This window comes from Acinetobacter sp. VT 511 (assembly GCF_001077515.1).
In the GTDB taxonomy this organism is placed as follows: domain Bacteria; phylum Pseudomonadota; class Gammaproteobacteria; order Pseudomonadales; family Moraxellaceae; genus Acinetobacter; species Acinetobacter schindleri.
In genome coordinates this window covers 1-57,671 of the sequence record NZ_LFRE01000057.1, presented here as the reverse complement: position 1 = coordinate 57,671, position 57,671 = coordinate 1, and the positions used below count along the sequence as shown (strand labels likewise).

The following is a 57,671-nucleotide window of genomic DNA, read 5'->3' as shown; positions in this document are numbered from 1 at the left end:
GTGGCACGAATGTTGGATGAAATTGGCGAGATCAAGGGCACAGAAGGTGTGTTGCTGACTTTTGATGATTTTATTCAAGGGGTTGAAGATTTTGGTCAAAAAATCCAGCCACTGATGAAATGTCGTGAGCATATTGTGCTTGAAGATACAGTACCGGTTCTGGAGAAAAGCGCATGAGTGAATCTGTAGTTACTGCTGGGTTTACTGAAAAACTCGGCACAGGCAAGACCTTGAAAGCGGAACCAGAAGCAATTTGTCTTGCACCAGAACAGACGGCCCTGATTGTGATTGACATGCAGAATGCCTATACCTCGCAGGGTGGCTATCTGGATCTGGCTGGTTTTGATATCTCAAAAACCAAACCCGTGGTCGAAAATATAAAAAAAGCAGTCGATGCTGCGCATGCGGCCAGTATTCAGGTGATTTATTTCAAAAATGGCTGGGATGCAGAATATAAGGAAGCGGGTGGTGCGGATTCTCCGAATTTCCATAAATCCAATGCCTTAAAGACTATGCGTAAACAGCCTGAATTACAGGGGAAATTACTGGCCAAGGGCGGTTGGGATTTTGAATTGATTGATGAATTAAAGCCATTGCCACAAGATCTGGTCATTGAAAAACCTCGCTATAGCGGTTTCTTTAATACTGCACTGGACAGCATGTTGCGTGTGCGTGGTATTCGCAATCTGGTGTTTGTGGGAATTGCCACCAATGTTTGTGTGGAATCGACCTTACGTGATGGTTTTTTTCTGGAATATTTTGGTGTGGCACTTGCAGATGCATGCCATCAGGCCGGGCCAGTCGAAGCCCATGAAGCCAGTCTGTATAACATCAAGACCTTCTTTGGCTGGGTATCCGATACCGCAAATTTTGTCGAAACCTTTCAAAAAGAAAGTGAATCACTTAAGGAAACTGAATTAGCTGAAAGTGCCTAAAGAATTAAAGATCAAGATTAAGGAAAACAGTATGCCTAAAGAAGTCATTATTCCAGCAGGAACTTCAAAACCGTTAGCGCCGTTTGTACCGGCAACCAAGGCCGACAATATTGTCTATGTATCAGGCACGCTGGCCTTTGATGAAAATAATAACGTGGTGCATGTCGGTGATGCCGCGGCCCAGACCCGTCATATTCTGGAAACCATCAAGCGTGTCATTGAAGAAGCCGGTGGCAGCATGGATGACGTCACTTTCAATCATGTGTTTGTCAAAGACTGGGCAGATTATGCAGCAATTAATACCGTTTATGCAGAGTATTTCCCGGAAGATAAGCCGGCACGGTATTGCGTACAGACAGGTTTGGTCAAACCTGATGCGCTAGTCGAAATTGCTTCGATTGCCCATGTATAAGCCGATCCACCTGATTCAATCTCATTACTAGATGCCCCAGGTCTGAAACTGAACATCGATTTGGGGTAGGGAGAACAGCATGAATGCCAAACTATCTAAAATCATCACAGAGACAGTTGCAGAAAATAAAGCATTAAATAAGGTTTTGGCGACTAACGCATCGGGTGACATCTTTACCCAGGTCGATCAGCAGATTTTCCGTCAGGGCATGTCTAATCTAGGTGCTGCAGTGAATGTCATTACCACGCAAGGTCGTTCAGGCATGGCTGGATTTACCGCTTCGGCCGTATGTAGCGTGACGGATACACCACCAACGTTACTGGTGTGCCTGAACCGTTCTGCGTCAGTCTATGAAACCTTTAAAAAGAATCAGGTGTTGTGTGTGAATACCCTGGCATCACATCAACAAAATCTTTCCAATCTGTTTGGTGGAAAAACACCAATGGCAGAGCGTTTCAGTCAGGGGAACTGGAAAACTTTGGTGACCCAGTCACCTGTACTTGAGGATGCCTTAGTCAGTTTTGACTGCGAGGTGGTCCAATGTTTATCCGTAGGCAGTCATGACGTGCTGTTCTGTGAGGTGAAAGCCATGTGCCAGAGTCAAGGCAATGCACTGATGTACTTCAATCGTTCTTACTGTGAGCCACACAAAATGTGCTAAATCAATTCAATCCTAATCAAGGAGGGGAAGCCGATGCAAGAAAAAGAAACATGGTTTCCAAAATTTAAGCCTTACCAAGGCAATCTCGATACCACACCAGTGCAAACAGATGAATATTTGCCTGCTGGGAAAAGTATTATTCTCGGGTTACAGCATGTGTTTGCCATGTTTGGCGCAACCGTGCTGGCACCCTTATTAATGGGGTTTGATCCCAATCTCACAATTTTTATTACCGGGATTGGTACCATTTTATTTTTCCTGATCACGGGCGGTCGATTGCCTAGTTATCTGGGATCCAGCTTTGCCTTTATTGGTGCGGTAGTCGCAGTGACTGGTTATTCCGGCGTTGGCGCGAATCCTAATATCGGACTGGCGCTTGGCGGTACGATTGCTTGCGGTATTGTTTATGCCTTGATTGGCCTGCTGGTCATGAAAACCGGTACCAACTGGATTGAAAAACTGATGCCACCGGTGGTCACTGGTGTAATCGTGATGATTATCGGTTTGAACCTGGCTCCAGTGGCAATCAAAAGCGTTTCAGCGAACCAGTTTGATTCCTGGATGGCATTAATCACTATTATCTGTATCAGTGTGATTGCTGTATTTACACGAGGAATGGTACGCCGTCTGTTATTGTTATTGGGCTTATTATCTTCCTATCTGATTTACTTCCTTTTCACCAATGTGATGGGCTTCGGACCTGCAATTGATTTTACCAAGGTCAGTGAAGCGGCATGGTTTGGTTTGCCGAATTTCCAGAGTCCAGTCTTTGAAATGAATGCCATGCTGATGATTGCACCAGTGGCAATTATCTTGGTTGCAGAAAATCTAGGGCACTTTAAGGCAGTCTCTGCGATGACCGGTAAAAACCTGTCTCCATATATGGGTCGTGGTTTCTTTGCTGATGGGGTGTGTACTTCATTGTCCGCTTCTATCGGCGGTACCGGGATGACCACTTATGCTGAAAATATCGGTGTGATGGCAGTGACCAAAGTGTATGCAACCACTGTATTTGTCTTTGCTGGTATCTTCGCCATTTTGCTCGGACTTTCACCTAAATTCGGTGCAGTGATCAGTACCATTCCAGTGGCCTTGTTGGGTGGTGCATCGATTGTCGTATTTGGTCTGATTACTGTGGCTGGTGCGAAAATCTGGGTAGATAACCGTGTTGATTTCACCAAGAACAGTACGCTGATTATTGGTGCAGTCTGTCTGATCATGGGCACAGGCAACTATAGCTTGCAGATTGGTGGTTTTGATCTGGGGGGTATTGGTACTGCGACTTTAGCTGCGATCTTACTCAATCTATTCCTGAATCGTGGTGAAGATAAAGAATTGCCTGAACCCGCATCGACTGCAACTGACATCGAGGTTAAGCCGGTCGCTTAATCCAAGGAGCATTTTTTGAGTCATACAATTGCATTTTTAGGACTCGGGGCAATGGGCTGGCATATGGCTTCCCATTTGCCAAAACTTGGCCATCAGGTTTGGGTGTGGAACCGAAATGAACAGAAAGCTGTTGAGCATGCCAAAACTTTTGCAACGCAGGCAGTCAGTATTGAGCAGGCGGTTCAGGCAGATTTTATCTTTTCCTGTTTGCCGACCAGTCAGGATGTGGAAGCCTTGATTGCAGCTTATCCACCCAAACAGGGTGCAATCTGGATTGACTGTACCAGCGGTGTGCCAGCATCGGCACAAAAACTGGCAAAACGATTGGAGCAACAGGGAAGCTATTACCTGGATGCTCCGGTATCCGGTCAGACTGTTGGGGCAGAAAAAGGGACTTTAACCGTGATGGTGGGAGGAAATGAAGCTGCCTTTGAACAAGCTAAACCGATCATTGCTGCTTTTGCTGGCTTGATTGAATATGTGGGAGAAAGCGGTTCTGGTTTTGCAGTGAAAGCTGTTAATAATACTTTGATGGCGACGCATTTATGGGCACTGGCTGAAGGCTTGACTGTACTGAAAGGGCAGGGAGTGGATTTAAGCAGTGCGTTGAACTGTATTAATCATTCCAGTGGTAAAAGCAGCATGTCGGAAAATATCATGGCACAGCGTGTACTGAGCCGTGAATTTCATAAAACCTTTGCGCTGGATTTACTACAAAAGGATATCGGTATTGCTTTAGAGCTTGTACAGCAACAGCAACTGGATTTATCGGTGATGTCTTTAGTTCAGCAGCAGTTTCAGCAGATTGCCAAGCCGCAGGCCAGCCAGCTAGATTTTTCTGCTGCGGTACAAGGGTTGGAACAACGTACGCAAATTGAATTAAGGGGATAAAGTTTTTATTAAAACCTGCTATTAATAAGTTCATCGCAATAGATTTCTTTATCTAAAATATTAAAATCCGGGAATTTAAAAATTCCCGGATTTTATTTCAATTATTCAAAATAGCCTAAGCAATTTTAAAACTATCTCTCACTTTAATCCTTTACCAATCTGCATTCATCTCTTAATTCTGTTGATTTTCTTCATATTCCTGAATCACTTCAAGTGCAGCACGAAAGGCTTCCTGAGTTGCCGGTGCGCCGCAGTAAGGCAGACTATGCAGCAACACTTCCTGAATTTCCTCAACCGTTGCGCCATTATTCAGCGCACCTCGCACATGGCCTTTCAGTTCAGTTGGACTTTTTTGAGCAGTCAGAAATGCAATGGTAATTAAGGAACGATACTTACGTGGTAACACACCTTCACGTTGCCAGGTCGAACCCCAGGCATGTTCATTAATCCAGTCCTGTAGAGGCTGGGTAAATGGAACGGTATTTTCCTGAGCACGCTGCACAAAGCTTTCACCCATCACTTCACTACGGACTTTCAAGCCATTTTCATAATCTTGTTGTGACATCATTGACCCTCAATTTTATTATGGGTCTAGCTTAACGTTTTATATCTTAAATACCATCGTGCAATAGTCGTAAAAAAGTGGCTGAATAGCCACTTGAGATATTCAAAGTGAGGTCAAGAAATAACTTCACTTTGGAAAGCAAGATCCGATGGAGATAAGAGATCTATCTAAGGGCTGGTTGAATGTGAAGGTGCACTTTGAACTGAAGTATCAGTACCTGTTGCATCTGCTTTCGAAATATGAGGATTTTCCAGCTCCAATACTTCCTGTAAATGCAGATCGAAGACATCGGTCAACATGCTGTCATAGCGACGTGCATTATAGTGCAGTAACTTATTCGCTTCTTCTTCATTAATAAACCCTTGTCCATGCGCATCAGCCACATGATCAGCAAAACTGAGTCCTTTAAATTGACCTCTGTTTTCAGCTTTCTTAAAGCGATCCCAAAGCTGCTCAATCTCCAATAACATGGTGAAGGTTGATTCCATACGACCATTTACATCATCTTCCGCTGTGCTATAGAAAACATGCTTTTTCAGTACTTTCCGGAAAGCGTTATCTTCCATCATGACATTTGCGACTTCCTGTTTAAGTCGGTCAGATGGCTTCACGACAGGTCGGCCAAATGGGAAACAGATGAGTTTGACCATGCCAGCAGCAACACCCACCGGGAAGTTCGCAAACAGTTCATAAAAGGCTTCCTGAGCTGTATATAAAGATTTCTCAATTGCCAACTGTGCATGCAGACGTTCAGCTTCAGTTTTTTTGCTATGTTCAAAGAATTTCAGGATTGCCGTCGCAATAAACAGATGGGCATGGATATCTGCCAGACGACCAGAAAGCATTTCCTTGCGTTTAATATCACCCGCCAATAGGCCTAAGCACATATCTGCGGTCAGGGCAAAGTTAGCACTGAGCCGGTTAATAATCTTGTAATAAGGACGGGTAAAATCAACCGCACTTTGTGGCGCAGCACTTGAACCACCGCTAAAAGCATAGGCAAAAGAGCGGGCAGTCCGGTTAAAGGTATAACCGAGATGCTTAAACAACATAGTATCGAATGGATTCAGAGCGGCTTTCGGGTCTTCAGCTTGCAAGAGCTGTAATTCTTCATACAGATAAGGATGGCAACGCATTGAACCTTGACCAAAGATCATTAATGAGCGGCTGAGAATATTGGCGCCTTCAACTGTAATCGATACGGGAATAGCCTGATAGTTGAGAGCCAGGAAGTTACGAGGCCCCATTTGAATAGCACGGCCACCCACGACATCCATACCGTGATTGACAATTTTACGCATGGTCTCAGTGGCATAGTATTTGGCAATCGCGGTCATGACTGCCGGTTTACCACCTTGATTCAGACCACAAGTCACTAAATAGCGGAATGCTTCCAGCATATAAGCATCACTGGCAATTTCACTATTGGCTTCCTGTACGCCTTCAAATTTACCCACTGAAATCTTGAATTGCTGACGGATTCGCGAGAACGCACTGACATTCAGGTAAGTCATTTCGGCACTAGAGGTAGACAAAGCCGGTAGGGAAATACCACGACCAACCGCTAGACATTCCATCAGCATACGCCAGCCTTTGCCGGCATTTTTCACGCCACCAATGATCCAGTCTAAAGGAATAAATACATCCTTACCTTCAACAGTACCATTCATAAAAGGGGAGCCAGGATTATGACGTGGACCGACTTTTACCCCTTCATGATTGGCCGGTAGCAAGGCACATGTAATCCCATAATCCGTTTTATCACCGAGTAGATGATCAGGGTCATACATTTTAAAAGCCAGACCGACGACAGTAGCAATTGGTGCTAAGGTAATCCAGCGTTTGGAAAAATTCATTCTCAAACCGAGAACTTCCTGACCTTCAAACTGCCCATAACAGACCACACCGGTATCTGGAATTGCACCGGCATCTGAACCGGCTTCAGGACTGGTCAGACCAAAACATGGGATTTCTTCACCTTTGGCCAGACCAGGTAAATAACGATCTTTTTGTTCATCAGTACCGTAATGCAGCAACAACTCACCTGGCCCGAGAGAGTTAGGCACCATACAGCTCACAGCAGCAGTGAGAGAGCGTGAAGAAATTTTGCTCATCACCCGGCTTTGAGCAAATGAACTAAAGGCACAACCGCCGTATTCTTTGGGAATAATTAGTCCCAAGAAACCATTATCTTTAATATATTGCCAGATATGTTCAGGCAGCATTTTCTTCTCATGAATTTCCCATTCATCCAGCATGCTACACAGCGTTTCAACTTCGTTATCTAGAAATGCCTGCTCTTCGACCGATAATTTTGGATAAGGATAATTATTAAAGGTTTCCCAGTTGGGCGCTCCCATAAAAAGTTCTTTTTCCCACCAGCTGGTACCGGAATCCAGCGCTTCACGTTCTGTCGGGCTAATGCTTGGCATGGCATCCGCTAAAGCCTTATAAGCTGGCCTGGAAATAAAGGACATACGCAAAGGTTCGATCATGACGACCAGACTGATCAGAATTAGGGGAATACCGAGTAATAGCGACCAAGGGCTGATGAATGCACAGACCACTGACATCATCATCAGGGTAATCGCACCAGTGGTACGGGAAAATTGAAAGAAGAAAATTGCCCATAAACTGGCAAGTAGAAGAAGCACGGCAAAAATAAATAGCATTGTTATATTTCTCCAGGGTTATACAACTGTGCCGCTGCCAGTATTAATAATGTGTTTTATTAACACTTGAGCGATATTTTTGCATCACTTAAGAATCAGGCAAGTTCACAGCTGTTCTTGTGAGAACGATCGTTATTAAATATTTCAACGACATATTAAAGTGTTTTATCTGTTTTTGAGATTGTTTGAAAAATGCGCAGTCTTCAAGTGAGAACACGCAAAGAAATGTGAAGATAAGTAATAACTTAATGAATGAGGACAAGAAAAAAATTATTGAAGATTAAATTAAATTTAAACTCCTAAACTATAAAAAAGCCCTCTATTTAAGAGGGCTTGAGCTGAAGCGATTTTTAAGCTTCAATCGTCTGAACAGTGATTTTTTTTGCCGGATCAACTTTACGACGTACTGCTGGAACCGGTTCGCCGTAGTATTGACGATCGGCAAAGTAGCTTGAACGTACCATTGGAGCCGACCAGATATTCTTAAAGCCAAGCTTACGGCCATGTTCTGCGTAGCGCTCGAATTCTTCTGGTGTTACAAAGCGGTCAATTGGCGCATGCTGTTTAGAAGGCTGCAAGTACTGACCAATCGTCACATAATCGACTTCATGTGCTTTCAGGTCATCCAGCAGTGCAATAACCTCTTCTTCAGTTTCACCAATGCCGACCATCAAACCACATTTGGTTGGAATATCCGGGCAGTATTCTTTAAACATTTTCAGCAGGTTTAAAGAGTGCTGATAATCAGAACCCGGACGCATCGCTTTATACAGACGTGGCACAGTTTCAATATTGTGGTTAAACACGTCTGGTGGACATTCAGTCATGATACGTAGCGCAATATCCATACGACCGCGGAAGTCAGGAACCAGGATTTCTAATAAAGTTTTTGGACTCAGTTCACGTGCTTCTTTAATACAATCGACAAAATGCTGGGCACCGCCATCCAGTAAATCATCACGGTCTACTGAAGTGATGACTGCATATTTCAGACCCAGGTTGGCAATCGTTTCTGCCATATGACGCGGTTCGTCTGGATCGAGTGCATTTGGACGGCCATGTGCCACATCACAGAACGGACAGCGACGGGTACAAATGTCACCCATAATCATAAAGGTTGCTGTACCACCGCCAAAACATTCAGGCAGGTTAGGACAGGCGGCTTCTTCACATACGGTATGTAATTTTTGCTGACGAAGTGTAGTTTTAATCCGTTGTACTTCTTCAGGTGCAGCCATTTTGACGCGAATCCAGTCCGGCTTCCGTGGTGTTTCAACCGTAGGTACAACTTTTACAGGAATACGGGCGACCTTTTCCGCGCCGCGAAGTTTGACACCCTGTTCAGGTTTACGGTTTTCAGACATATTTAACTTTTCCACTGTTTTTGAAGGGAGGAGATAATCAAAGATAGCGCTTTTATTATAACGGACTTAGCTACAAATGGGGCAAAAAGGACTATTCATTTAAAAAATGTTCTCATCACACAATATATGTCAGTTAAATACACCAAAATGACATGATTTACGTCATAATATGGCAAACAGATATTGCAGATGAATTTAATTTATAAAGGAGCGTTGAATGCCACGTAAGAAAGAGGTCGTTAGTGGGACTTTCGTTAAGTACGATGCGGTAGTTCTAGGTTCAGGCCCTGCGGGCGAAGGCGCGGCAATGAAACTTGCCAAATCGGGTAAGCGCGTTGCAATCGTTGATATGCGTGAACAACTTGGTGGTAACTGTACGCATGTTGGTACGATTCCAAGTAAAGCATTGCGTCAAACGGTATCAAGCATCATCCGTTATCAACGTGATCCAATGTTCCAGAAAGTCGGTGAATGGAAACAGTTCACCATGAAGCAGGTACTTCGTAATGCGCATAAAGTGATTCAACAGCAGGTTGAAACACATTCACGTTTTTACGACCGTAATAAAATTGATATCTTCCATGGCCGTGCCTATGTTCAGGATGAAAATACTATTTTTGTATTTACTCCAGATGGCATCAAGGAAACGATTCAGTTTAAACAATTAGTGATTGCGACAGGTTCTCGTCCTTATCGTCCGGAAATTTTAGACTTTAATCACCCACGTGTATTTGATTCAGACAAAATTCTGGATCTGGATTATTCAATCCAAAAAATCATTATTTACGGTGCAGGTGTGATTGGCTGTGAATACGCATCGATCTTTATTGGTCTGGGCCATAAAGTTGACCTGATCAATACGCAACCGAAACTGCTGAGCTACCTGGATGATGAAATCTCTGATGCATTGTCTTATCACTTGCGTGAGCAGGGCGTGTTAATCCGTCACAATGAGCAGATTGATTACCTTGAAACATCTGATGATTATGTAGTTCTACATACACAGAGTGGCAAGAAAATTAAGGCAGATGCCATCCTTTGGTGTAATGGTCGTTCAGGGAATACTGATGGTTTAGGTCTGGAAAACGTTGGCCTGAAACCGAACAGCCGTGGTCAATTGACTGTAAATGATCAATATCAAACCGAAGTCGAAAATATCTACGCAGCGGGTGATGTGATTGGCTGGCCATCTCTTGCTTCTGCTGCCTATGACCAAGGTCGTTGTGCAGGTGCAAACATGAGTGGAGAGAAAGATGTTGCACCAGTGACAGATATTCCGACAGGTATTTATACCATTCCAGAAATTTCTTCAATTGGTAAAACTGAACAGCAGTTGACTGAAGAAAAAATTCCGTATGAGGTTGGCCAAGCTTCATTCCGTCATCTGGCACGTGCCCAGATTACCGGTGATACGGTAGGTGAATTGAAAATTCTGTTCCATCGTGAAACGCTGGAAGTTTTAGGCGTTCATTGTTTTGGTAACAATGCTTCTGAAATTATCCACATTGGTCAAGCGGTGATGAACAGTCCGAACAATACTATCAAATATTTTGTGGAAACCACGTTTAACTACCCAACCATGGCGGAAGCATATCGTGTAGCGACACTGAATGGTATGAACCGTTTATTCTAATTTGATTAATTCAAGTTAGATCAAAAACCCGTAAGTACTTGCTTGCGGGTTTTTTTATTGGAATGGTTTGAGCATTCAACTATTAACCTATGCCATTTGAAATGAAGAACAGGATTATCAAATTAATTTTTTAAGCCGCCATTTTTCGGCATTCTTCAGCACAACGACGGCACGCTTCGGCACACTGCTGGCAATGATCGTCTTGATGATGACCACATTCTTCTGCACAGTAGTCACACGCTTTTGCGCAGAGTTCACACATCTCATGCATGAAAGGAGACTGTTTCTGTTCCATACGGGCGCAAAGCTGGCAAATATCTGCACAATCCAGACAGCGCTGGATGCATTCCCGCATCATCTCCAGATCTTCTTCTTTGAGACAGGCGCTAGCACAGTTGGCACATGCGAGTGAACAGCTCATACAGGCCCGAACACAATCTGAAAATTGAAGCTCATTCATGGTCTTTTCCTCTATTCATATGCTGAATCCTGATTTTCTAATACGCTAAGCAGAAAAAGAAAAATACACTAGGCAGATTGGGTGAAAAAAAGTAAACAGCTGCTTTGTTTTGTTAAAGATCGATTAGATCAAACCTAATATTCAGAGTTAACTTTTTGCTTGAAAATAAAAGATGTTTGGTGCGGTCACAGTCTTAATGCTAAACAATCTATATGCAGAGTCATTCTTATCAAAGGTTTAGGCTACCTTTCTCGTTATTCTCATTTTTTATTAAAATGGACGGAAATCCGCCAGGCTATCGCATTTTAAGAAAGGGCAAGACCAGTTGGAAAGAGTGCCGGGAAGATGGAATGACCTGATTGTCTCGGAATACAATTCTAACTAATAATTTGCTCGTGATCACTGGGATAAATTTGTTATTACGAGGCCTCAACTTTATTTCTGATAATCAAAACATATGAAAAAACTTAAACCCAGACAGCGCAAAATTATTATGAATTCTAAAATTTTGAAATAATAAAGAAATATAGTAATTGTTGGGTTTTACTACTTTTAGTTTTTGTGCTGAAACATAGTGAAATTTACTGATGCTATTTCAGCAGTTTAATGCGCGCAGAAAGCCTGATTAAAGTATTCAAACAGTTCAGGGGTTTGCAACCATAGTGCAATCGACAATGTGAGTAAAAGCAGGATTGCCACAGCAATCGAGATTTTGAGTTTCAGCAGAGAATCAGTCATGCACAATTTGCTCCTCATTGACCCAGAAATGTACCAGTACGCCAAATATACTTAATACAATTGATAGCATCCATACCGCATTGTAATTGCCTGCTATATCATGGTTAACACCACCGAGCCATCCACCAAAGAATGAGCCCACCTGATGAGTGAAAAATACAATACCACTCAGCATGGTCAGATACTTAACCCCGAACATATTGGCGACAATACCATTGGTCAGTGGTACGGTAGACAACCATAATAAACCCATGATGACACCAAAGGCATACACTGTCCATGTGCTTAGGGGCAGCAGTAAAAATGCAATAATAGCAATGCCGCGTAGGCCATATAAACCCATCAATAAGTGTGGTTTAGAGTATTTCCCACCGAGCCAGCCGGCGGTATAGGTGCCGACCACATTAAACAAACCGACCAGTGCCAGGAAAATCGTTCCAGTAGTGGCATTAAACCCGTGATCAATCAAATAGCTGGGCAGATGAATTCCGATAAAGACTACCTGGAACCCGCAGACAAAGAAGCCCAGTGCCAGAAACCAGAAAGGTTTATGGTTTTTAACCACCACTAGAATCTGTTTAAAACTGAGTGATGCTTTATTGGGTGTAGGAATGGCATTAGCAGCAACATACATCGGTGCTTTCACCATCCAGGCGAGGGGTACAATCAGTGCGATTAAAATGGCACTGACCACCAGCGCAGCTGACCATCCGACATTCTGTAACAGCAGTAGGGTCGAAGGCAGCATGATAAACTGACCAAAAGATCCGGCTGCACTGGCAATGCCCATGGCCAGACTGCGCTTTTCTGGCGGTGCTGCACGTCCGACTGCAGACAATAACACTGGAAAAGAAGTTGCAGATAGTGCTAGACCCAGAATTAAGCCCACACTGATATTGAGTAGCAAACCGGTCGAACTGAATGCCATCAAGAGTAGACCAATGGCATATAAAGCACCGCCGATCGCCACGACAATTTTGCTGCCATATTTATCGGCAAATGCCCCGGTAATCGGTTGAACTGCACCCCAAATCAGGTTTTGCATGGCAATGGCCAAACTAAATACATTATGTCCCCAGCCAAATTCCTCACTCATCGGCACCAGATATAGGCCAAATGCATGACGGACACCTAAAGACAATGCCAGAATCACTGCTGAACCAATAAGCATATAAATAAGTGGCTTGGAAAATTGGCTGTGGGTCATAAGAAATCTGTACGATGAGTATCGCAATCTATGTTAGTCGATTCGACTTGTTGTCGCGATAGAATAATAATTACTTAAAAGATAAATTTTTTTTATAGATTCGATATTTATAGGGATAGACAGGTCCAGATTAGAATCTAGATATTGCGTAAAGTGTTTGCTAATTTGGTGAATTCGGAACTAAAAAAAGCAGAGCTTAGCTCTGCTTTTAAAGTTGAACTGTCTTAGAATCGCATACCAATACCTGCATAGGCCAAGATTGGGTTTACCTCAATATCTGCCTTGGATTCAATTAGTTTGCCGAAGTTATTATCTGTAACTGTGATCGTAGTTTCATTGTTTAAGTGAGCATAAGAGATTGAACCTACCGCAAACCATTTATCATTGAAGTCATAAGTAAAACCTGCAGTGACGACTGGAGCAAAAGCATCTGTTGCTTCAACTTTAACTTTTGGATTAGCGTTTTCATTTGGTGATCCATCTAATGATGCTCCAGCTTTATTATCCAAAATATTAGCAATCATATGACCCGCAGCAATCAGGTCTCTTTCTGTCTGTGGATTAATTTCAAGTTCATTAAAATAAGCATACATGAGGCCTACGCCAATATAAGGACGGAACTTGTTTACGCCAGTTTTACCAAAGTGATACTGGAATTCAAAAGCTGGTGTCCATGCTCGGGCAGAAGCTGCAGGACCATGTGCCTCTAAATCTGTAATAAAAATATCATTGTCTAACTCAATAGAACCGACGATTGGCGAAGCAATTGCACTAAATGGAGCATATATTTTTCCCTTTCCTTGTAAGTCTACTTTAGGTGGAATCCCAGCTTTCATTTCAAAAGAAATATTATCAGTAAAGAAATAATTGGTCATGATGCCTAATGTAGTGACATCATCTGCCTCTAACCCAGTTCCCGGATTATTCCAGTTTTCTAAACCATAAATATTTGCCGTACCACTCATGAACGCGGGCAATGTACTATTTGGATTCACACCATTAATTAAATCAATTAGCCAATTAGCCAAACCTGATGAGTTTTCTGCACGGTTATCAATAACTGCCTGGGACGAGATTTCTCCAACATCAGATTGAATACCTTCATAAGCAGCTGTACTTACTTTAAACGGCTGTGCTTTGCCTTGCGGCATGACATGTAAAGCCCCCACTGAGACTGAAAAACGTTTAAAGCCCTCGGCTTCCATACTGAAATATTTTGAATAGTCGGCCGCCTGAGTGGTGGAAGTAATTCCAATAAGTCCGGTAGCCATACATATAAAAGTTGATTTTTTCATCTTAAAGTTCACTCCATGAAGTTTAAATGACGGATTGTTATAAGTTCAATTTAGATAATTATAGAGTATTTACTCTACTCTAAAATTGCTTAAATTAAGATAAATGGAATACTTGAGACGTTGTTTTTTTAATCAAAAAATGGTAGCAACATTAAATGAAACATCGTTTGATAACACAATAAAAAGACTTGTTTTTACATCTCGCTCTTTTTTTTTGTACAATAGACTGAGTTATTATTGAGTCAAGCTGATGAGCTCCCCAAATACTCCCAAGAAAAAGCCTTTAGTTAATTTGCCGTTTCCATTGAAGCAAGCTGATCAAGGTGCAACAGATGAGATCTTAGAGGATCTTCGTCCCAAGCCACAACGTTATGCTGATCGAACCTGGATGCCACCACGTGGCACCCGTCGTTCAATGGGAAAACGATAAGTTTTCTAATAAAAAAGCCATGGTTTGACCATGGCTTTTTTATTTATTGATATTTAAATCATTCAACTTACTGAGAAGCTGGCATTCTGCGGTCATTATTTTGGTAATGGCTTCTTTTCTGATGATACATATCTTGATCGGCACGTTTTAGCATGTCTTCAAGACGTTCATCTGCATAGCTAGTGGCATGTCCAATTGACAGGCTGATTGGCTGATGTGAGTAAAACTGGTTATCAACCACTAAAAGTTCATGCAAACTATTGAGACAATTTTGCAAAGCAGTTTGATCCGCACCAGGTAAAAGGACTACAAATTCATCTCCACCAATTCGAGAGGCAGAATAGGGCGTATGTTGAATAAGTTGATTCAGGATGTTACCTACGCGACGTAACTGGTTGTCTCCAGCATCGTGTCCAAGGTAGTCATTTAATTCTTTGAGTCCATTGAGATCCATAAAAATACAGGATACTGGGCGTAGTAAATTACGCTCCAGACGGTTTAGTTCCTGCATGTAAAATGAACGGTTACATAGTTGGGTTAAGACATCATGTCTGCCTAAATATTCCAGATAATGTTCAGCTTTTTTACGTGCGGTAATATCTGTCAGGGCGATCTGAACAATACTCCAGTCATGGAGGTAATCAGGGAATACGGTAAATTGAAGCAGGACATGACGGATACTGCCATCCAGTGCATAGTTTACGGCTTCACGCTGATGATGCAGATTACCATTCCAAAGCTCAATAATTTGTTCTTTAAAGGTCTGTACCATTTCTTTCGCAAAGACTTTATGTACATTCTTTAATAGAGCATCTTTGGTTGAGGCGCCGAACAGATCGAGAGTGGCCTGATTGACATCAATGATTCTAATCTCTCTAATGCATTCATAAATAAAATCATGATGTACATCCAGAAAAGTCTGAAAATCTTCAATTCCTAAATCACGTAAATGATCTAGTTTAATTTTAATATGGCTAAAATCCTCGATCCATAATGAAGCCGGTGAATAAATAAAACGAGCTTCAGCCAGATGGCGATTTTGTTCTTCTAAACGACGAGCTTGTGTATAAGCAGTGATGTCTTCAGTAGTAATCAAGAGTAGGGAGAGATCATGCTCATGTTGTGGCAGGACAATTCCTTTCAGCTGAATATCCAGACGTTGACCAGTCAAGGTATAGTTTACTGCTGAATGGGAAAATTGGGTGTCTCCATTCCATAAAGCGACGAGTTCGTGGATGTGGGATTTGCTCATATCCTCTTTGAACACGAGATCCAAATTTTGACTTAGATGGTTAAAGTCATCTGCCTGATAAAGTTCTAGTGTTTTAGGATTGACCTTAAGCAGTTTAATTTTTTTCGCACATTCTAAAATACGTGATTCGTCTTCTTGCAAAAAAGTGAGTAAATCCTGCACCCCTTGAGCACGCCAGAGATCAAATTGTTTTTTTACCTCACTAAAATCTTCAAGCCACATGGCAATAGGAGATAGTTCAAAAATTGGAGAATCCAGCATGTTCATTCAAGCAGCTCAATTTTATTATTTAATTTAATGAGGCAAGTATAAGACCAAAAAAATGATTTTAGAATAATGTGATAATTAAATATTTATCTTGAAATTGAATGCTATTTTTATTAGATCACCTTTTATATTTCACAATAAAAAAGCCAATTCAGGAATTGGCTTTGATTGACAATAATTCTGAAATTAAAGAGGGTTTCTACGTGCTTTATTTTCAGGTTTTGGTGGCGCGATTTCACGCTTACCATGCCAGACATCTGAAAAATCCTGTTCATTAATATTATATAGTTCGAGCAGTGCCAGAATCACACCACCAAAGACCATTGGACCTTCAGAATTGTTCTGGAAATCGAAAACCTTACCATTCAAATTATGCAGAATGTCCTGAATCTCAAAAACACGATCACGGCCATTACTATCTGTTGGATACATTTGGGTATTCAGTAAAATTTTAGCCAGGCTTTTTTCACTATCGGTCACTGCAAGCACTTCGATCAGTTCATCGGTGGGGTCAGCAAAAATGATAGAGTCACGGAAAATGGTTTTAAGGAATTTTTCATTCAATTTCGGAAGCGGTTTTTCTACAAACGGGCGAAAAGATTGCGGGAAAATCACATTATGTGAAATCCCCTTAAACATAGGCGCAATTTCTTCTACTTTATAACCTGCAATGCCGCAGCCGACCGAGGTCAGGAAATACTTATTTTTCGGATGATTCTTGGTATAAATTTTAAAGTCATCGATATAATGCTGAATCTGTGACAACGGCATTTGTTGCAAATGCTCATTCATTGTAGGAATAGCATAGCTTTGACCAGACCAGCCACGACCAACCCCTTCTACAGCACCAAAGTGCTCAAGCGCTGTTCTTGCGGCACCGCCTGCATGCAGCCCTGCCATATTGCTGCCAAATACGAATACAGTATTTTCTGGCAAGGATTTGACGATGCTTTCATCATGGTATTGGTAAGTCATGGCTTTTGATTCGATATCCTTATTGGTTTCATGTTGCCTTTGAAATTGCTAGGGGTCAAGGCAAATTGTATCTATAAGAAAGCAAAAGTCTCAAGAGAAATTAGAACTTTATGTAACTGAATTTTAGCTATCTTCATAGAGATGTTTAAAGTGCCACTTGTTTGAGTTCTTAAATATTATTAGCTAATTTTTAAATAAATATTTTTGAAATTTAATAAAATATTCAAAGCGGACAAGATGAGATGGAACTGTTTTGTAATCATTCTATTAAGTTACTTATAGACTTCAATTTTTACCAAATAGACACCTGTTTAGGCATTGAGTAATTCAGATTTAACCCCATAATTAGAACAACAAAATATTGCCAGTGAATTGCCGCAAATTATGTCTGATAAAACCCCTTTCGATTTAGTGACCAGCTATCAACCTGCTGGCGATCAGCCACAAGCCATTGAAAAACTGGTTCAGGGAATTGAACGGGGCTATAAGAATCAGTTATTGCTAGGCGTGACAGGGTCCGGTAAGACCTACACTATGGCCAATGTAATTGCGCGGACGCAACGCCCGACCATTGTCATGGCACATAACAAAACCTTGGCAGCACAGCTCTATGGCGAATTTAAGGCATTCTTCCCGAATAATGCGGTGGAATATTTCGTTAGTTACTATGATTATTATCAGCCTGAAGCCTATGTGCCATCTTCCGATACTTTTATCGAGAAAGATTCAGCAATTAATGATCATATTGACCAGATGCGGTTGTCCGCAACACGTGCTTTATTAGAACGCCGTGATGCCATTATTGTTGCTTCAGTTTCTGCAATCTACGGTTTGGGTGATCCGAATGCCTACATGAGCATGTTGCTGCATGTGGTGGAAGGGGATCGTATTGGTCGGGATGACATTATTCGCCGTCTGGTCGAGATGCAATATACCCGCAATGAACTGGAGTTCCTGCGTGGTACCTATCGTATTCGCGGTGAAATTATTGATATTTTCCCTGCCGAATCGGATCAGAATGCGATCCGTATCGAACTGTTTGATGATGAGGTAGATTCGATCCGCTGGTTTGATCCATTGACTGGCAAAATGATCCGCAAAGTACCGCGTGTGACAATTTATCCAAAAAGTCATTATGTTACACCAAAGGATAATCTGACCCGTGCCATTGAAACCATCCGGGAAGAGTTAAAAGAGCGTCTGGTGTTTTTCCGTGAAAATGACAAATTATTAGAAGCACAGCGTATCGAACAGCGTACCCGTTATGATCTGGAAATGATGCAGCAACTGGGCTATACCAATGGCATCGAAAACTATTCACGTCATTTATCTGGCCGTCCTTCAGGTGAAGCACCGCCAACACTGTTTGATTATGTACCTGATGATGCCTTGCTGATTATTGATGAATCACATGTAACCGTTCCACAGATTGGTGCGATGTATAAGGGCGACCGTTCACGTAAAGAAAATCTGGTGAACTATGGTTTCCGTTTGCCGAGTGCACTGGATAACCGTCCAATGAAATTTGAGGAATGGGAACGTATTGTTCCAACCACGGTCTATGTCAGTGCAACGCCAGCACGATATGAACTGGAAAAGTCAGAACAAATTGTAGAGCAGGTGGTGCGTCCAACAGGATTGGTCGATCCTGAAATTGAAATCCGTCCAGTGCTGACCCAGGTCGATGATGTATTGTCCGAAATCAATATCCGCAAAGATCTGAATGAACGTGTACTGGTGACGACATTAACCAAGCGTATGGCAGAAGACCTGACTTCATATTTGAAAGAATATGGCGTAAAGGTAGCCTACTTGCACTCAGATATCGACACTGTAGAGCGGGTAAAAATTATTCATGAATTGCGTACCGGTATTTACGATGTGCTGGTCGGGATTAACCTGTTACGTGAAGGTCTGGATATGCCAGAAGTGTCCTTGGTAGCGATTCTGGATGCAGATAAAGAAGGTTTCCTGCGTTCCGAACGTTCGCTGATTCAGACCATTGGTCGTGCTGCACGTAACTTGAAAGGTAAAGCAATTCTTTATGCGGACCGGATTACGGACTCCATGCAAAAAGCAATTGATGAAACGGATCGTCGTCGTACCAAACAAATTCAGTTTAATGAAGAGCATGGTATTGTCCCACGCAGTGCCGTACGTCAGGTGATCAAGGAAATCGATACTGGAGAGGTGCTCGATGATGATCAAATTGATGAACGTATCTCAGATCAGGCTAAAGCTTTAAGTGCGGATGAGCGGCATCTGCTGGCAGATCCAAAACTGTTTGCAAAGCATATGACTAAACTTGAAAAAGAGATGCTGAAAGCTTCTAAAGAACTGCAGTTTGAACAGGCAGCGCGTTTGCGTGATGAAATTCTACGCTTGAAGGCTCAGATGCTGAGTTAAGCAATTGATCTGCCTATGATTAGTTGTGCAAAACTAATCATAAATCTTACATATCGATACACAATTATTCACACGATGACGTTATTGTTGTTACAGATAAAATTTTACAAAAACATATGGTTCACTCATCTGTGTGAATGAAAGGATACTTTATGACAACTAAGAATTTTTCTCAGGCAAGTCTAAAAATTGCCAAAATTGCGATTGGTAGTGCTGTTCTTCTGGGTTTGGGCGCTACGACCATGGCATATGCGCAAAAAGAGTCATTACCGACTGTGGAAAAAGTTGAACTGGACCGTTATTTGGGTAAATGGTACGAAGTGGCGCGTAAGCCTTTATATTTTCAGAATAAGTGTGACCGTGATGTCACAGCAACGTATACTTTGAATGAAAATGGCAATATCGTGGTTGATAACCGCTGTATTAAAAAAGATGGTGAACAAACCCAGTCAGGGGGTGAGGCATTTGTGCAAAATCCACCCCAAAATACCAAATTAAAAGTCAGTTTCTTGCCAGACTTCATTCGCTGGATTCCTGTCGGACGTGGCGATTATTGGGTCTTGAAACTGGATGAAAACTATCAAACTGTTCTGGTCGGTGAGCCTAAACGTAAATATATGTGGATACTCTCACGTGATCCGCAGTTGGATAAAAATGTAGTGAATGAATATTTACAATACGCACAGTCAGTCGGTTATGACCTGAGTGATGTGATTCACACCAAACAAACTGCGCGCTAAACTCAGTTTATCCTCAAACCATGCTTCGGCATGGTTTTTTTATATTTATACAATCAGAAGCTACACCTTGAAAATTTATCATTCGATCAAAGAATAGAGACAAGTATTCTTGAAGACATCCCGATATAATGCGCGCAAAGAGATTTTGGGGTAGTGAATGTATAAAGGGATCGCGCTGTCAGTGCTGGCGTCACTGGTTTTTGGTGTGCTTTATATTTTCACGCCTTTTCTGCAGCCACTAGACAGTGAGCAAACCTTTGCATGGCGTATGTTGGCGACCCTCCCGTTTCTGACGGCGTTTATGTGGTGGTCAGGTGATCTCAATCATATCAGCAGTATTTTTAAGCGAATTCTACAGCAGCCGACGTTTCTGATCTGGTTAATTATTAGCTCTTTACTTTGTACAACCCAACTCTGGTTATTCTTATGGGGGCCGATTAATGGTCGCGGCCTGCAAGTGTCGCTGGGTTATTTCCTGTTGCCTTTGGTGATGGTTCTGGTTGGCTGTGTGCTCTATAAAGAAAAATTGTCTGCCTGGCAGATGGCGGCGGTGGTTTGTGCGGTACTGGGCGTGGGACATGAAATCTGGCGGATTGGTTTTATTGCCTGGGAAACGGTCTATGTGGCTTTGGCTTATCCACTGTATTTCTTCCTGCGCCGTCGCTTTGGTACGGATCACTTGGGTGGATTCTGGTGGGACTTGTGTCTGATTCTGCCAGTGGCTTTCTATCTGGGCTTTGTACATAGCGATTCTCTCAAGCTAATGGTCAATTTCCCTCATCTCATCTTGGCAGTGTTGGGTTTGGGTTTCTTAAGTGCTTTAGGCTTAGGTAGTTATATTCTGGCAAGCCGTTATCTGCCTTTTGTGATTTTTGGTCTGCTGAGCTATCTGGAGCCAGTGTTACTGGCTTTTGCCTCGATGGCACTCGGAGAACGGGTGGAATCTGGAGAATGGCTGACCTATATCCCGATTTGGTTGGCAGTGATGGTGCTGATTGTGGAAGGAATATTGCATTTAAAACAGCAGCAGTTGAAAAAAGATGAACTTGAAAAAAAAGCTGAAACGTTGGAAAAATTCAAAAAAAATAATGAATAATGCTATTTGCATAAGTGTGATATTCGTCAGATAATTTTGACGTAAATGTTATCTAATTCATGTACCATTTTGTTTAAAAGAATGTTCGTTATATTTAAAGGGGATAAACATGTCACAGATTGCGATTCCATATCAGTTACGTGCACGTTTATCCCAACTGGAACCGAGCCTCGATTTAGAATGGGAGCGGGAGCTTAAAGCCGTTCTGGCAGATATCTCGCCTGAGCTCAAGGAAAGTATCGATTTTCAGATTTTAAAGCCAAAAAGAATTCTCTGGGATCAGGAAACCAATCAATACCGTTATCAGGCTTATCATTCGGTAGAAGCTTTAAGCCAAAAATTTCTGAATGACCGGATGCGTTATTATGCCAGCACGTTCGGTCTCTCTTTGAAAAGCCTGCTCGGGTTAAATGACAGCTTGCAAGTTGCAGACTACCTGGAAAACGTACTCGAGCAGATTGATAAAATTGAAGTCAATGAAAACTTCCAGATGCAGCGTGAAAAGCTGGAACTACGTCGTACTTTCTTGTTGAATGCTGCTGAAATTATTCGTGGTCTTCAATTACAGCCGGTCGAAGGCGTACGTAAGCTCACTGAACAGCAGGTTAAATGCTTCATTATTGAAGTGTTTATCAAGCAACAGTTGTTGGGCTACTGGTATAAACCTTTATTAAAAAAACAGACTGCGGAAATGCAACATCCGCTATTCCGTTATTTTCTGATTAAAGAACAGCAAATCCGTCATTTTGATATTGTCCGCACTTCACAGTTTTTATTTATCGTTGCGCCTGTGATGGATGTACAACAAAACCCGTATTCTATTCGTCGCTTCCTCATAGAAGAAAAAGGTGCATTAGAAGATCAAGTTTATCTGAATATTCTGGTTCTGGATCTGAAAGAGGATATGAATGAAGAGGTAGTAGAGACACTGAAATCCCAGCTGCAGCGAATGGTAACCTTGCAGAGCCAGATCCATCTGGACGTCAGGGACATTGTACATAATCTGGAGCAGGTCTCTGAACTAAAGTTATTACCTCTGCTGGTCGAACCGGTTCAGGTGGTTGAAAAGAATGCCGATGTTGTGGCGCAACGCTATTTGAAGCAGTTGGAGGAAATTCTGACGCGGGAATTGCTGCTGCCAATGCGGGATGCGATTCGTGATCATTTATCGCATATTGAAGAGTTTGCTTATCTCTATTTGCATGTACATAAAATCTTTACTGAAATTTTAGCCTATTACCGGGACTTCAAAGCTCAGCCAGGATTTATGTTTAATTCCTATATCCAGAATTTCGAATATAAGTTATTGGCATTTATCCGTTTGCTGGAAAAGCGTAAGGGTGAAACCTTTATTCCGATGAACCGGAATGAATGGCAGGTAATGCATCAGCGTTCCGAGCAGCCGATTAAAGATATTCAAACCACGATTGCCGATAATGTGCAGCAATATCGGGATCTGAAAAAATATATCAATACGCTGAACCGTCAGAAAGCCGAATATGAAAAAAAATCCATGCTGAAAAAGCTTTGGCGTAAAGATAATTCAGATGAGGCAATAGAAATAGCACTGAATAAATTGCAGCAGTTAAAACGTAGCATGTTCCTGGAAATTATTCAGGTGCCAAGAACCCATGAAAACAGCAGTGTATTTCTGGAATTTGAAAGTTTGCAAAGTTTCCAGAAAGTTGAACGTCACTATGCCTTTCCTTGTGGGGATAATGGTCTCACCCGTTTACCTGTACTGATTCATTTGCCAGAAACTTATGATGATTTTGATGTGGAAAACTTTAATGCTTCTATGAGTCTGGATATGAATTTTTCAGCAGGCAGCAGGCTGCAACTGGATCATGAAAATGCAGTTAACTTCGAGATTTAGATTTGTGTGAATAAACAACATTTAACAAAAATCTGGTTTAGAGCTTGAAAAATGTTATTTTTCGATTTTTAAATGCAAAATCATCTAACTAATTACAACTATTTTTAAAATTTATAGTGAATATAGGCCGTTTTCCTCAGGACTTTGGCAGCTTTTGATTCAAACTTGCTGCCAATTCCATTACAATTATGGGGTTTTGAAATTTATGCTTAGATTTACAATTAATTAGAGGACGTATCTGTGAGCAAAGACACTATCGTTGCCCTCCATGCAGAGCACCAAGGTCGCTGGAAAAACCGTGAAGAACTCGCGGAGCGTATGATTGCCCTAGTAGGTCAGTTATATCGTGAAAAAAATATCGTAGCTACAGTTTACGGTCGCTCTTTAATTAACCGTTCTGTAATCCAGATCCTTAAAGCGCATCGTCGTACTCGCGTATTGGACGTTGAGCTTTCTGTTGTAGACACTTTCCCAATCCTTGAAGCATTGGCGAAAATTGAAAACATCGGTACTGCTGAAATTGATCTAGGCAAACTTGCTGTTGAATTCAAAGCAAAAGGTGGTGATGTTAACGCATTCGTTGCTGACGCTGTGAAATCTCTTGAAGGCAATGCAACTTCAGTTGAAGGTAAGGATGTTGTACTTTACGGTTTTGGTCGTATCGGCCGTATTCTTGCACGTTTGATGATCAGCCAGTCAGGTCTAGGCCGTGGCTTGAACCTGAAAGCAATCGTGGTTCGTAAATCATCTGACGGTGACCTGGAAAAACGTGCGTCATTATTACGTCGTGACTCCATCCATGGTCCATTCGCTGGTACGATCTCTGTAGATGAAGAAAACGAAGCAATTATTGCAAACGGTCAGTTCATCAAAGTGATCTATGCATCTAATCCATCTGAAGTGGATTACACTGCATACGGTATCGAAAATGCACTAGTAATCGACAACACGGGTAAATGGCGTGATGCGGAAGGTCTTGCTCAACACCTGAAATGCCCGGGCGCTGCGCGTGTCATTCTGACTGCACCTGGTAAAGGTGACATGAAGAACGTTGTATATGGCGTAAACCAAGCCGACATCCTTGATGAAGACAAAATCATCTCTGCAGCAAGCTGTACAACGAACGCGATCACTCCAACACTGAAAGTGTTAAACGACAAGTACACAGTGATCAATGGTCATGTTGAAACAGTTCACTCGTTCACTAACGACCAGAACCTGATCGACAATTACCACAAAGCTGATCGTCGTGGCCGTGCTGCTACACTGAACATGGTAATTACTGAAACTGGTGCTGCTAAGGCCGTTGCAAAAGCGCTTCCAGTACTTCAAGGTAAACTGACAGGTAACTCTGTACGTGTACCTACACCAAACGTATCTCTTGCGATTCTTAACCTGACTTTGGGTCAAGAAGTTGATCGTGACGAAGTGAATGAATACATTCGCCAAATCTCTATCAATTCTAACCTTCAAGGTCAAATTGGTTATACCAACTCGACTGAAGTTGTATCTTCTGACTTTATCGGTTCACGTACTGCAGGTGTATTCGACGCGCAAGCGACTATCACTTCAGGCAACCGCTTAACTGCTTATGTTTGGTACGATAATGAAGTGGGTTATAGCTGCCAAGTATTGCGTATTGCTGAACAAATGGGCGGCGTAAGCTATCCAAAAGTTCCTGCTGAAACTAATGCATAATTAGTATTGAGCTGAAAAAAGGGCCTCATTTGAGGCTTTTTTTTTATTGCACGTTTTTTAGGTTTAAGTTTTGGATTTAAATGGAATATTAATTTGAAAATAACCTTGCTGATGAATTCTTGATCTGATAACTTTCTAAATGAAAGTACATGCTAAAAAGTAAGTTTATAAATTAAGAGAAATATTATGTCAGCTTATGAAACCAGTAAATTGCTAGGTCAGGTTTTATCAACAGAATGTCCTTCACGTGAAATACTGGAACACTTAGCCAATAAATGGTCGATTCTGGTGTTACGTTGTTTAAATGATGGCGTTCATCGCTTTAGCGAGTTGAAACAGCGCATTGAAGGTGTTAGTGAAAAGATGCTGGCCCAGACTTTAAAAATGCTGGAGCGGGACGGGTTCATTTTAAGAACGGTCTATCCTGTCGTACCACCAAAAGTGGAATATCAGTTGACCATTACTGGTTCACAGGCTGCAGAAAAAATAAATTATCTGATTGGTTGGTTAGAGCGTAGCCTGCCGGAGATTTTGGAAAATAAAGAACGTGTTGCAAAATAGAAGCTAAATTGCTTTTGGGGAAGCAATAAATGAAAAAGTCAGAAAATTTGGTTGCTACTTTAAATGGCGATCTATTAGATTTTATGTGCGATCAGTATTGCTCCTTATGCGCTGATACAAAGGTTTGTAGAAGATAAGTCTACTGCAAAAAAAATCTTTTGATTTGGTCGGCGACAATGTTTGCACCTATAGCGGTGTTGATGATTTATACAAGTTGGGAAAAACAAAAAAGTACAGAGCTTATATTTCAACAATATAAATATATTGATGGCAATTAATTAAAGTCAAGACTAAATATAATATATTGAAAAATATGGTCTTAGTTGGCGATGATAATTATGACCATTTAAAAAAGACAACTTCATCTATTTGACGATGATTGTATTTTTCTAAAAAAGAGTGTTTGGTTTTAAAAGAGCTGATAAGTGACGAAAGCGGTAAAAAGGAATTAAAAAAATTAATAAATTTCCCTCTCCTTAAAGCAGAGGGTTAAGGAAAGGTCAATTAAGATGAAATTTTTGTCTCAAACATCTTCCTAAAATCCCATCGATCAATCAGCAAAATCCCAATCGAGAAAACAAGGCTAATTACTACACAACCAACCCATTCAAAGTGCTCCCAGGCATAAACCGCACCGAGTGAGCCTAAAGCTGCACCACTAAAATAAATGGTCATATATACTGCATTAATTCTGGAACGTGATTTCAGGTCAATCCGATAAACCAGATTCTGATTTAATACATGGAATGCGGCCAGGCCAAAATAAGCCATCAATACGCCAATCGCATAGATCACAATATTCTGCTGGGCAAAATATAAGGGCAGTGCAGAGCTGAGCATTAAAGCAATACATAGCTTGGCGACCAGATTTTCTCTGCCTTGTCCTACGGTTTTGCCTAACCAGCTTGATGAATAAATTCCGATGATCCCTAATAAGCCGAACAGGCCAATTTCAAAATCAGTGAAATGGTAAGGTGCGCTACCTAGTACGAAGGTCATGGAAGTAAAGACCATAGATAGAATACCGAAGCCTAAAGCACCTGCGCAGGCACGACGAATCAGATGCGGGTTCTGCTTAGCGATGACAAATAAAGAGCGATAAATACTGCCAATGGTCAAACCCGCCTGGGGTTGAGTATCTGGTAGTTTTTTCCACATGAGAGTGGCAAAAAGCAAGGTAATGATTCCACTAGAGAAGTAAACACCTTCCCAAGACCAATAGGTCGAAACAAAGCCAGCAAAAGTCCGCGATAGGATGATACCCATCACCAAGCCACTTATCAGTTTACCGACAATAGTAGCACTGGATTCAGGTGGACTAATCGTAGAAGCAAAAGGAATTAAAACCTGCGCCGAGATTGCTCCAAACGTCGCACATAAGGTAAACACATAAAGCGTTGATAAAGTCGTGCTGAATGAAAGCAGAATCTGTGAAATGGCTGCAAAGACCATCAGACTGACCACTAGCTTGCGTTTATTCAGAAAATCTCCCAATGGTACTAACAGCATTAAGCCCAGTACGTATCCCATCTGGGCGATCACTACCGTTAAGCCAGCCTGACTGGTTGTAATTCCTAAACTTTCCTCGATTGAATAGATTAAGGGCTGATTAAAATAAGCTGATCCGGCACAGAGACCACATGCCATTGCCATAAGTAATACAAATTGTGATGACAATGGGCTGACAGAATTCTTTTCTGTGGTCATAGCTATACCATGGGCTCTTTTTCGACGTTGAGCACTATAGGCAGCTCGATGCCAAATCAGAAATAATAAAAAACGATCAATTAAGCTTTAAAGACTATATTTTGAATTTTTATAGGTCTGAATATTTTTCAGACTGTTTTGTATTTTGAGACAAGCTGAATGAAATTACCCTTGAAATGAGCGATCTTCATGGAATAGTGCATAAATGTAGTCGAGAAATGCTTTAAAATATGGCAGAATAGGCGGTTTTAAAGTTTTTAGAGGATTGGCAATATGCGCTTTGTTGATGAAGCAGTCATTACCGTAGAGGCTGGCGACGGTGGCAATGGCGTAGCCAGTTTTCGCCGTGAAAAGTTCGTACCATTTGGTGGTCCAGATGGTGGTGATGGTGGTCGTGGCGGCAGCATTTATGTTCAGGCTGACGACGACACGAGTACCCTTGTAGATTATCGTTATACCCGTAGATTTCGCGCTGAACGTGGTAAAAACGGTGCTGGCGCAAACTGTGCTGGTCGTGGTGGCGAATCAGTTATTTTAAAAGTTCCTGTAGGAACAACTATTGTAGATAGTGAATCTGGCGACATTATTGGTGACCTGATCGAAGACGGTCAAAAGGTATTGGTTGCTCAAGGTGGTGATGGCGGCTTGGGTAATACCCACTTCAAATCGTCGACTAACCGTTCTCCACGTAAGTGTACCCATGGTGTTAAAGGTGAATTCCGTGAAATCCGTCTGGAGCTAAAAGTGCTTGCAGACGTTGGTTTACTGGGTATGCCTAATGCAGGTAAATCAACCTTTATCCGTGCAGTATCCGCTGCAAAACCGAAAGTGGCAGATTATCCATTTACCACAATGATGCCAAATCTGGGCGTTGTAGATGCAGATCGTTACCGTTCATTTGTGATGGCTGATATTCCAGGTCTGATCGAAGGTGCTGCTGAAGGTGCGGGTCTGGGTATTCGCTTCCTGAAACACTTGGCACGTACACGCATTTTGCTACACATTGTCGATGTACAACCGATTGATGGTTCAGATCCTGCTTACAATGCCAAAGCAATTATCGCAGAGCTTGAGAAATTCTCGCCAACGCTCTCTAAATTGCCTGTGGTATTGGTTCTGAACAAGGTTGACCAGTTAGCAGAAGAAACACGTGACGAATGGTGTAACCACATTCTTGAAGAATTACAGTGGGAAGGCCCTGTCTTTAAAACTTCTGGCTTAACGGCAGAAGGGACGAAAGACGTTGTGTACTACCTGATGGATCAAATCGAACAGCAACGCGAACGTGAAGTTGAAGATCCAGAATATGCAGCAGAAATGAAAGCATTCCGTGATCAGCTGGAAGCTGAAACACGTGAACAAACGATTGCTGCGAAAGAAGCTTATCGTGAAATGCGTCGCGCTCAACGTCTGGGTGGCGATGACTTTGATGATGAAGATGATGACGACAGCGACGTAGAAGTATATTACGTACGTTAATCTTTTAAAGATAAGTCTGAGGACAAGATGATAGAAGTGGTAGATGGGCAACGTCAGCTCAAGGGTTGTAAACGAATCGTTGTTAAAATCGGATCATCTTTACTCACAGCAAACGGGCAAGGTTTAGATTTAGATGCCATCTCGCACTGGGCGGGACAAATCGCAGATCTACACAATGCAGGACACGAGATTATTCTGGTGTCATCAGGTGCTGTGGCTGAAGGTATGGTTCGAATGAAACTAGAGAATCGACCCACCGATCTACCCAGTCTTCAGGCTTGCGCTGCCATTGGTCAGATGGGGCTTATTCATACCTGGTCAAGCGTGCTGGATAAACACCAGATCCAGACTGCTCAGGTACTGTTAACCCATGATGACCTGGCAGATCGTCGCCGCTATCTCAATTCATGTGATGCCTTGCAGCACCTGATTGAATGGCGCGTGATTCCGGTGATTAATGAAAATGACACCGTTTCGACGGATGAAATCCGCTTTGGTGATAATGATACCTTGGCTGCCATGGTAGCAGGTCAGGTGCATGCGGATCTGCTGATTATCCTGACCGATCAGGAAGGCATGTTTGATTCGGACCCACGTTCTAATCCGGACGCTAAACTGTTCCATACCGTACGTGCGATGGATGAGAGTCTGTTTGATATGGCTGGCGGTGGTGGCAAATTTGGTCGTGGCGGCATGCTGACCAAAGTCCGCGCTGCACGTCTGGCTGCGAAGTCGGGTTGTCCAACGCTGATTGCCAGTGGTGACAGTGACTGCGTTTTATCGCGTCTTATGACGGGTGAAATGTTGGGCACTTTATTCATCACTGATGATGATCGTGTTACTGCACATCAGCAATGGCTGGCAGCGCATTTGCAAACGGCAGGTCGTCTGGTGATTGATGATGGTGCTGTTAAGGCCATTAAAGAAAATCACCGCAGTCTGTTACCGGTAGGCGTTAAAGCAGTTGAAGGTCATTTCGAGCGTGGTGATGTGGTGGAATGTGTCGATACACAAGGTCACCGTATTGCGGTCGGACGTGTGAACTTTAGTTCACGTTCAGCTGAGATCGTCAAAGGTCTAGCATCAGACAAAGTGCATCAGGTACTCGGTGAAGCACGTTCACTGGAAATGATTCACCGCAATCATATGGCGATTTATTAATTATTTAAGTGTTTGAATTGTATATAAAATATTTGGTTATAATTTTTTTTAACTACTTATTTGACTACTTAAGTAAAAAAGGCTTACCGCATGGTAGGTCTTTTTTTACATTAGAAGAAGCTCACTTAAGAGCTTCTCTATATTGAGCAGGTAATGTTTGAGCATCATAACAAATTAAACTTCTGGATAATAAAAACTTACCGGTGCCACGTTCAACTAAGTGACCAGAATCATCTATAGTCATATGAGAGATTAGAGTGTCATTGAATAAGTCAGACATAGGGTATTTAGCATATGGATTATGAAATATATAAAGCCCATCGAATATTGACTCTTCATATTCTTCTTTAAGAATTCCCATATGGATGTCAGGAATTAAGCTTTCTTCCATTTGATCATCTCTAGTATATAAAGCATTAAATACACAGTATCTATTAGCATCGGATACTTCAGCTAGCGCACGTACTTTTCCCCATGTTGCATATGGATTGTAAATAATGGCGCTGATATCCTCATACTCGGGTGTTGTAAAGAAACCTAAAGGAATTTCAGCCCCATTATCTTTTTCTATGAAGTCCATTTTTTCTCTAGGGATAAAGTTTAAATTTTTAGCTATAGCTTTTTCTTCATTTAGATAAATCCCGTAAAGAACGGCGATAATTCCACGATGTCCAGTAAAGTGTGAATGTGGTCTGTCAAAAGAGTTTAATCCAAGTAAAAAAGGTTTACCCATAACGTGTGGTAGATTGCTGTAAGAACTTTTAAATTTTTTTGATTTTGTAACAATGGAATTTGCAATCCTAATAATAGATTTTCTATTAAATTCAGCGAAATCAATATCGAAAGATTTATGACTTTCAGTAAAACCGTATGCTGGCAGACCATCTTGTTCTGGATTAGCAATTGTTGCTTCGATACAGAAATTTACTCCATCTTTATGACAGACAAAGTCAGGTGCATGGTGGGAAAAATTTAAGTCGACATTGTCTTCTTTTAATATTTTATGTAGATAAAGTTCTAAAAATGAAGATTCAAAAGTAGTCTGAAATTCTTTAACAAACTTATTATCTCTATCAATAAATCCAGTTGCCCAATCTGTAATAACTTTTCTCTCTGCATGTAATGCAGGATTTATTAGTAATTTAAAAATATCGTGTTGTCTATCTTCGTCAACTATTGGTGTGAATAGATCCATTTGTAAGTCCTAAATTTTAAAGTAAAATTCAAATAATAAATTAATTTGTAAGGCTCTTATATTTTGACATATAGTGTGAACAATAAAACCTATTAGCATTTAAAGTGTTTTGATATTCATCTTGAAGCATATCAATACTGGATTTGAATATTTTGATAGACACCTAGATTTTTGGTTTCATACTTTCATGTGTTTGCTTAAATATTATACATTTTAAGGCAATACGCGTAAAAATATACTTAGGCATTAAATGAAAATTTCAGAAAAATTTAATTTAGGATTAACGCAAGCATATATAGATTTCGTAGATATCGATACTGAAACTGATTTAGAAGTATTTATTGATCCAACTGCATTACGGGATTTAGAGTCACAATGGGGGCATGCTTGTGCAAGTTTGGTACAACAGTATTTCTCTACAGTATTGTACTATATTAAGAATAATGAGCATGATAAGGCTAAGGCACTATTAAGTAATCTAAAAGAAAGAAATGAATTTCATATAGGTTATTCTTCCGGTAGATCAAGAGGCTCAGGTTTTGGTAATAAATCAGCTGAATTGATTTGGGATGCACTGTGTAATAGTAAAGCAGCCACTACCGGACTATTAAAAGATATAGAAGATAGCTGTTTGCTTATTGAAGGAATTGGGCGCGATATGATCTCCGATGCTGTCTGTAATATTATCCGTCCAAAACTAATAGAATATACTCAGGATATGTGTAGATATTATGGTATCCCTCTATATCCAAATATCAATTCAGGTCCAATTTGGAATGATCGGACAAAAAAATGGGAGTCGCATTTTGTAGAGCTTCCATTGGCTGAGGGTCATGTCTTTCTTTTAATTCCTAAGAATATTGTTCGTAGAAAAATTTCATATGACTTCAATGAATATTATTATCATTATATTCTTGAAGAGTTAAGAGTAGAGCATATCCGCAAACAATCATCTTTAGTTTATTTTTTAAAAAATGGTGCTCCTAGAGTAGATAAAAAAGATTTGATAAAAGAATATGGGCAAACTAAAAAATCAGGAATTGAGCAAACTTTAGGTCGTGAACATATATTTGAAAAATATAAATCTGATAAAGAAAATTTACCTAAACCACCTTTGTCGAATGAACAACTTGCGGAAGTGCAAAATTTACCTGAAATAGATTGGGATATTTTGATTAGTGAGCTACAGGCTATTCCTAAAGGAAGTGAACATGCAGATGCTTATGAAAAAACTATTGAAAAAATCTTAACCGCATTATTTTATCCAAATTTGACTTATCCAGAAAAGCAATACAAGCTCCATGAAGGGCGGAAGAGAGTAGATATTGTATTTAATAATGAATCAAAATCAGGTTTCTTTCATTGGTTAACACTTCATTATCCATGCTCATTTATTTTTGTTGAGTGTAAAAATTATAGTAATAAAATTGCTAATCCTGAAATTGATCAATTATCAGGTAGATTTTCTCCAAATCGAGGAAAGGTTGGACTGTTGATTTATAGAGAATCCGATAACCAAAACTTACTTGAATCACGTTGTCGAGATACAGCTCAAGATCAAAGGGGTTTTATGATCGCATTGTCGGATGCTGATATTATTTGTTTGATTGAAGACTATAAAAAAGCTTCTCCTTACAATTCAGGTATAGAAAGAAACCGATATCCAGTGCTTCAGAAGAAATTTAATAAATTGATCAACTAAGCGATAGTTTTTAATCTCGAATATACTAATTTTTTATGAAGTATAAGAATGTTGTGTGAGACACAATTTTTATGAATGGTATCCATAGATTAGTTCAAAGTTTTGCTAAGACTTCGCTCTTTTACGCTATTGAGGTAAGTTAGGGTGAAGTCATTGTTAAGTTTTATACTAATCCTTATAGATATCTATATCACTATATAAGTTATTAGGCAGAAGAGGTAGGTAGAAATCGCCGTAAAGCTTAAGCAATAAGTGTTACGGCATTAGCCATGCTATAAATTACTGATAGTAAAATTGCGAAGACTGGAGTGTAGTCAATTCCGTTAGTGAAAAATGGAATCTAAACCTTATCTTTGGCTTCTTTCCACCAAACTAGTAGTGTCTCTAAAGGTACGCTCGAAAAATCGACACCTAATTCAGATGCTTTGCTATAAAGATAACTAGTACGTTTTTCATATTTTTGAATAGCAACATCAAGTGATTTGTTACTATCAAGTTGCAATCTGCAACCAATATTTACTAATGAAAATAGGCAATCCCCATATTCTTCAAGAAGGCGATCATGACTTTCCTCATGATCAATAGCCTCTTTTAGTTCAGTAATTTCTTCTTGAAGTTTCGCAAAAGCATCCTCATGCGTATTCCAACTAAAGCCGGAATCAATTAGGGTTTGCTGTATTGTTTCCGCTTTCTCTAGCATCTTGATCCTTTAATTCGCAAAATTTAGAGTAATGATATCTTAAGTATTCGATGGTTTTACTTAACATATCAGGATTTTTTTCAGCAAATGGAAATTCTAATTTGTTATCAATGTAAGGAGTCATAATTTCTTGAATTTCAGGATCATCATTAGCTTCAATGAGGAGAGACTCAGGATTAATAGAAATAAGTTTTCTATCAAAAAGTCTGTCGATATTAGCTGATAATAATATTCCATTTGCAGGATCACGACATGAGGCATCATCTTTAGTTTCCGACCAAGGTTTAATGTGGCTAGCAGTTAACATGGTCGGAACTGATATTTGTGTAACTAAGCATTTTCCATCGTAGAATTTGAATAAATCTTCTCTAAATTTTCCTTGACCTATACGAGCAAGGATATTTCTAGGAACTTCATTATTACCATTAAGCAGACCTTCCAATATTTCTTTCAGTCTATCTTCATAGAATTTAGACGTTTCTTTTGATTGTTTTTTTCGCTCTTTTTTACTTATAGTGGATTTAGCCTTTGCCGACTTTGAATCAGAACTTGGCTTAGAAACAAGTTCAGCAGAACTTAAATCAAGTATTTGATTTAATTCCGTAAAATCATTAATTCTATCTAATTTAAGTTGTACATTTTCTACGATAGCATTTGCACCAACCCAACTCATTAAAAGTAATAATGCTCGTGTTAATATCTTAGATTCGCTTATATCATCTAATTTATTGAGAATATTAGAAATTTGGTAGTGGGTATTTAATAGATCTTTTTTAATCTTTGGATAGGATCCTAAAATTTCGAATTCAAATCTGTTCGGATAAGTTTCGAGATTGCGATATTCATCAATCCAAATATTTTCTGGGGATTCTTCTGTAATTAGATCTGTCGTAGCTTTACAAATAACTATTTGCTTATAATGAATTGTCTCTACAGTCTCTACTGTTTTTCCGCGAGCAGTACCGGTAACACCTTTTATGAATAATACCAAATCACCAGCTTTAATCTTGTCAATTTCATAGTTTCTGAGTCTATCTTTAAAGCCCCAAATATTTTTATTTAGACCGGTGATGAAATTATCTGAAGAATGAACATACTGATCTTTTATACCATCCGCAGTTAAACCTTTGAACTGTTTATTCGTAACACAGATTATATGTAAGTTATTCATTATTTTACCTTCAGACGACTTTATATATTTATATCATCTCTACATGATTTTTATTTGTCTATGTTATTGATACTTAAGTACGACAACTTTTGTCGTCTTTGAATGTTGCAACTACCATAGTATTAACTCCTTACTATGGTGGTTGGCTTTCCAACTAAAAATTTCGAGCTAGATTGTTTACAGCATTTGAAATGAGTTGATTAAGTTCACTATGAGTTTTTATGAATTTAGCTAAATTTCTCTTGTGTCTAGATTGGTCATAATAGCTCTCACTTTCGATGCCAAAAGCTTTAACTGTATTTCTATAGCAGTCGGTAAATGTTTTCGGGGAGTTGGCTTTTAATCGTGTAAAACTAAGTCCTTTAAATCCATCTAACAAGACTCTTTTGATATTTGTAAGTCGGTTATCAATCTGATTAAGAACATTGCTCTTGATGTTCTTTTCCGCACGGATGCGCCATTCATTCATAGGTAGAGGTTGTTTATTGCAATCTGTAGTCTTTACATACAAATGCCAATATTCATCCGCATCTCTATGATTAATACCAATATTATAGCTATTTCCTAACTTTCTTAACATTGAGTGCGGCGTGCTTGGGATAGGCGTAAACACGCCTAATTGGCCGTTATAGACACGTAAATTTTCTACGGTACTAGGTAATCGGATTGATTTAAAAAGGGCTGTAGTGAGGCTTCTATGCTTGAAATTATAGAAGTCAATTGCTAGTTCAACCTCCATGATTTTAAGGCTATCAATCTTGTATTCAAAATGTCTCAAGTGGGTGATACGGCGCCGTAGTACACTCAAGGAATTCATGTCGTGCAATCTAATAATGAAACCTGTTCCGTATTCTGAGATGTAATGAGTAACCCCAGTTTTCTCTGTCAAAAATTTCTTAATGTCGTGTCGTGTACTTGTTTTACTAATTTCAAAGTATAAATCAATGAAATCGACTTGAGCTTTGATTTGGATATTCATTGCTTTGAAATCATAGCTATGGATATCAGAGAAAATAACGGTTTCAAGTTGATAAGCTTGTTTCGCATTTTCAGCATATCTTGTGCATAAGTCAGAATAACTTTGTTCATATGGAGACTTTTTTTCAGTCTCTTCTAGAATTTCTTCGATTTCTAATTCGAGTAAGAATTCACGTAACTCTTTATCATATGGATCTTGTCCATTCCGAACTTGGGTTTCAAATTGATGGTGTGTTAGATGTTCCATAAGTATTCTCAGTAAGAAATGAAATAAAAGGGCAGTTAAATAACTGCCCTTTTTGTGATTGGTGGAGAATTACTGAATTAAGTAATTTTCATTGGGAGTGTTGATAACAATTAACTTCTTACCATTACTTTCAATGCTGTAGATCATAGATGTTTCACTTTGATCTACCATCGTCACTTGGCTGCTAGACAAAAGAATGGCCGCAACATCTTCGAAACTAATTAAGGTGCTTTGCATTGAATTCCTCCATTAGCTTTACGCGCTCTAAAAATGCTTGCTCCAATTCTTGTTCAGTGCAGTCTAATCCGTTGAACATGAAATGTTCATTGAAGTATGCAATAGCGTTGTCAATTCGATGCTCTCTATGAAGATTAAAATATGGATTTCCTTTTGAAATCATATTTTTAATAGTGTTAAGCATTAATGAGCGTGCTTTTGCTTTATCTGCATTAAGTTGCTGATTAGCAGAATTCACATTTTGCATTTTTCTGTCCTTTTGATGTTTATGATTGGTTAACACGTAAAAACTCACGGAGAGCAGGTAACGTGTACATTGGTTTGCCATCCAACACATGGACAGTGATTCTGTACCCATGTGAGAGACTTGGACGGTATAGATTTTTGGTAAGTCTTCTGTACCAATACTTCTTAGACTTTCCTAAATTTAAAGATAGGAAATTGGCTGATTCACTTTGGGTTAAAAACATTTCACTTGGCATTTTTAGAAGCCTTATGCTTATGTGCTTCAATCCAATCAAGCACAGTTTGGGATTCCCAAACTGTTAACCCATTGAGAGAAAATGGTTGAGGGAATTTATTTTGTTTGACCCATAAACGAAGAGTTTTGCTTGTAATTGGAAGTAAGCCTCGGCGAACGGGTTTTGCTTTAAATTTACGGATTTGTCCTGCTGATTTTCCGGTCTTGCAAATATGGATTTTTTCCGGAGAGGCGGGCGCCGAAGTGATTACTTTTTCTTGGATGTATTTAGGAAGATTCATGTTGAACACCATCAGAGTTGCTAAGTTTCATTTCTGATTAGCTACGAGCTAATGGTGTTCTATTATTGTTATGTGGTTTTTAATAAAAATAAGTTAATAGGGTTAAACTTGTTGAGTCTGTATTAATTATGATCATCTAGTTCCAAAACTCGGTTTATAAGAATATTTCCCTGAGCTTTTTCTTCTAAAGAGGGTCTTCCGATTCTTTCTTTTAGTGATTCCGGTCGAGACGTAATCCATTTTTTTTCTAACGTCTCCAATTTTTCCGGTAATTCATCTTCATATTTGGTGCCTTTTAATTTTTTTTTGATTTTTCCGGCTATTAGCGATTTTGTTAGGATTCCATTCGAATCGGCTTGCCAGCACTTATTTGAAAGCTCTTCTACTAATTTTTTAGCTTCGAGATAGCTATCACTGACAGTTTTCTTTTTAGTTTTATTAACATTTAATATTTCTAAATATGTATCTAAAGATTGTTTTGTGATTAAGAGGCTTAATTTTGTAAGAGTGAACGATGCGAATATATTAAATTCTTCTAGGTCTCTGACTGTTGTTTGTCTTTGTGTATAGGTGTCTTCCGAAAGATTAAGAGGATTTTCTACAACAATGTGCCAATCTTTTAGTTGGGTTGTAATTAAATGAATGTTGTTGGTTTTAACACCTTTTAATAAAACATAATCATATTTATTGGAAATACTGTCTTTTACTAATGGAATATCAACTTTGTCAATCTTATCTAATATGAGATCACAAATAGCATCGCTATAGCATTGATTAGGGCTAACTATTAAGTTTTCGTTTTCCTTTAGAAATCGAATTCCAACAACTTCTTTATTAGGCAAGGGCTTATTACTTTCTTTAACTACAGCAGTCGCTACACCATATACATCAAAGCAAGTATGAATTATGCCATCACGTATCAATCGACATAATTTGAAGTATTCATTTGGTATGTTGTGAGTTGAAAATTTTTTAATTGCTTGAGTTACGGTGTAGTGCATGGTGTTTAAATGACTTTTTGCTTAAATGGGATAATGTTGGGGTCATCCAATTCATTAAGTTTTTGCGCTAGTTCTTGTACAGTTGGATTGTAATAACGCATCAGCATTTTTAAATCTTTATGACCGGTAACTTTTGCTAAATCTTGAATTGGAAGTTTCTTCGCAAGGCGTGTAGTAGCTTCATGCCTTGTGTCGTGAAAGTTTAAATCAGTAATCCCCAATCTATTACTTACAACAAGCCAAAAATCGTGCGATAGGGCATTTGATCTATCGGAAATGGTTAAAACTTTATCGTTATCTAATCCTTTCATTAATACGAGTAGTTGAATAGCGCGTCTAGAAAGCGGAACTTTTCTTGCTGTACCATTTTTCGTATCGGGTAGAAGTACGTGATCTTCGTACACATTACACCATTGCATATTAGTGATTTCACTTGCTCGCATTGCGGTTTCTAGGGCAAATAAAAATGCCCAAGCAACTTGTTGGCGTTTAGTGAGTGGTTGATATGTCGCATCATAATTAAAACCGAGAAGGATAGTATTAACTTCTTCTTGAGTGATTCGACGTTCTCGGTGAGGGGCCTGAGTTGGTTTTGCAACATCTATTAATGGACTGGTTTTTAATATACGCAATTCTTGACGTGCATATTTAAATACACTTCCAAGTGCTCCTAGGTCACATTTTACAGTAGAGGTAGAAACCTTGGATAAACGATCATTCCGAATTTCAATCATATCTAATTGATCTAAATCAGTAATAGATTTCTTCATTAATTTTGGATAGTCATTCACTAACTTTTTAAGCCTTGAAGCTGTTTTATTTCCTCCTTTCATAGTTGGGGCAATATCGTGAATGTACTTTTTAATCAATTCTGCGAAAGATATAGCAGATAACTTTTGGACTCGATCTTCTTTTTTCTTTTGGTTTGGGTCAATCCCTTCAGCAATTTGTTTTTTTATTTCATCACGCTTTAGGCGAGCTTCCTTAGCTGAAAATATCGGGTATTCACCCAGTGTGGTTGTGTTTTTCTTTCCATTAAAAGTGTAAATCACTTTCCAAACTTTACGACCGGTCGTGGAAGTGAAGAGATATAGCAATTCACTATCAAAATTTTTAACAGTTTTATCGTCAAGAGGCTGAATAGCTTCAATTTGCTTTACGGTGAGCATATATATCTTATCTATTAAAATTTAACTACCAATTTAACTACTTGGTAAGTGGTTTTGGGGTGTTGTTGATGGTAATTGTTAAGATAGTGAAATTCAATAATATAGATTTAAAATAATAACTTATGATTAATTTTTGGCTTAATGTTTTTGAGTGTTATTTAAAGTCGATCGCAATCATATGTCGATCTATTAAGTTAAAGAGATGTAAAAAATCCCACTTTCGAGCGGGATTTTTTATGTCTGGAAATTTACTTCACCCAGCCCATCCGAATAAAAGGCTTAAACAGGAATTGATGAATACTGAAAATAAAGCTCATGATTTTATTCTCATATTTCCACCAGAGCGGTAAGCCAGCGAGATTTACAACAAGTGCAATTAGGAATGCACCTAGCATATCAATCGGAAAATGTACACCGACATAGATCCGCGACCAAGCTACCAGCCAGGCTGTCCAGAGCAGAAGTCGCCCCAAGTCCCGTTGTGGTGAAAAATAATAGGCGAGAGCAATCCCGCTAAAAATACTCATATGGTTGCTGGGAAAAGAACCTGTGGCTTCATGCTCAATTAAGGCATGACCAATTTCCATGACAAATGGACGAGGCATATTCAACACAGCAGATAAAACTTCACTTATTGATAAGGTAATGGCAGTGAAGATAAAGGCTTTGATAATCCCGGTTTTCACTTCACGATTGCCACGTAGCCAGGCTATGGCAAAGATCAGCAGGAATAAATACACCAAATCATGTGCAATCAGACAGGCATAGTTGATCATCCATATTGAAGCGTGATCAGGTGCATTAAGAATATGAAACAGATATAAGTTGGGTTGATCAAGAGACATAAGGTAAGAGGATTGATGCAAATGTCGGTTACTCTAAACTTATCAAAGTAGTATTTATACCGAAGTATGTATGAATTTGTAGCGTTGATTTTTCAAAGCAAACTCAGGTGATAAAAAACCACCCAAAAGGGTGGTTTTTAAAAGCAGAGTGCTTTTATTAACACTTATTTAAACTGAATCGAACCATTGGCATTCACGGTCATTTTAGATTCACCCGCTGCCATTTCCTGATCTGGAATAGCTGCTTCTGCATAAGCCGCTTTGGCCATTGCCATACGTGGAACCGGTGGGTAGCCTGAATTATTGGTGTTAATATTCATATTTACCAGTTGATATCCAGCCTTGTTCCAAGCCTGAGCCAGGCTTTGTGCACGTTGCTGGAAGTTTTTGGATGCTTCCAGCATCAGCTCATTTTCAATTTTCTTACGTTTTGCTTCAGATACTGTAAAGTTAATTGATTCAGTCTGGAAGTTTTGCTGCAATTCGGCAATTAGCTGTGAAGCCGCTTTGAAGTCAGTCGATTCAATACGCACCTGAGCACGAGCTCTCCACTCTCTGAGTTTGCGGTTATCATTGTCATAGACTGGATAAGTGTGTTGTGAGCCGGTTTCAATTTTCACACTCGGATATTTCTTTGCGGCATTGATGGCCTGGTTCATGAGTTGATTAATTTGCGCTGCAAGTTCAGCAGGCTGTTTATTGGATTTTTCTACATATAAATTGGCATGCATCAGGTCATTGGAAATATCGCGACTGGCCTCTGCTGAAATATTAATAATATTATAATTCAGTGGCTCATTTTGGTCTGCAAATGCAGTACTCGCCAAGGTGCCTGCAAGTATAAGGCTGGACAATGCTAGGAGGCGCATATTTTCTTCCTGTTTTTCTTAAAATTAGCCATCTTGGCTGATCCTCAGATATTAAATCTCAATTGTGCTCTTTTTGCGAAATATTTGTGGTAAGAGTGTTAAGTTTTTGATTATTTTTTCTGTAGTTTTAAAGTTTAATTATTTTAAAAATTATATATTTATTAATGCCTTATTAAAATAATTGCAAACTTTTCTGAAAGGCTACAAAAAAGTATAAAAGAAGCTGCTTTTCTTTCCTTTGTCACACGTTAAGATGATAATTTAGAGCTTAGACAGGCATGATATTTTTTTTCGATAAATTTTCAGGTAAATTGAGTTGAAAGTTATTTATTTTCCTGAAAAATTCGGTATCATCCGCCTCCTAAGTTAGTTAACTAAGATTATGGCTAACTAAAATCTTATAAAGCACCGAGTCAAAGGACCAAACGTCACCAGACTTATTTCTTTCAACCCATATCAGAGATGGTAATTCGATATGAGCGTTACTTCTGTAAACCCTGCCACCAATTCCACAAACGAATACTACTTGACTCGCCAAAGTCAGATGGAATCGAATGTGCGTAGTTATCCACGTAAATTACCGTTAGCGATAGCGAAAGCACAAGGTTGCTGGGTTACCGATGTTGAAGGTACTGAGTACCTTGATTGTTTAGCTGGGGCAGGGACATTGGCTTTGGGCCATAATCATCCTGCGGTGATTCAAAGTATCCAGGATACGCTTGCAAGCGGTCTCCCACTACATACCCTGGATCTAACCACTCCTTTAAAAGATGCTTTTACTGAAGCTCTTCTTTCCTACCTTCCAGGTGGTAAAGAAGAATATTGCTTACAGTTCTGTGGTCCATCTGGTGCAGATGCAACAGAAGCAGCGATTAAACTTGCCAAAACCTTTACAGGTCGTAGCTCAGTGATCAGCTTCTCTGGTGGCTATCACGGTATGACTCACGGTTCTCTTGCCATGACAGGTAACCTGTCGGCGAAGAATGCAGTAAATGGTTTAATGCCAGGCGTTCAGTTCATGCCTTACCCACACGAATACCGTTGCCCATTGGGTCTTGGCGGTGAAGCGGGTGTTGACGCTTTAACTTACTTCTTTGAAAACTTCATTGAAGATGTTGAAAGCGGTGTAACCAAGCCAGCAGCTGTGATTCTTGAAGCGATTCAAGGTGAAGGCGGTGTGGTAACAGCACCAGTAAAATGGTTACAGAAAATCCGTGAAGTGACTGAAAAACACAACATCGTATTGATTCTTGACGAAGTTCAAGCGGGCTTTGCACGTTCAGGCAAAATGTTTGCCTTTGAACACGCAGGTATTGAGCCTGATGTAGTGGTAATGTCTAAAGCGGTCGGTGGTAGCTTGCCACTTGCGGTACTGGGTATTAAACGTAAGTTCGACGCATGGCAACCTGCTGGCCATACCGGTACATTCCGTGGTAACCAGCTGGCAATGGGTACAGGTCTTGCAACGATCAATACCATTAAAGAGCAAAACCTTGCGCAAAACGCACAAGAACGTGGTGATTTCCTGCAAGCTGAACTGAAAAAGCTAGCTGCTGAATTCCCATGTATCGGTAACGTGCGTGGTCGTGGCTTAATGATCGGTGTTGAAATCGTAGACGAACGTAAACCTGCTGATCATATGGGTTCGTTACCTGCTGATGGTCAATTGGCTGCAGCGATCCAGACTGCTTGTTTCAACAATAAATTATTGCTTGAGAAAGGTGGTCGTAACGGTACAGTGATCCGTTTGCTTTGCCCATTGATTATTACTCAGGCAGAGTGTGAAGAAGTTCTGGTTCGCTTCAAGAAAGCGGTTGCTGAAGCTTTAGTCGCAGTTCGAGGCGCGTAATTTATGGTAGATTTTGCAGAACATCGTAAAGCGTTACTCTGCAATGATGCTGCATCTATCGCTGACTATGAGTCAGCGATGGACCAAGCGACCGAAGCGGTTGCAGCATGGTTGCAAAATGACAAAATGTACACGGGTGGCAGCATCAAGGAATTGCGTAGCGCAATTTCTTTCAACCCTTCTAAAGATGGTTTGGGTCTTCAAAAATCTTTAGAGCGTATGGTTGAGCTATTCCTTAACAAAAGCTTGAAAGTACATCACCCGCATTCTCTAGCGCATTTGCACTGTCCAACCATGGTAGCAAGCCAGGTTGCGGAAGTGCTGATCAATGCGACTAACCAATCCATGGATTCATGGGATCAAAGCCCAGCGGGTTCTTTGATGGAAGTGCAGTTAATCGACTGGCTACGTCAAAAGGTTGGTTATGGTTCAGGTCAGGCGGGTGTATTCACTTCAGGTGGTACACAGTCGAACCTGATGGGTGTATTGCTGGCGCGTGATGCCTGCATCGCGAAAAACTGGAAAGATGAAAACGGTAATCCGTGGTCGGTTCAGCGTGATGGTATTCCTGCGGACGCGATGCGTAACGTCAAAGTCATCTGTTCTGAAAATGCGCACTTCTCTGTGCAAAAGAACATGGCAATGATGGGTATGGGCTTCCAGTCAGTAGTCACTGTTCCTGTAAATGAAAATGCACAGATGGATGTTGATGCTCTGGAAAAAACCATGGCGCATCTTCAGTCTGAAGGCAAAATCGTTGCATGTGTGGTAGCAACCGCAGGTACAACCGATGCGGGCGCGATTGATCCATTGAAAGCAATTCGTGAAATCACCAATAAATATGGCGCGTGGATGCATATCGATGCGGCATGGGGTGGCGCACTGATTCTATCCAATGACTATCGTTCTATGCTGGATGGGATTGAGTTATCTGATTCGATCACACTGGATTTCCACAAGCATTATTTCCAAACGATTTCATGTGGTGCATTTTTGCTCAAAGATGAAGCGAACTATCGTTTCATGCATTATGAAGCAGAGTATTTAAACTCTGCTTATGATGAAGAGCACGGCGTTCCGAACCTGGTATCGAAGTCACTGCAAACGACACGTCGTTTCGATGCGTTGAAGTTGTGGATGACGGTTGAAGCCTTGGGTGAAGAGCTTTACGGTTCAATGATTGATCATGGCGTGAAATTGACACGTGAAGTGGCAGACTACATCAAGGCAACTGATGGTCTGGAACTTCTGGTTGAGCCACAGTTTGCATCAGTATTGTTCCGTGTGGTTCCAGCAGGTTATCCAGCTGAGTTTGTGGATGCCCTGAACCAGAACGTAGCAGATGAGCTGTTTGCACGTGGTGAAGCGAATATTGGTGTAACTAAAGTCGGTCAGGTTCAATCTCTGAAAATGACGACTTTAAGTCCGGTGGCAACACTTGAAAACGTGAAGAACCTGCTGGCACTGGTGCTTGCAGAAGCGGATCGAATCAAGGATTCCATCGCTGACGGTACTTATACACCACCAATTGCATAAGTGATTGTGGTGTGAAAAAGGAGGCCTATTGGTCTCCTTTTTTTATATTTCAACAAAGATTATTTGTTTCTAGATCGAATTTAAATAGTGGTTATTCATGCATCAAAATTGTGGTAAAAAAAGAAATTCTTTATAAGAAATACAAAATTTTTTACATATTTAGTTGCTATAAAAATGTCGAAAAAATTCTTAAATAATTCATAATATATTGAAAATAATAAATATTTTTTAGTTATTTGGTGCTGTAACAGCTATCATAAAATCTTCATAAATCTGTAACCAGCCTGTCATATTTAAAAATCAAAATACTTGTATCGAAACAAGTACAACACGACAAAAAAAGTGGCGTACTCCAAATTTAAATGATTGTGAGAGATACAGAATGCGCTTTACAAAAATTACACTTGCACTTGCAGTGATGGGGCTAGGCATGACTGCAGCGAATGCAGCACGCGACACAATTCAAATTGCAGGTTCTTCAACTGTACTTCCATATGCAAGTATTGTAGCTGAAGAATTTGGCAATACTTTCCCGCAGTTTAAAACTCCAGTTGTCGGCTCAGGCGGTTCGTCAGGTGGTTTAAAGCAGTTCTGTAATGGTGTTGGTGATAATACCATCGATATCGCAAACGCATCTCGCCAGATCAAAAGTTCCGAATTGGCAGAATGTAAAAAGAATGGCGTTAACCAGGTACTAGAAATCAAAATCGGTTATGACGGTATTGTCTTTGCATCGAATGCCAAAAAAGCAGCTTACAAACTTCGTCCACAACATGTTTTTGCAGCCTTGGCAGCACAGTTACCAGCCAATGGCAAAATGGTAGCTAACCCGTATACACGCTGGAACCAGATTGACAAGTCACTTCCTAATGAGCCGATCACACTGGTAATCCCTGCTTCGAATCATGGAACACGCGAAGTCTTCCAGGAGAAGATGGTGGATGCAGGTTGTGAAACATATGCTGCAATTAAGTCTTTAGATAAAGATGCCAAAAAGAAAGCCTGTACCACTTTCCGTAAAGATGGTCGTGTTATTGAAATTTCAGGTGACTACACCGAAACGCTGGCACGTCTGAAAACCTCTCAAAGTGCAGTTGGTGTATTTGGTCTAGGTTTCTATGACCAGAACCGTGACAAACTGCGTGTTGCAACAGTTAACAACGTTGCACCATCTGAGCAGACCATCCTGAATGGTTCTTATCCGGTATCTCGTCCATTGTTCTTCTATGTGAAAGGCGAACACCTGAAATCAATCAAAGGTTTGCCACAGTTCACTGAATACTTCCTGAGCAAGAAAGTATCTGGTAAAGGATCGAAACTGGAAAAAGCAGGTTTGATTTCAATGTCTGATAAGGAACGTGCAGCAGTACTTGCTAACTTTAAGGCAGCTAAAGTAGTTGTAGTGAAGTAAGCAAATATTGAAATAGCTGGTGGCTGGAAACGGTCACCGGCTTTTAGTCATAGATAGGTTTTTTAAAAATATGAAGATTGAAAAAACAGTGGAGCATACATGAATCTGCTACTCCTGGGTGTGTTACTGGCGATTATCGCTGTTGCCTATCAGATCGGATTAAGTCGAAGCCAGAAATTGGCAGGCCAAGGCAAAAACACAGCAATGCTGAATTCGCGTCCTGGCTATTATGGCGCCATGGTGGCTTTATGGTGTGGTATTCCTGCATTTTTAATCTTCATGATCTGGAATCTGGTTGAACCTGTGCTCCTGGAACAGCTGGTGCTGAAACACCTGCCACAACGGATGGTCGCAGGCATGGATTCTGCAGCTCTGAGTGTGATCGTGGATCGGGTGCAGGCACTGGCTTCCGGTTTTGGCGTTAGTGATACACCACAGGCTTATGAACTGGCTGCAGCAGAGCAGGTGGCACGTATCATGAGCATCAGCAGCTATGCCAAGCTGGTGGTAGTGATCTCTGTTGCTGTTGCCGGACTGGTTTGGGCCAAAAAACGTATCAGTAATCAGTTGCGTGCACGTCATCAGGTTGAAAAAGTCATCAATATCAGCTTGGCACTCTGTTCTGGTGTTGCCATCCTGACCACACTCGGCATTGTCATGTCGATGTTTGGCGAAGCAATGCGCTTCTTTAGCTTCGTCAGCCCAATTGATTTTTTCTTTGGCACACAATGGAACCCGGGTTTTAGCACTTCAGGCAATGCCGAAGGAAGTTATGGCCTGTTGCCTTTATTGTGGGGCACCTTGATGGTCAGTGGAATCGCCCTGTTGGTCGCAGTCCCATTGGGTCTGATGATTGCAATCTATTTGTCCGAATATGCCTCACCAAAATTCCGTTCATGGGCAAAACCGACTATTGAGGTTCTGGCTGGTATTCCAACCATCGTTTACGGTGTGTTTGCCTTGATGATTCTGGGCCCATTTATTAAAACGCTCGGTGCTATGGTCGGTGTTGATATTAATGCGACCAGTGCCTTAACTGCCGGCTTTGTTATGGGCATCATGATCATTCCATTTGTATCTTCTTTATCAGATGACATTATTACCCAGGTACCACGTGCCTTACGAGACGGTTCACTGGGTCTAGGCGCAACCAAATCTGAAACGATCCGCCAAGTGGTGCTGCCAGCCGCTTTGCCGGGCATTATCGGTGCCTTCTTGCTGGCAGCATCCCGTGCGATTGGTGAGACCATGATTGTGGTACTGGCAGCAGGTAATAGCCCGCTGTTACATGCCAATCCACTGGAAGCGGTATCAACTGTAACCATTACCATTGTGAACCAATTAACTGGCGATACTGACTTTGCCAGTCCACAAGCACTGGTTGCGTTTGCATTAGGTCTGACTCTTTTTGTTATTACCTTAGGTTTGAACATTGTCGCACTGTACATCGTGCGTAAATATCGTGAGCAATACGACTAATGAGTACTTCAAATACCACACCTTTAGATCAGCGTATTGATCCATCTGTTAATGCTGAGCTGCGTGAAGAGCGTAAAAAGACCATTCAAAGCTCTCTTGCACGGCGCCATCGCAAAGAAAAAACCTTTCGTATGCTTGGTTTTTCTGCGGTATTGGCGGGTCTGTTCTTTGTCGTATTGCTATTCGGTAGTATCTTGGCCAAAGGCTTGCCGGCATTCTGGCAAAGCAGTATGAGCCTGCCTATCCATTTCGATCCGGCAATTGTCAATATTGGTCCACAACCAAAACAGACTGCCGGCGAGTCTCCTGCACAGTTTGAACAGCGTATGGTGGATTGGCAGATGCAGGCTGGCATGGTCGACTGGGATGCCCTGATCATTAATGGCATGATTGCCAAAGACGGCAAGCTGGAAAACCAGCGTGATGAACTGGGTTATTTATATACCAGTTCAGAAGCCTATCGTCTGCGTGACATGGTGCTGAACAATCCAAGTCTGGTCGGAAAAACCCAGGAAGTTAAAATTTTGGCCGACGCCAATGTTGATGTATGGCTTGCAGGTAATATTGACCGTAACCTGCCAGATGAGCAGCAACAGCTAAGTCCTGAAGTCCGCCAGATTGCTGATGACATGAAAGCTTCAGGCGTGATCGAAAACAGCTTCAATACCAATATCTTTACTAATCCGGACTCCCGTAGTTCGCCTGCAACCTCTGGTTTGGCAGGTGCATTCATGGGCTCACTGTTCATGATGTTGATCGTGATCTTTATCTCGATTCCAATCGGTGTAGCTTCAGCAATCTATCTGGAAGAGTTTGCACCAAAAAACTGGATCACCGATGTCATTGAAGTCAACATCAATAACCTGGCAGCCGTTCCGTCTATTGTTTTCGGTCTACTCGGTGCAGCGATCTTCATCGGCTGGATGCATTTACCACTTTCAGCGCCATTAGTCGGTGGTCTGGTACTTAGTCTGATGACTTTGCCAACCGTGATTATTACTACACGAGCTTCTCTAAAAGCTGTACCACCATCGATTCGTCAGGCAGCCTTAGGCTTAGGTGCATCACGTTTACAAACTGTATTCCACCATATTTTACCACTCGCACTACCGGGTATTTTGACCGGAGCGATTATTGGTGTCGCACAGGCACTTGGTGAAACCGCACCACTGTTATTGATCGGGATGAGCGCCTTTGTTGCTAGCGTACCGGCAACGCCACTAGATCAATCGACTGCTTTGCCTGTACAGATTTTCCTGTGGCAGGGTAATGAATTGCGTAACTTCTTCGAAGGTCGTACTGCTGCCGCCATTATTGTTCTCCTTGTCATGATGATTGGCTTAAACAGCTTAGCCATCTGGTTACGCAAGAAGTTTGAAGTCCGTTGGTAAGGAGAAAATAATGAAAACAATGAATATTTCAAACTATTTAAAAAAGGATCTATCCATGAACCTCCAGCAAAATAAATTTATTGCAGATGCCGCTGCAACCAAGCCCCTGATTTCATATAATTCTCAGTTCGAGACCCAAGCTGAAAATAAGAAAAAAGACAAGACGGGCAATGTCAAGCTGAGTGCGCAGGATGTACATGTTTACTATGGTGAACTCGAAGCGATCAAAGGTATTGACCTGAACATTTATGAAAATGAAGTGATCGCCTTTATTGGTCCATCGGGTTGCGGTAAATCCACTTTCCTGCGCGCTCTTAACCGGATGAACGACACCATTGATGGTTGCCGTATGACAGGTAAAGTTTTGCTGGATCATCAGGATATTTATGATCCTAATCTGGATGTAGTATTGCTACGTGCGCAGGTTGGCATGGTATTCCAGAAACCAAACCCATTTCCAAAATCTATTTTTGACAATGTTGCCTATGGCCCGAAACTGCATGGTCTGGCTCGCGATAGATACGATCTGGAAGAAATTGTCGAGAATAGTCTGCGTAAGGCCGGATTGTGGAATGAAGTAAAGGACCGACTGAATCAGCCGGGAACAACTTTATCTGGTGGTCAGCAGCAACGTCTCTGCATCGCGCGAACCATTGCGGTAAGCCCGGATGTCATCCTGATGGATGAACCATGTTCAGCGCTGGATCCGATTGCGACAGCAAAAGTGGAAGAGCTAATTTCCGAACTTTCTACCCAATATACGATTGCTATTGTGACTCACTCAATGCAACAGGCGGCACGAGTATCAGATCGAACTGCATATTTCCATTTAGGTGATTTAATTGAAGTGAATTCGACAGAAAAAGTCTTTAGCCAGCCGGATCATCAGTTGACAGAAGCATACATTACTGGTCGTTTTGGTTAATACACATTTAAAAAATATTTTAAAACAGAATCTTAGGATTCTGTTTTTTTTGTTATGCTGTATGTGATTTTTTAAAATTATAAAATTAAATTGAGATGCGTAATTATAATTTGACCAAAAAAGAAGGCAAGGTCGTTGCTGAAACACAGCAAGCGCTCTATCGAGCATTATTCGGCTCAGTGAATTTTCCAAGAAATCTAAGCATCTTTTTGGTTGGTATTAGTCTTTTTATGGCGACTTTGGTTCTGCATGAAGGGTGGTTTCCCACTTCACAAAGCCAAGGTATGAGCAATTATCATCGTTGGTTATATGATGTTTATGTGATGGTTTCCATATTCATTGTACCTCTAATCTATCTGCGTTTTAGGCAGCTCGAAGGCTCTGTCGCTTTCCGAAGAAAATGGAACGCATACATTCGAGCTTATGCGCAGTATCAGTTCAAATTAAAACAAGTGGTAGAAAGTGTAGATGATGACAGGTCTGGTCAGCAAAAGTTAAGTGACTCAATGACTCGGCATTTTTTGCAACATCCATGGTTTCAATATCTAATGATTGGTGTGGTGATTTATGGTTGTATTGCAATGTATATTTGGGTCACACCATTCACGAGTAGCCGAGGATCGAGCTTCTGGATTCTCGCATGGTGGCCGATTAATGCTGTTATTATCGGGATGCTTTACTATATACAATTTCCGTTAATGCTACGGTGGTTATCAATTGCAAAAATACAAGAACAATATGGAATTTTGCAACTAAAAGCAGTGCGAGAGAATTCAGTCAATAATATGGTTGAAAAAATACCAAATTGACCTAATCTAAGGTTTATAGCCCGAATTAAACTGAGAATAGATTTTATATGTTATTTCATACTCCGAAACTACCGGCTGAAATCCGTATCAATCACCTGAATGCGCGTATTAATGAACAACGAAAAAAAATTGCGCAAACCACAGCCTCTAAACTGGAGCTGTTGCAGTTAAGTCAGCAACTGGCAAAAGAAGCACGTGCCCGTAAAAAAACTAATGAAAAAATCTACGTGCTCGATTTTAAAGGGGATACTGCTGCTTCTGCAGTTGAACAGCTACGTGAAGAAATTACGTTGATTCTGGCAACAGCAAAAGCTGGACGCGACCGTGTAATCGTACGCTTGGAAAGTCCAGGTGGTATGGTGCACGGCTATGGTCTGGCAGCTGCCCAACTGGTGCGATTACGTGAAGCAGGATTCCATTTGACGATTTGCGTCGATAAAGTCGCTGCTAGCGGTGGCTATATGATGGCATGTATTGCCAGCGAAATTATTTCTGCCCCGTTTGCGATTGTGGGTTCAATTGGTGTAGTTGCTCAAGTACCGAACTTTAACCGTCTGTTAAAAGACAACAAGATTGACTTTGAACTGTTTACGGCAGGTGAGTACAAACGTACCGTAACCATGTTCGGTGAAAATACTGAAGAAGGTAAAGCCAAGTTTGAAGAAGAAATTCAGCAAACGCATGCGCTGTTTAAGCATTTTGTGGAAAAGTATCGTCCGCAACTCAATGTTGAAAAAGTGGCAACAGGTGAGCACTGGTATGGTCAGGATGCGCTGGATCTAAATCTGGTGGATAAGTTGCAAACATCGGATGAGTATGTGTTGGGTTTATTGCCTCAGCATGATGTGTATACGATCAACACGCGTAAGAAACCAACTTTAGGTGAAAAACTGGGTTTGCAGGCAGCACAAATTGCTGATTCCTTGATCCCTGCAGTGATGAACAAAGTAGTCGACTCGCTGACGAAAGCCAATTCAAATCTGGTTCAGATGCGTGATCCGAAACTTTAATTTATTGCTCTGAAAATGATATGGAAAGCTCACTTCGGTGGGCTTTTTCATTTTTGAAATCAAATCATTATGATATAAGTGAAGTACTTTGATTGAGTCTAGGCTCATATGCTCACGTTTATTTTATTATTGGGATTCTTTAGCATCGTGTTTATTCCGATGTTATGTATGCTCTATGCTGAAGCCAAACTCATAAATAATGATTCGAAGAAGATTCTGTTTTGGCTGAGCTTTCTACCTGGTGCATGTATTTTTCTATTATATGGTGTTTTAAAGCCAAATAATCCACCCGTTACTCCATCGAAAGAATGTGGTGTGGTGCAGTCTTATCAGGTATATAAAACTCGAGGTGGAACTCAGCATGAAAGCCTAATCATTCGCTTCAATGGTGCCAAGTATAGTCGTTATTTATATTTCGATAAGGATTCTGAGAAAATGCCGAAAGGGCAAAGGGTCTGTTTTGAGTATTTAGATAAGTTTAAATACCCACACTTGTCAAAATCTAAGTTTGTTAAATGGATTGACCCTACTGAAATGCCGACCAGCACTGAGGTAAATCAGATAAAATAAAGCATATTTTACTGTTAGAGCAGAAACATGGCTGTCGCTGAAGCATATCTTGCAACGCAAAATTGTTATTTTAATTACGAGTTTGAAGAATTGAATTTGGATGATTTTCCTGAGGAATTATCTGTGTCACTGCGTGGCATGATGTTCCGCCATGAAATTCAATATCCTGATGCAATCTATTTCATTTATTACAGCGAGATATTAACGGGGAGTGAATTGCAAAAAATGAAAGATGATTGGAAGCGATATTGCCCACTTCCATAATTGCAAAACATGAAGGTAATTAAATCCATGATTCAAAACTTTAATTCATGATGATCTAAAAAGCTCACTTTAATGAGCTTTTTTATTTTGTGAAATCAGCATCAGTGCACCCGTAAACATCGACCCAACTGTTGCTAAAAACATATCTTTATGTGCATCCCACATGTCGCCTTGCTGACCATTATAACTTTCTGCCTGGTCAGGGGATAAGCCAATCGCAATCAGCCATTCGATCCATTCATAAATCAGACTGGTTGCCATGACAAATTGAATGACTAACAAAAAAACTGTGAATGGTTTTTGCTGCGGCAGCCAGACCTGAAATAGCCGGTAAAATACTGGGTAAAGTAGAAGGCCAAAAGCTAGGTGCACAAAACGGTCAAACATGTTGCGTGACCAGCCCATGGCAGCATTCAGGTCAAAGCCAAAGAGTGTCTGAGTCCATTCATTATAAGGTACATAAGAATACAGATAATGTGCAGCAACCACATGAATCAGCAGAAAAGCCAGATAAAGGTTGAAACTGAAAAAGCTCAATCCGATTTTATACAGGCACAAGATCAACATAACGATCATAAAAACCGTACCTGTTTGATGGAGCAGATAAGATTCCATTTCTAAAGGATGAATACTGGCAAAGATAATCGCAATTGCCAAAATCCCTAAACTAACAAAATGTTTGCTGCTTAAGCGATGATCCATCATCTATTTCTATATCATTTTTCTTAAAGTTAGACATGATTATAAATAAAAAAAGCGAAGCCGGAGCTTCGCTTTTGGTCTTAACTGTCTAAATTAGATTTTAGCGATTAAGTCTTTAATTTGTTTTGCTTGTTCAGATGCATTACCTGTATAGGTTGCAGGTGTCATTTCAGCCAAACGAGCACGATCTGCTGCAGGAACAGCTTCTAATTCGTTACCGTTTACAAAATCAACCATCATGTCACGAGTCATTGCCTGACCACGAGTCAATGCTTTTAATTTTTCGTATGGTTTTTCAACGTTATAACGACGCATAACCGTTTGAATTGGTTCAGCCAAGACTTCTTGAGCATTGTCTAAGTCTTCATCAATACGTGCAGCATTCAGTTCAAGTTTACCCACGCCTTTTAAGCAAGCTTCAAACGCGATCAAGCTTTGCGCAAAACCTACACCCATGTTACGAAGAACAGTTGAGTCAGTCAGGTCACGCTGCCAGCGAGAAATAGGCAGTTTTTCACCTAGATGCGCAAGAACTGCATTGGCAATACCTAAGTTACCTTCTGAGTTTTCAAAATCAATCGGGTTAACTTTATGCGGCATAGTTGAAGAACCCACTTCGCCTTCTTTTAGTTTTTGCTTGAAGAAACCGAGCGAGATATAACCCCAAACGTCACGGTTAAAATCGATCAAGATGGTATTGAAACGACGAAGCGCATCAAACAGTTCCGCCATGTAGTCATGTGGCTCGATCTGAGTGGTGTACGGATTAAAAGTCAAACCTAAAGATTCAACAAATGCTTGTGAATGCGCAGGCCAGTTGATGTCTGGGTAAGCTGAAAGATGCGCATTGTAGTTACCCACTGCACCATTAATTTTGCCCAGTAGCTCAACTTGTTTGAACTGTTTGATTTGACGGGCAAGACGGTAAGCCACGTTCGCCATTTCTTTACCCAAAGTGGTTGGGCTCGCTGTTTGACCATGTGTACGAGACAACATTGGTTGGTCAGCATGTTTTTCAGCTAATGCAACAATTGAATCAATGATTTGTTGCATAGACTCAACCAGTACATCACGACCGCTTTTCAGCATTAATGCATGAGACAGGTTATTGATGTCTTCAGAAGTACATGCAAAGTGAATGAATTCGCCTGCATTTTTCAGTTCTTCAATGCCTGCAATTTTTTCTTTTAGGAAATACTCAACCGCTTTTACGTCATGGTTAGTCGTACGTTCAATCTCTTTAATACGGTTCGCATCTTCTTCAGAGAAATTTGCAACGATCGCATCAAGTGCTGCATTGGTTTCAGATGAGAAAGCTGGCACTTCAGTGATTTCAGGACGGTTGGCAAGCGCTTGTAACCAACGCACTTCAACAGTCACACGAGCATGGATTAGACCAAACTCAGAAAGAAAAGGGCGCAGCGCATCACATTTGCTAGCGTAGCGTCCATCTAATGGAGAAAGTGCAGTTAAAGCGTTCATATCGATTCCCTAAATTTTGGAATTAAACGAAAAACGAGATACGCGTACAGCATCAGTTAAACTGCCTGAAACTGTAAGCGCGCGAGATTTTGGATATCCTGTAGCAGCTTGCGCTTGCCAAAAACCATACCCCAGGAACTGCCGCCGAGTTGACGCCATAGGTGCGCCATCTGCAGGCCAGTAAACAATGAAGCACGAATACGGTTGGTGTGACCGGCATCTTTAAAGGCTTCAGCATTGCCACGCACCATAATGCGCGGATTAATCTGTCCGGCAGTATCTACATAAGTTTGTGCGAGATTGGCAATGATGCTGGGGTGCATATAGTTATTATCGAAAAAGGAAAGCTGTCTTAAAATTTTTTGCTGGGATTGTTCAATAATTTCAACAAATTTAGGATTGCTGTAGACCTTCTTTTCTAACTGAAGAAGTGCCATCGCATAGGACATTGGCAGCTTGGTAGAGGAGAGTTTTGGAAGTCTGGATTTTGGGCTGGTATCGAAGGGTTGAGTAATGGAACTTTCTAAGGTCTTTAATCCGAGAGAAATATCAGCCAGCTGATTAAACAAATCCAAGGTCTGGACATTGAGCGAGCCGCTTGGTCGGATATTTAAACTGGCTTTAATCAGCTGTTCAAAATAGAAATTACCACTTTCCCCAATGCTTTGCTGACTGGTTAAAGCAGTCATATGGGTCAGCTGGGTGGCCTGAAACACACCCGCTAACGCCAAAGCACGGTTTTGACGAACATTCAACGCTGTGGCCTGTTGAAAAGGTAATTTCGTCATGCCGACCTCATCCTTATATAAAATCAGGTTTAGGTGCATTGGTATGATGAATCACACCGCCACCCAAACATACTTCACCTGAGTAGAACACCACGCTTTGACCTGGGGTCACAGCTCGTTGTGGCTCATCAAATTCTACCCGAACACCTTGGGGTATTTCTGGATCCTTATAAATGGTACACGCTTGATCAGGCTGACGATAGCGGGTTTTTGCCGTACAGCGGAAACCTGATTCAGAGATCTCCTGCTCACCCGCCACCCAGTCAATCGCTTCACTCCAAAGCATGTTGCTTTGCATCAGTGGATGTTCATGACCCTGACCAACCACGAGACGGTTACCCTCGATATCTTTGTACAGTACAAACCAGGCACCTTCTTCAGCGCCTTTCATACCGCCAATGCCGATCCCGCCGCGTTGACCGAGCGTATAGTACATTAAGCCGTGATGTTCACCAACCTCTTTACCGTCTTCTAGCACGATTTTTCCGGGTTGAGCCGGTAAATATTGCTTCAAGAAGTCATTAAAGCGGCGTTCACCAATAAAACAGATGCCTGTCGAGTCTTTCTTCTTTGCTGTGGCAAGACCTAATTCTTCTGCAATTTTACGTACTTGCGGCTTTTCAATTTCACCTACCGGAAACAGAGTCTTATTAATTTCACGACCATGAACGGCATGCAGGAAGTAAGTCTGGTCTTTATTGTTGTCTACGCCACGCAATAAAGGTGCATATTGATCACCTTTAGAATTGGTCATGGTTTCACCACGACGACAATAGTGACCAGTTGCAATAAAGTCGGCACCCAGGTTGATCGCATGATCCAGGAAGGCACGGAATTTAATTTCTTTATTACATAAGATATCCGGGTTCGGGGTACGGCCGGCCGCATATTCAGCCAAGAAATGCTCGAATACGCGATCCCAATATTCCATCGCAAAGTTGGCAGTATGCAGTTTAATTCCGATCTTGTCACAAACGGCCTGAGCATCGGCAAGGTCATCCATTGCCGTGCAGTATTCTGTGCCGTCATCTTCTTCCCAGTTTTTCATGAAAAGACCTTCAACCTGATAACCTTGTTGAAGTAGAAGTGCTGCAGACACAGATGAATCTACACCACCAGACATTCCGACGATGACACGTTGTTGCATAGGATTAGGCATCCAAATTTGAAATTAAGGGAGAGTTTTGGTGCTCGTAAATGAGCGATAAAGGGTATTTTTGACCAGAAAGCGCATCCTGTACGGCTTTAATCACCAGCGGACTACGCGCACGAGCTGACTCTTGCAGTTCATCTAAAGTCATCCAGACTGCACCGACAATGTCCGTATCTAAAGTTGCATGTGGGTCATAATCAACCGATTTGGCTAAAAAACAGAAGCGAAAATAAGTACGGTCTGGAAACATCGGCGGGGTATAGGTATACATGCCTAAAAGATGGGTCACTTCAACCGTATGTCCGGTTTCTTCCATGGTTTCACGAATTGCGGCCTCGACAATGGTTTCACCGCATTCTACATGACCTGCTGGCTGATTAAATACTGTGTGTGTCACACCTTCTGTATATTCTTCTACAAAAAGGAATTTTCCGTCTTTTTCGACAACGGTTGCGACAGTGACGTGAGCAGTCCAAGCAGTCATAGAAATAGCACCATGGAAAATGATGCACTATTGTATAAAATTTTGTGGTGTGTGGCTATGTTGAGAGGGGATTTCTTTAGCTACTAAAAAATTATTAGTTTTAAAGAAATAAGCAATTTTATGAAATATTGCCTCTATTTTAAGCGTAAAATACTGAAAATCACTAAAAAAAGCTCAATTCAACAGCATTAAGCTTTTATGTGTATAACAAAACTATGAATTATAAAAAATAATTTCTTATAACGTGCATCATGTTAATTGAGAAATATTAGATCTCTTTCATAAATCAAAAAACGATCTTCTTTTTGGTTAATATTTGCACTCCAGATTTCTTAGCATTCGTGCATAATCTGCCGATGAAATACATCGATTCAAACAAGCTTTCTGATCCTCAGTTCAAGCGATACACAGGCATCTCATGGTCAACTTTCTATTTGATGGTTGAGCAATTGCAGAAGCATGTCTCTGCCAAAGGCAGACCGCCCAAGTTAAGCCTGGAGGATCAGGTTCTGCTCTGTCTGAGCTATTGGCGGGAATACCGAACCTTATTTCACGTTGCGACGAGTTACGGGGTTTCAGAGCCCACAGCCTCAAGAATTGTCCGTCATGTTGAAGACTGCCTGATTCGGTCCAATCTGTTTAATTTACCCAAAGATTTACCCGAGGGCGAAGGCATCGACTGGAATGTTGTGATCGTGGATGCCACGGAAATTCCAATCCAAAGGCCTAAAAAAACAGAAGAAAAGCTATAGCGGCAAGAAAAAGACCGATACCTTTAAAGTACAGGCCATGATTCACTACAAAACTCAGCAAATTCTGAGTTTATGTACCAGTCGCGGTGCAGTGCATGATTTCGAGTTGTTCAAACGCAATTTAAACCAGATTCCTTTTGGGGCTTTTATCCTTGCAGATAAAGGCTATCAGGGGATTTATGTGTTGTATCCGAATAGCCTGTTGCCATTAAAAGCCAAAAGACACTGTAAATTGGATCCTGAATTGAAAATCTATAATCAGGAAATCAATAAAAGAAGAATCGGAATTGAGCATGTATTTGGCAGCCTGAAAACCTTCA

55 protein-coding genes (1 of these 55 running past the window's edge) are annotated in these 57,671 nt (G+C 40.8%); 29 read left to right on the top strand and 26 right to left on the bottom strand.

The annotated features are described in order from the left end of the window. From rutA to ACS72_RS05850, 6 genes are all read left to right on the top strand, one after another. Positions 1-177, top strand: partial view of a pyrimidine utilization protein A gene (rutA, locus tag ACS72_RS05875; RefSeq protein ID WP_048881545.1) — the end only. 930 nt of this gene lie to the left of the window's left edge; only the last 177 of its 1,107 coding nucleotides appear in the window; its start codon lies off the left edge, out of view; the stop codon is at positions 175-177. Next, complete coding sequence (rutB, locus tag ACS72_RS05870) at positions 174-935, top strand: pyrimidine utilization protein B (RefSeq protein ID WP_048881544.1); 762 nt, start codon at positions 174-176, stop codon at positions 933-935. The genes rutA and rutB overlap by 4 nt, the downstream gene beginning before the upstream one ends. A gap of 31 nt (positions 936-966) precedes the next feature. Further along, a complete protein-coding gene (rutC, locus tag ACS72_RS05865; RefSeq protein WP_008303155.1) occupies positions 967-1,347 on the top strand; it encodes a pyrimidine utilization protein C in 381 nt (126 codons plus the stop codon). 79 nt (positions 1,348-1,426) lie between these two features. Continuing rightward, on the top strand, positions 1,427-2,008 hold the full coding sequence (gene rutF, locus ACS72_RS05860) for an NADH-dependent FMN reductase RutF (protein WP_008303154.1): 582 nt from the start codon (positions 1,427-1,429) through the stop codon (positions 2,006-2,008). Between the two features lie 33 nt (positions 2,009-2,041). Beyond that, entirely contained in the window at positions 2,042-3,397 is a 1,356-nt protein-coding gene (gene rutG / locus ACS72_RS05855) for a pyrimidine utilization transport protein G (protein WP_008303153.1), read from the top strand. 15 nt (positions 3,398-3,412) lie between these two features. Further along, positions 3,413-4,288, top strand: a complete 876-nt coding sequence (locus ACS72_RS05850; protein ID WP_081405833.1) for an NAD(P)-dependent oxidoreductase — start codon at positions 3,413-3,415, stop codon at positions 4,286-4,288. A gap of 172 nt (positions 4,289-4,460) precedes the next feature. On the opposite strand, the gene ACS72_RS05845 is transcribed toward ACS72_RS05850, so the two are convergent. The 3 genes from ACS72_RS05845 to lipA form a co-directional block, all read right to left on the bottom strand. After that, positions 4,461-4,853 carry a carboxymuconolactone decarboxylase family protein gene (locus ACS72_RS05845; RefSeq protein WP_048881588.1) on the bottom strand — a complete coding sequence of 131 codons (393 nt, stop codon included), beginning with the start codon at positions 4,851-4,853 and terminating at the stop codon, positions 4,461-4,463. 167 nt (positions 4,854-5,020) lie between these two features. Continuing rightward, the gene (locus tag ACS72_RS05840) at positions 5,021-7,525 is read right to left on the bottom strand and encodes an acyl-CoA dehydrogenase (protein ID WP_048881542.1); all 2,505 of its coding nucleotides are present in this window, start codon (positions 7,523-7,525) and stop codon (positions 5,021-5,023) included. A 350-nt stretch (positions 7,526-7,875) separates the two neighbouring features. Continuing rightward, entirely contained in the window at positions 7,876-8,889 is a 1,014-nt protein-coding gene (gene lipA, locus ACS72_RS05835; RefSeq protein WP_048881541.1) for a lipoyl synthase, read from the bottom strand. A gap of 217 nt (positions 8,890-9,106) precedes the next feature. Here lipA and sthA point away from each other — a divergent pair, with 217 nt between their 5' ends. Then, complete coding sequence (sthA, locus tag ACS72_RS05830) at positions 9,107-10,522, top strand: Si-specific NAD(P)(+) transhydrogenase (protein ID WP_004810544.1); 1,416 nt, start codon at positions 9,107-9,109, stop codon at positions 10,520-10,522. A 130-nt stretch (positions 10,523-10,652) separates the two neighbouring features. Here sthA and ACS72_RS17330 read toward each other — a convergent pair whose 3' ends face one another. The 4 genes from ACS72_RS17330 to ACS72_RS05820 all read right to left on the bottom strand — a co-directional run bounded on the left by ACS72_RS17330 (position 10,653) and on the right by ACS72_RS05820 (position 14,222). After that, positions 10,653-10,982, bottom strand: coding sequence for a four-helix bundle copper-binding protein (locus ACS72_RS17330; protein WP_081405832.1), 330 nt, complete (start codon positions 10,980-10,982; stop codon positions 10,653-10,655). A 603-nt stretch (positions 10,983-11,585) separates the two neighbouring features. After that, the gene (locus tag ACS72_RS18870; RefSeq protein ID WP_004810539.1) at positions 11,586-11,720 is read right to left on the bottom strand and encodes a hypothetical protein; all 135 of its coding nucleotides are present in this window, start codon (positions 11,718-11,720) and stop codon (positions 11,586-11,588) included. Beyond that, on the bottom strand, positions 11,713-12,927 hold the full coding sequence (locus ACS72_RS05825) for an MFS transporter (protein WP_048881540.1): 1,215 nt from the start codon (positions 12,925-12,927) through the stop codon (positions 11,713-11,715). Before ACS72_RS05825 ends, ACS72_RS18870 begins: the two co-directional genes overlap by 8 nt. A 224-nt stretch (positions 12,928-13,151) precedes the next feature. Further along, entirely contained in the window at positions 13,152-14,222 is a 1,071-nt protein-coding gene (locus ACS72_RS05820; protein ID WP_004893975.1) for an OmpW family protein, read from the bottom strand. Positions 14,223-14,472: 250 nt separating this feature from the next. On the opposite strand from ACS72_RS05820, the gene ACS72_RS05815 reads away from it, so the two are divergent. Continuing rightward, positions 14,473-14,652 (top strand): hypothetical protein, encoded by a 180-nt coding sequence (locus ACS72_RS05815; RefSeq protein WP_004810533.1) that lies wholly within the window; start codon positions 14,473-14,475, stop codon positions 14,650-14,652. Between the two features lie 67 nt (positions 14,653-14,719). Here the strand turns inward: ACS72_RS05815 and ACS72_RS05810 are convergent, their stop codons facing one another. Both ACS72_RS05810 and ACS72_RS05805 read right to left on the bottom strand, forming a co-directional pair. Further along, entirely contained in the window at positions 14,720-16,171 is a 1,452-nt protein-coding gene (locus tag ACS72_RS05810) for a sensor domain-containing diguanylate cyclase (RefSeq protein WP_048881539.1), read from the bottom strand. Positions 16,172-16,357: 186 nt separating this feature from the next. Continuing rightward, positions 16,358-17,146, bottom strand: coding sequence for a hypothetical protein (locus ACS72_RS05805; RefSeq protein WP_048881538.1), 789 nt, complete (start codon positions 17,144-17,146; stop codon positions 16,358-16,360). 384 nt (positions 17,147-17,530) lie between these two features. Here ACS72_RS05805 and uvrB point away from each other — a divergent pair, with 384 nt between their 5' ends. The 6 genes from uvrB to ACS72_RS05775 all read left to right on the top strand — a co-directional run bounded on the left by uvrB (position 17,531) and on the right by ACS72_RS05775 (position 25,523). Then, the gene (uvrB, locus tag ACS72_RS05800; protein ID WP_008304885.1) at positions 17,531-19,552 is read left to right on the top strand and encodes an excinuclease ABC subunit UvrB; all 2,022 of its coding nucleotides are present in this window, start codon (positions 17,531-17,533) and stop codon (positions 19,550-19,552) included. A gap of 152 nt (positions 19,553-19,704) precedes the next feature. Continuing rightward, positions 19,705-20,292, top strand: coding sequence for a lipocalin family protein (locus ACS72_RS05795; protein ID WP_048881537.1), 588 nt, complete (start codon positions 19,705-19,707; stop codon positions 20,290-20,292). A 157-nt stretch (positions 20,293-20,449) separates the two neighbouring features. Next, on the top strand, positions 20,450-21,388 hold the full coding sequence (gene rarD, locus ACS72_RS05790; RefSeq protein ID WP_048881536.1) for an EamA family transporter RarD: 939 nt from the start codon (positions 20,450-20,452) through the stop codon (positions 21,386-21,388). Between the two features lie 109 nt (positions 21,389-21,497). Beyond that, positions 21,498-23,264, top strand: coding sequence for a hypothetical protein (locus ACS72_RS05785; RefSeq protein WP_048881535.1), 1,767 nt, complete (start codon positions 21,498-21,500; stop codon positions 23,262-23,264). A 240-nt stretch (positions 23,265-23,504) separates the two neighbouring features. Beyond that, on the top strand, positions 23,505-24,962 hold the full coding sequence (locus tag ACS72_RS05780) for a glyceraldehyde-3-phosphate dehydrogenase (RefSeq protein WP_048881534.1): 1,458 nt from the start codon (positions 23,505-23,507) through the stop codon (positions 24,960-24,962). Between the two features lie 186 nt (positions 24,963-25,148). After that, positions 25,149-25,523: a helix-turn-helix domain-containing protein gene (locus tag ACS72_RS05775; protein WP_048881533.1), complete on the top strand. Its 375-nt coding sequence runs from the start codon at positions 25,149-25,151 to the stop codon at positions 25,521-25,523. A 504-nt stretch (positions 25,524-26,027) separates the two neighbouring features. On the opposite strand, the gene ACS72_RS05770 is transcribed toward ACS72_RS05775, so the two are convergent. Continuing rightward, positions 26,028-27,230 carry an MFS transporter gene (locus ACS72_RS05770; RefSeq protein WP_048881532.1) on the bottom strand — a complete coding sequence of 401 codons (1,203 nt, stop codon included), beginning with the start codon at positions 27,228-27,230 and terminating at the stop codon, positions 26,028-26,030. Between the two features lie 273 nt (positions 27,231-27,503). Here ACS72_RS05770 and cgtA point away from each other — a divergent pair, with 273 nt between their 5' ends. After that, positions 27,504-28,709 carry an Obg family GTPase CgtA gene (gene cgtA, locus ACS72_RS05765; RefSeq protein WP_004894010.1) on the top strand — a complete coding sequence of 402 codons (1,206 nt, stop codon included), beginning with the start codon at positions 27,504-27,506 and terminating at the stop codon, positions 28,707-28,709. A 27-nt stretch (positions 28,710-28,736) separates the two neighbouring features. Further along, positions 28,737-29,870 carry a glutamate 5-kinase gene (gene proB, locus ACS72_RS05760; RefSeq protein WP_048881531.1) on the top strand — a complete coding sequence of 378 codons (1,134 nt, stop codon included), beginning with the start codon at positions 28,737-28,739 and terminating at the stop codon, positions 29,868-29,870. 121 nt (positions 29,871-29,991) lie between these two features. Here the strand turns inward: proB and ACS72_RS05755 are convergent, their stop codons facing one another. Next, positions 29,992-31,065 carry a hypothetical protein gene (locus ACS72_RS05755; RefSeq protein ID WP_048881530.1) on the bottom strand — a complete coding sequence of 358 codons (1,074 nt, stop codon included), beginning with the start codon at positions 31,063-31,065 and terminating at the stop codon, positions 29,992-29,994. Between the two features lie 250 nt (positions 31,066-31,315). On the opposite strand from ACS72_RS05755, the gene ACS72_RS05750 reads away from it, so the two are divergent. Further along, positions 31,316-32,767 carry a hypothetical protein gene (locus ACS72_RS05750; protein ID WP_048881529.1) on the top strand — a complete coding sequence of 484 codons (1,452 nt, stop codon included), beginning with the start codon at positions 31,316-31,318 and terminating at the stop codon, positions 32,765-32,767. 340 nt (positions 32,768-33,107) lie between these two features. Here the strand turns inward: ACS72_RS05750 and ACS72_RS05745 are convergent, their stop codons facing one another. The 10 genes from ACS72_RS05745 to ACS72_RS05705 all read right to left on the bottom strand — a co-directional run bounded on the left by ACS72_RS05745 (position 33,108) and on the right by ACS72_RS05705 (position 40,746). After that, complete coding sequence (locus ACS72_RS05745; protein WP_048881528.1) at positions 33,108-33,467, bottom strand: MazG nucleotide pyrophosphohydrolase domain-containing protein; 360 nt, start codon at positions 33,465-33,467, stop codon at positions 33,108-33,110. Further along, complete coding sequence (locus tag ACS72_RS05740; protein ID WP_048881527.1) at positions 33,427-34,638, bottom strand: HNH endonuclease; 1,212 nt, start codon at positions 34,636-34,638, stop codon at positions 33,427-33,429. Before ACS72_RS05740 ends, ACS72_RS05745 begins: the two co-directional genes overlap by 41 nt. Positions 34,639-34,792: 154 nt before the next feature. After that, positions 34,793-35,863 (bottom strand): hypothetical protein, encoded by a 1,071-nt coding sequence (locus ACS72_RS05735; protein WP_048881526.1) that lies wholly within the window; start codon positions 35,861-35,863, stop codon positions 34,793-34,795. Positions 35,864-35,932: 69 nt separating this feature from the next. Beyond that, positions 35,933-36,100, bottom strand: a complete 168-nt coding sequence (locus tag ACS72_RS17935) for a hypothetical protein (RefSeq protein WP_155858010.1) — start codon at positions 36,098-36,100, stop codon at positions 35,933-35,935. Further along, positions 36,081-36,347, bottom strand: coding sequence for a hypothetical protein (locus ACS72_RS05730; RefSeq protein ID WP_048881525.1), 267 nt, complete (start codon positions 36,345-36,347; stop codon positions 36,081-36,083). The genes ACS72_RS17935 and ACS72_RS05730 overlap by 20 nt, the downstream gene beginning before the upstream one ends. 224 nt (positions 36,348-36,571) lie before the next feature. Beyond that, on the bottom strand, positions 36,572-36,862 hold the full coding sequence (locus tag ACS72_RS05725; protein WP_048881587.1) for an AlpA family transcriptional regulator: 291 nt from the start codon (positions 36,860-36,862) through the stop codon (positions 36,572-36,574). A 122-nt stretch (positions 36,863-36,984) separates the two neighbouring features. Beyond that, positions 36,985-37,863 (bottom strand): hypothetical protein, encoded by an 879-nt coding sequence (locus ACS72_RS05720; protein WP_048881524.1) that lies wholly within the window; start codon positions 37,861-37,863, stop codon positions 36,985-36,987. A 5-nt stretch (positions 37,864-37,868) separates the two neighbouring features. Next, positions 37,869-39,032, bottom strand: coding sequence for a site-specific integrase (locus ACS72_RS05715; RefSeq protein WP_048881523.1), 1,164 nt, complete (start codon positions 39,030-39,032; stop codon positions 37,869-37,871). Between the two features lie 248 nt (positions 39,033-39,280). Further along, positions 39,281-39,877 carry a phosphatase PAP2 family protein gene (locus ACS72_RS05710; protein WP_048881522.1) on the bottom strand — a complete coding sequence of 199 codons (597 nt, stop codon included), beginning with the start codon at positions 39,875-39,877 and terminating at the stop codon, positions 39,281-39,283. A 164-nt stretch (positions 39,878-40,041) separates the two neighbouring features. Then, the gene (locus ACS72_RS05705; protein ID WP_008304865.1) at positions 40,042-40,746 is read right to left on the bottom strand and encodes an SIMPL domain-containing protein; all 705 of its coding nucleotides are present in this window, start codon (positions 40,744-40,746) and stop codon (positions 40,042-40,044) included. A 475-nt stretch (positions 40,747-41,221) separates the two neighbouring features. On the opposite strand from ACS72_RS05705, the gene ACS72_RS05700 reads away from it, so the two are divergent. From ACS72_RS05700 to ACS72_RS05655, 10 genes are all read left to right on the top strand, one after another. Continuing rightward, the gene (locus ACS72_RS05700; RefSeq protein WP_004810505.1) at positions 41,222-42,595 is read left to right on the top strand and encodes a diaminobutyrate--2-oxoglutarate transaminase; all 1,374 of its coding nucleotides are present in this window, start codon (positions 41,222-41,224) and stop codon (positions 42,593-42,595) included. A gap of 3 nt (positions 42,596-42,598) precedes the next feature. Beyond that, on the top strand, positions 42,599-44,131 hold the full coding sequence (locus ACS72_RS05695) for an aspartate aminotransferase family protein (RefSeq protein WP_008304863.1): 1,533 nt from the start codon (positions 42,599-42,601) through the stop codon (positions 44,129-44,131). A gap of 382 nt (positions 44,132-44,513) precedes the next feature. Further along, positions 44,514-45,542, top strand: coding sequence for a substrate-binding domain-containing protein (locus ACS72_RS05690; protein WP_008304861.1), 1,029 nt, complete (start codon positions 44,514-44,516; stop codon positions 45,540-45,542). A 99-nt stretch (positions 45,543-45,641) separates the two neighbouring features. Further along, on the top strand, positions 45,642-47,021 hold the full coding sequence (gene pstC, locus ACS72_RS05685) for a phosphate ABC transporter permease subunit PstC (protein WP_004810498.1): 1,380 nt from the start codon (positions 45,642-45,644) through the stop codon (positions 47,019-47,021). Further along, the gene (pstA, locus tag ACS72_RS05680; protein WP_008304859.1) at positions 47,021-48,412 is read left to right on the top strand and encodes a phosphate ABC transporter permease PstA; all 1,392 of its coding nucleotides are present in this window, start codon (positions 47,021-47,023) and stop codon (positions 48,410-48,412) included. Before pstC ends, pstA begins: the two co-directional genes overlap by 1 nt. A gap of 10 nt (positions 48,413-48,422) precedes the next feature. Continuing rightward, the gene (pstB, locus tag ACS72_RS05675) at positions 48,423-49,337 is read left to right on the top strand and encodes a phosphate ABC transporter ATP-binding protein PstB (RefSeq protein WP_004810494.1); all 915 of its coding nucleotides are present in this window, start codon (positions 48,423-48,425) and stop codon (positions 49,335-49,337) included. A gap of 95 nt (positions 49,338-49,432) precedes the next feature. After that, positions 49,433-50,146, top strand: a complete 714-nt coding sequence (locus ACS72_RS05670) for a hypothetical protein (RefSeq protein ID WP_048881521.1) — start codon at positions 49,433-49,435, stop codon at positions 50,144-50,146. 47 nt (positions 50,147-50,193) lie between these two features. After that, positions 50,194-51,156 carry a protease SohB gene (sohB, locus tag ACS72_RS05665; RefSeq protein ID WP_008306669.1) on the top strand — a complete coding sequence of 321 codons (963 nt, stop codon included), beginning with the start codon at positions 50,194-50,196 and terminating at the stop codon, positions 51,154-51,156. Positions 51,157-51,264: 108 nt separating this feature from the next. Continuing rightward, complete coding sequence (locus tag ACS72_RS05660) at positions 51,265-51,726, top strand: hypothetical protein (RefSeq protein WP_008306672.1); 462 nt, start codon at positions 51,265-51,267, stop codon at positions 51,724-51,726. Between the two features lie 27 nt (positions 51,727-51,753). Continuing rightward, positions 51,754-51,990, top strand: coding sequence for a hypothetical protein (locus ACS72_RS05655; protein WP_008306673.1), 237 nt, complete (start codon positions 51,754-51,756; stop codon positions 51,988-51,990). A gap of 69 nt (positions 51,991-52,059) precedes the next feature. Here the strand turns inward: ACS72_RS05655 and ACS72_RS05650 are convergent, their stop codons facing one another. From ACS72_RS05650 to ACS72_RS05630, 5 genes are all read right to left on the bottom strand, one after another. Beyond that, complete coding sequence (locus tag ACS72_RS05650; RefSeq protein ID WP_008306675.1) at positions 52,060-52,695, bottom strand: DUF2238 domain-containing protein; 636 nt, start codon at positions 52,693-52,695, stop codon at positions 52,060-52,062. A 90-nt stretch (positions 52,696-52,785) separates the two neighbouring features. Continuing rightward, a complete protein-coding gene (gene purB, locus ACS72_RS05645; RefSeq protein ID WP_004810482.1) occupies positions 52,786-54,174 on the bottom strand; it encodes an adenylosuccinate lyase in 1,389 nt (462 codons plus the stop codon). Between the two features lie 56 nt (positions 54,175-54,230). Next, positions 54,231-54,962 carry a high frequency lysogenization protein HflD gene (hflD, locus tag ACS72_RS05640; protein ID WP_048881586.1) on the bottom strand — a complete coding sequence of 244 codons (732 nt, stop codon included), beginning with the start codon at positions 54,960-54,962 and terminating at the stop codon, positions 54,231-54,233. 13 nt (positions 54,963-54,975) lie between these two features. Continuing rightward, positions 54,976-56,109: a tRNA 2-thiouridine(34) synthase MnmA gene (gene mnmA, locus ACS72_RS05635; RefSeq protein WP_048881520.1), complete on the bottom strand. Its 1,134-nt coding sequence runs from the start codon at positions 56,107-56,109 to the stop codon at positions 54,976-54,978. Between the two features lie 4 nt (positions 56,110-56,113). Further along, a complete protein-coding gene (locus ACS72_RS05630) occupies positions 56,114-56,599 on the bottom strand; it encodes an NUDIX hydrolase (protein ID WP_048881519.1) in 486 nt (161 codons plus the stop codon). Between the two features lie 356 nt (positions 56,600-56,955). Between ACS72_RS05630 and ACS72_RS17325 the strand changes: the two genes are divergently transcribed. Both ACS72_RS17325 and ACS72_RS05625 read left to right on the top strand, forming a co-directional pair. After that, positions 56,956-57,351 carry a transposase family protein gene (locus ACS72_RS17325; protein ID WP_008306679.1) on the top strand — a complete coding sequence of 132 codons (396 nt, stop codon included), beginning with the start codon at positions 56,956-56,958 and terminating at the stop codon, positions 57,349-57,351. Continuing rightward, positions 57,299-57,671, top strand: a 373-nt coding sequence (locus ACS72_RS05625; RefSeq protein ID WP_048881518.1) for a transposase, incomplete at its 3' end; no start/stop codon positions are given. The genes ACS72_RS17325 and ACS72_RS05625, both read left to right, overlap by 53 nt.

Bases quoted from the DNA above. Each gene is read 5' to 3' on its own strand.
- rutB (WP_048881544.1), top strand. From the start codon at position 174: ATGAGTGAATCTGTAGTTACTGCTGGGTTTACTGAAAAACTCGGCACA.
- rutC (WP_008303155.1), top strand. From the start codon at position 967: ATGCCTAAAGAAGTCATTATTCCAGCAGGAACTTCAAAACCGTTAGCG.
- rutF (WP_008303154.1), top strand. From the start codon at position 1,427: ATGAATGCCAAACTATCTAAAATCATCACAGAGACAGTTGCAGAAAAT.
- rutG (WP_008303153.1), top strand. From the start codon at position 2,042: ATGCAAGAAAAAGAAACATGGTTTCCAAAATTTAAGCCTTACCAAGGC.
- ACS72_RS05845 (WP_048881588.1), bottom strand. From the start codon at position 4,853: ATGTCACAACAAGATTATGAAAATGGCTTGAAAGTCCGTAGTGAAGTG.
- ACS72_RS05840 (WP_048881542.1), bottom strand. From the start codon at position 7,525: ATGCTATTTATTTTTGCCGTGCTTCTTCTACTTGCCAGTTTATGGGCA.
- lipA (WP_048881541.1), bottom strand. From the start codon at position 8,889: ATGTCTGAAAACCGTAAACCTGAACAGGGTGTCAAACTTCGCGGCGCG.
- sthA (WP_004810544.1), top strand. From the start codon at position 9,107: ATGCCACGTAAGAAAGAGGTCGTTAGTGGGACTTTCGTTAAGTACGAT.
- ACS72_RS17330 (WP_081405832.1), bottom strand. From the start codon at position 10,982: ATGAATGAGCTTCAATTTTCAGATTGTGTTCGGGCCTGTATGAGCTGT.
- ACS72_RS18870 (WP_004810539.1), bottom strand. From the start codon at position 11,720: ATGACTGATTCTCTGCTGAAACTCAAAATCTCGATTGCTGTGGCAATC.
- ACS72_RS05825 (WP_048881540.1), bottom strand. From the start codon at position 12,927: ATGACCCACAGCCAATTTTCCAAGCCACTTATTTATATGCTTATTGGT.
- ACS72_RS05820 (WP_004893975.1), bottom strand. From the start codon at position 14,222: ATGAAAAAATCAACTTTTATATGTATGGCTACCGGACTTATTGGAATT.
- ACS72_RS05815 (WP_004810533.1), top strand. From the start codon at position 14,473: ATGAGCTCCCCAAATACTCCCAAGAAAAAGCCTTTAGTTAATTTGCCG.
- ACS72_RS05810 (WP_048881539.1), bottom strand. From the start codon at position 16,171: ATGAACATGCTGGATTCTCCAATTTTTGAACTATCTCCTATTGCCATG.
- ACS72_RS05805 (WP_048881538.1), bottom strand. From the start codon at position 17,146: ATGACTTACCAATACCATGATGAAAGCATCGTCAAATCCTTGCCAGAA.
- uvrB (WP_008304885.1), top strand. From the start codon at position 17,531: ATGTCTGATAAAACCCCTTTCGATTTAGTGACCAGCTATCAACCTGCT.
- ACS72_RS05795 (WP_048881537.1), top strand. From the start codon at position 19,705: ATGACAACTAAGAATTTTTCTCAGGCAAGTCTAAAAATTGCCAAAATT.
- rarD (WP_048881536.1), top strand. From the start codon at position 20,450: ATGTATAAAGGGATCGCGCTGTCAGTGCTGGCGTCACTGGTTTTTGGT.
- ACS72_RS05785 (WP_048881535.1), top strand. From the start codon at position 21,498: ATGTCACAGATTGCGATTCCATATCAGTTACGTGCACGTTTATCCCAA.
- ACS72_RS05775 (WP_048881533.1), top strand. From the start codon at position 25,149: ATGTCAGCTTATGAAACCAGTAAATTGCTAGGTCAGGTTTTATCAACA.
- ACS72_RS05770 (WP_048881532.1), bottom strand. From the start codon at position 27,230: ATGACCACAGAAAAGAATTCTGTCAGCCCATTGTCATCACAATTTGTA.
- cgtA (WP_004894010.1), top strand. From the start codon at position 27,504: ATGCGCTTTGTTGATGAAGCAGTCATTACCGTAGAGGCTGGCGACGGT.
- proB (WP_048881531.1), top strand. From the start codon at position 28,737: ATGATAGAAGTGGTAGATGGGCAACGTCAGCTCAAGGGTTGTAAACGA.
- ACS72_RS05755 (WP_048881530.1), bottom strand. From the start codon at position 31,065: ATGGATCTATTCACACCAATAGTTGACGAAGATAGACAACACGATATT.
- ACS72_RS05750 (WP_048881529.1), top strand. From the start codon at position 31,316: ATGAAAATTTCAGAAAAATTTAATTTAGGATTAACGCAAGCATATATA.
- ACS72_RS05745 (WP_048881528.1), bottom strand. From the start codon at position 33,467: ATGCTAGAGAAAGCGGAAACAATACAGCAAACCCTAATTGATTCCGGC.
- ACS72_RS05740 (WP_048881527.1), bottom strand. From the start codon at position 34,638: ATGAATAACTTACATATAATCTGTGTTACGAATAAACAGTTCAAAGGT.
- ACS72_RS05735 (WP_048881526.1), bottom strand. From the start codon at position 35,863: ATGGAACATCTAACACACCATCAATTTGAAACCCAAGTTCGGAATGGA.
- ACS72_RS17935 (WP_155858010.1), bottom strand. From the start codon at position 36,100: ATGCAAAGCACCTTAATTAGTTTCGAAGATGTTGCGGCCATTCTTTTG.
- ACS72_RS05730 (WP_048881525.1), bottom strand. From the start codon at position 36,347: ATGCAAAATGTGAATTCTGCTAATCAGCAACTTAATGCAGATAAAGCA.
- ACS72_RS05725 (WP_048881587.1), bottom strand. From the start codon at position 36,862: ATGAATCTTCCTAAATACATCCAAGAAAAAGTAATCACTTCGGCGCCC.
- ACS72_RS05720 (WP_048881524.1), bottom strand. From the start codon at position 37,863: ATGCACTACACCGTAACTCAAGCAATTAAAAAATTTTCAACTCACAAC.
- ACS72_RS05715 (WP_048881523.1), bottom strand. From the start codon at position 39,032: ATGCTCACCGTAAAGCAAATTGAAGCTATTCAGCCTCTTGACGATAAA.
- ACS72_RS05710 (WP_048881522.1), bottom strand. From the start codon at position 39,877: ATGTCTCTTGATCAACCCAACTTATATCTGTTTCATATTCTTAATGCA.
- ACS72_RS05705 (WP_008304865.1), bottom strand. From the start codon at position 40,746: ATGCGCCTCCTAGCATTGTCCAGCCTTATACTTGCAGGCACCTTGGCG.
- ACS72_RS05700 (WP_004810505.1), top strand. From the start codon at position 41,222: ATGAGCGTTACTTCTGTAAACCCTGCCACCAATTCCACAAACGAATAC.
- ACS72_RS05695 (WP_008304863.1), top strand. From the start codon at position 42,599: ATGGTAGATTTTGCAGAACATCGTAAAGCGTTACTCTGCAATGATGCT.
- ACS72_RS05690 (WP_008304861.1), top strand. From the start codon at position 44,514: ATGCGCTTTACAAAAATTACACTTGCACTTGCAGTGATGGGGCTAGGC.
- pstC (WP_004810498.1), top strand. From the start codon at position 45,642: ATGAATCTGCTACTCCTGGGTGTGTTACTGGCGATTATCGCTGTTGCC.
- pstA (WP_008304859.1), top strand. From the start codon at position 47,021: ATGAGTACTTCAAATACCACACCTTTAGATCAGCGTATTGATCCATCT.
- pstB (WP_004810494.1), top strand. From the start codon at position 48,423: ATGAAAACAATGAATATTTCAAACTATTTAAAAAAGGATCTATCCATG.
- ACS72_RS05670 (WP_048881521.1), top strand. From the start codon at position 49,433: ATGCGTAATTATAATTTGACCAAAAAAGAAGGCAAGGTCGTTGCTGAA.
- sohB (WP_008306669.1), top strand. From the start codon at position 50,194: ATGTTATTTCATACTCCGAAACTACCGGCTGAAATCCGTATCAATCAC.
- ACS72_RS05660 (WP_008306672.1), top strand. From the start codon at position 51,265: ATGCTCACGTTTATTTTATTATTGGGATTCTTTAGCATCGTGTTTATT.
- ACS72_RS05655 (WP_008306673.1), top strand. From the start codon at position 51,754: ATGGCTGTCGCTGAAGCATATCTTGCAACGCAAAATTGTTATTTTAAT.
- ACS72_RS05650 (WP_008306675.1), bottom strand. From the start codon at position 52,695: ATGATGGATCATCGCTTAAGCAGCAAACATTTTGTTAGTTTAGGGATT.
- purB (WP_004810482.1), bottom strand. From the start codon at position 54,174: ATGAACGCTTTAACTGCACTTTCTCCATTAGATGGACGCTACGCTAGC.
- hflD (WP_048881586.1), bottom strand. From the start codon at position 54,962: ATGACGAAATTACCTTTTCAACAGGCCACAGCGTTGAATGTTCGTCAA.
- mnmA (WP_048881520.1), bottom strand. From the start codon at position 56,109: ATGCAACAACGTGTCATCGTCGGAATGTCTGGTGGTGTAGATTCATCT.
- ACS72_RS05630 (WP_048881519.1), bottom strand. From the start codon at position 56,599: ATGACTGCTTGGACTGCTCACGTCACTGTCGCAACCGTTGTCGAAAAA.
- ACS72_RS17325 (WP_008306679.1), top strand. From the start codon at position 56,956: ATGAAATACATCGATTCAAACAAGCTTTCTGATCCTCAGTTCAAGCGA.